This window comes from Thermomonas fusca (assembly GCF_005862345.1).
Taxonomy (GTDB): domain Bacteria; phylum Pseudomonadota; class Gammaproteobacteria; order Xanthomonadales; family Xanthomonadaceae; genus Thermomonas; species Thermomonas fusca.
In genome coordinates, this window is sequence record NZ_SROY01000001.1 from 452,858 (window position 1) to 509,141 (window position 56,284).

Consider the following 56,284-nt stretch of genomic DNA (forward strand, 5'->3'; position numbering starts at 1 on the left):
GCGGGCGCTGGCGGGTTCAGTTACGGCGGCGGCCCGCGATGGGAATCACGTTGTTGCCGGCGTGTTCGACGCGGGTCAGGAAGCCTGCGGGCGGGACGGTGCTCGCCGGATGGCGCCGGTCAAGGAGGTGACCGGCGCATTGGCGGAGCGGGGCTCAGATCGCCTTGTCGATCATCTGCGCCAGCTGGGCCTTGCCCACCGCGCCGATCTGGGTGGCCTGCACCTGGCCGCCCTTGAACAGCAGCAGCATCGGGATGCTGCGCACGTGGTACTTCAGCGCGGTCTGCTGGTTCTGGTCGACGTCGACCTTGACGATCTTCGCCTTGCCGGCGTAATCGGCGGCCAGCTGGTCCAGCGCCGGGGCGATCATCTTGCACGGGCCGCACCAGGGCGCCCAGAAGTCCACCAGCACCGGCTGGTCGGAGGCCAGGACGTGGCTGTCGAAATCGGCATCGGTGGCGTGCAGGACGGTATCGCTCATGTCGTCTCCAGAGGGTTGCGGGGCGCGGCAGGCCGCGCCGGTGTTAGACTTGGGAGGTTGCGCCGGTTTTTTCAAGGCGCCGTGCCGGGAACGACCAGCCCCGGAATTGTCCCGGCAGTCTGCGTGGCTGCCCTCCATTCATGCAAGTGGCGAAGTGCAACGCGGCGTTCTGGAACCGTGTGCCTGCCACCTTCCGAGGCAGACACCCGTGTCCGACAAGCCGCTTACCGACATCACCTTTTCCACCTTCGATCTCCACCCCGACCTGCTGGCCGGGCTGGAAGGCGCCGGCTTCACCCGCTGCACCCCCATCCAGGCGATGACCCTGCCGGTGGCGCTGCCCGGCGGCGACGTTGCCGGCCAGGCGCAGACCGGCACCGGCAAGACCCTGGCCTTCCTGGTCACCGTCATCAATCGCCTGCTGACCCGGCCGGCGCTGGCCGACCGCAAGCCGGAGGATCCGCGCGCGCTGATCCTGGCCCCCACCCGCGAGCTGGCGATCCAGATCCACAAGGACGCGGTGAAGTTCGCCTCCGACCTCGGACTGAAGTTCGCGCTGGTGTACGGCGGCGTGGACTACGACAAGCAGCGCGAGCTGCTGCAGGCCGGCGCCGACGTGATCATCGCCACCCCCGGCCGGCTGATCGACTACGTCAAGCAGCACAAGGTGGTCAGCCTGCATGCGTGCGAGATCTGCGTGCTGGACGAGGCCGACCGCATGTTCGACCTCGGCTTCATCAAGGACATCCGCTTCCTGCTGCGGCGCATGCCGGAGCGCGGCACCCGCCAGACCCTGCTGTTCTCCGCCACCTTGAGCCACCGCGTGCTGGAGCTGGCCTACGAGCACATGAACGAGCCGCAGAAGCTGGTGGTGGAAACCGAGCACATCACCGCGGCGAAGGTGCGGCAGCGGCTTTATTACCCTTCCGACGAAGAGAAGATCCCGCTGCTGATCGGCCTGCTGTCGCGCAGCGAAGGCGCGCGCACCATGGTGTTCGTCAACACCAAGGCGTTCGTGGAGCGCGTCGCGCGTGCGCTGGAGCGCGCCGGCTACCGCGTCGGCGTGCTGTCCGGCGACGTGCCGCAGAAGAAGCGCGAATCACTGCTGAAGAAATTCCAGGCCGGCCAGCTGGAACTGCTGGTGGCCACCGACGTGGCGGCGCGCGGCTTGCACATCGATGGCGTGTCGCACGTCTACAACTACGACCTGCCGTTCGATGCCGAGGACTACGTGCACCGCATCGGCCGCACCGCGCGCCTCGGCGCCGAGGGCGATGCGATCAGCTTCGCCTGCGAGCGCTACGGCATGTCGTTGCCCGATATCGAGGCCTACATCGACCAGAAGATCCCGGGCGAACACGTCACCCCGGAAATGCTGGTCGCGCTGCCGCGCAAGCCGCGCGAGGGCGTGGAGGCGAACGCCGAGGACGGCGAGAGCATCGGCGAGATCTTCAAGGAAGTGCGCGAGGCGCGCGCCGCCGAGGATGCCAAGCGTGGCGGTGGCCGCGGTGGTCGCAGCGCCGGTGGGCGTTCCGGCGAGCGCAGCGGAAGTGGCGAGCGTCGCAGCGGCGAGAGCCGTGGCCCGCGTCCGCCGCGCGACACGTCCGTCAGGAGCGGGCGCGCGGAAGGCGATGCCGTCGCCGCTCCGAAGCCCGCAGTTGCGCAAACACAGACGGCCGTGGCCGAAGGCGATGCGCCGGCACGCAAGCGCCGCCGGCGCCGCGGCGGGCGTCCGCTGGAGGGCGCCGAGGGCGCAGTGCCGGCACAGGCGGCCGCGCCGCAGCAGCCGGCCAAGCCGGCGGCGCCGAAGTACGTGCCGGCGAACAAGTCCGCCGCTGCCGCAGCGCCCGCCGCCGACAAGTCCTCGCTGTTCAGCCGCATCGGCCGCGGACTGAAGTCGCTGGTGACCCGCTCGCCCAGCAAGCAGCACTGAGCCGGCGCGCCCGTGCTGGCCGCTGGCGCCGGCTCGGGCGATACTGCCGGTCCGTTCGCATCGTCCATTCCACGCATGCCGGTTTTGCGGTTCGACAACGTCAGCAAGCTCTACCCCGGCGGCCAGCCCGCGCTGTCCGAGGTGAGCTTCGCCGTGGATGCGGGAGAAATGCTGTTCGTCACCGGCCATTCCGGTGCCGGCAAGAGCACGCTGCTGAAGCTGATCCAGCTGGCCGAGCGGCCCAGCCGCGGCGCGGTGCTGTTCGACGAACGCAACCTGGCCAAGGTCCGCGGCGGGCGCATCGCCGCGCATCGCCGCAACGTCGGCGTGGTCTACCAGAACCACCAGCTGCTGATGGACCGCAGCGTCGCCGACAATGTCGCGCTGCCGCTGGTGCTGCGCGGCATGAAGCGCGCCGAGATCGGCAAGCGGGTGCGTTCGATCCTCGGCCGGGTGGGGCTGGAGGCGCGCGCCAACGCGCTGCCGACGCAGCTGTCGGCCGGCGAGCAGCAGCGCGTCGGCATCGCCCGCGCGGTGGTGGCCGAACCGCCGCTGCTGGTTGCCGACGAGCCGACCGGCAACCTCGATCCCACCCTGTCGGCCGAGATCATGGCGCTGTTCGCCTCCCTGCCCGAACGCGGCACCAGCGTGCTGATCGCCAGCCACGACCTGGCGCTGGTCAAGCGCATGCGCAGGCGCGTGCTGGTGCTGGAGCACGGCCGGCTGACCGACGACATCGCCCCGGAGGACCTGGCCGATGGCTAAGCCGGGCAACCAGCGGGTCGAGCAGCTGCATTCCAGCCGCGCTGGCGCGTGGCTGGAACACCATGGCTACAGCGTGGTCGCCAGCCTGGGCCGGCTGCTGCGCAAGCCGTGGGCCAGCCTGCTCACGATCGGGGTGATGGCGCTGGCGCTGGCGCTGCCGCTGGGCCTGTGGGTGGTGCTGGACAACGTGCAGCGGCTGGGCGGGCAGGTGCAGGCCGCGCGCGAGGTGACGGTGTTCCTGCAGCCGGGCATCGACGCGGCGAAGGCGGAGGCGCTGGCCGCGGTGCTGCGCGCGCGCAGCGATGTCGCTTCGGTCGAGCGGGTGGCGCCGGAGCAAGCTTTGGCGCAGCTGCGCCAGCGCGACGACCTGGCCGCGGCCATCGATGCGCTGGGCGAAGACGCCGCGCGCGCGGCGCTGCCGCAGGCGCTGCGGGTGGTTCCGCGCGCAGACGAGCACGCGTTGGTGCAGGCGGCGCAGGCCCTGCCCGAAACCGACCGCGTGCAGCACGACGCGCGCTGGCGCGAGCGCCTGCAGGCGTGGCTGGGTTTCGGCGCGCGGGTGGTGCAGGTGCTGGCTGCGCTGCTGGGACTGGGTGCGCTGCTGGTGGTCGGCAACACCGTGCGCCTGGACATCCAGTCGCGACGCGAGGAAATCGGCGTGCTGCAACTGCTCGGCGCCAGCGACGGTTTCGTGCGTCGCCCGTTCCTCTACCTCGGCATCTGGTACGGGCTGTCCGCCGGCGCGCTGGCGCTGGGCATCCTGACCCTGGCATGGATGGCGCTGCAGGCGCCGCTGGCAGCGCTGGCCACCCGCTATGGCAGCAGCTTCGCGCTGCAGGGCCTGGATCCGCTGGCCGCCGCCTGCGTGCTGGCCGGCGCAGGCCTGCTGGGCTGGCTCGGGGCGGGTGTTGTCACCGGGCACTATCTGCGGCAGGCCCGCCCACGGGAGCATTGAGATGGCCGAGAAACAGGATCTGCGCCACGTGGTCAGCGACGCGCCGCGGGTGATGGTGGTCGATGGCAGCAAGCTGGTGCGCAAGCTGGTGGGCGACACCCTGGCGAAAGAGCTGCCGGGCGCGCAGGTGCTCGGCTGTTCCAGCATCGCCGAGGCGCGCAAGGCGCTGGCAGAGGGCGCGGTCGATCTGGTCACCACCGCGCTGGTGCTGCCCGACGGCGACGGTCTTGCGCTGGCGCGCAGCGTGCGCGAAGCGTCCGGACAGAGCTACGTCCCCGTGATCGTGATTTCCGGCAATGCCCAGGAAGCGCTGGAGACGCGCGCCTTCACCGAGGACATCACCGACTACTTCGACAAGTCGCTGGGGCAGACCGCGCTGGCCGCGTTCATCCGCGGCTACGTGCAGCCGGCGCCGATCGAGGGCGCGCGGGTGCTGTACGTGGAGGACAGCCGGGTGGTGGCGGTGGCGACCAAGCGCATGCTGGAGCGCCACGGCATGCAGGTGCTGCACGTGATCAGTGCCGAGGACGCGCTGGAGCACCTGCACAAGTTCTTCGGCCGCAAGGACGGCGACGTGGGCGCCGACGTGGTGCTCAGCGACGTGTACCTGAAAGGCGCGCTCAGCGGGCGCGAACTGCTCAACCAGATCCGCGACGTCTTCCACTACGGCAAGCGCCGCCTGCCGATGGTGATGATGACCGGCGACGACAACCGCGACAACCAGGCCGCGCTGCTGCGCGACGGCGCCAACGACCTGGTGCTGAAGCCGATCGAGGAGCGCCTGCTGGTGACCAAGGTGCTGTTCCAGCTGCGGCTGTCGAAGCTGGGTTGAAGACCGGAAAGAGGGCGTTGCCGCCCCTCTCCGTTGCCGTCCGCGCCGCGCCGCTTACGGCTGCCAGCCGTAGCTCAGCTTGACGAACACGCTGCGTGTGTTGCCGAACAGCTCGCGGTGGTCGTCGTCCATGAACGCGCCGTAGGACGCGCCGGCGTACAGCGCGGTGCGCGGGTTGACCTTGTAGGAATAGACCAGCTGCGCGGCCCAGTCGCGTGCGTTTTCGTTGACCGCATCGAGGTAGAGCGCCGGGTCGCGGTCCACCTTGCTGCCCTGCACGGTGATGCGCAGGCGCTGGCGCGGGTCGAACTGCCAGCTGCCGCCGGCGTTCAGCACGCTGGCGGTGAACGCGGTGCCGCCGTCGCGGCGCATGCGCTGGTGGAGCAGGTCCATGTCCAGCGCGATGCCGCGACCGACATTGAGATTGCCGGACAGTTCGAGCATCGTGCGCCGGCCGGTGCGGTCCGCGGCCAGGTCCAGCATCTGCCCGACCTGCACGTAGGCGCCCAGCTGCAGCTTGCCGTTGGGGCGGAAGCTGGCGTTGACGTCGGCGTAGTGCTCGTCGAACAGCCGGCCTTCCCAGTAGCGCGCGCGGGTCAGGCCGTGCAGGCGCAGGCTGCTCTGCATCGGTCCCTGCGCGTTGACCTGCGCTTCCAGCTCGCGCTCCAGCAGCTGGCCGTCGAAGCGGTGGGTGATGTCGAAATCCATGTAGGCATTGATGCGGTTGAACGCCTTGCCGTCGCGGAACCAGCTGTGGCCGCCGCCCAGCAGCGACTTGTCGTAGCCCACCTGGCCCATGAAGCCGAGGTCGGCGCGGAAGCCGGGATCGATGTCCATGTGCCAGGCGTCCAGGCTCCAGTTGCGGTTGCCGAACGAATACGCGGCGCGCCAGGCGTTGCCGGACGGGGTGGCGTCGTCACCCAGTTCGTCCCTGTAACCATCGACGATGGCGGCAGGGTATTCCGACCGGCTGTGCAGGAACTGCGCGGTGGCGGTATGGCTGCCCTGTTGCCAGCGCGCGTCGACGCCGGCCACGTTGTTGCTGTAGTCGTCGCCGCTGCGCAGGGTGCCGATCGCGCCGACGCTGAAGTGGGTGTTGAAGTCGTAGCGGTAGCGGCCCACCGCGACGTTGGCCTTCTGGTCCAGCTGTTCGAAGCCGGAGCCCAGCACGCCCGGCACCAGCAGCAGGGTGGTGGCATCGCGCGCCACGATCGCGCCGTAGGCGCCGCTGCCGGTGCGGCCGGTGGCGCGCAGGCCGAAGTCGGGGTCGGCGATCTGGCGGGTGTAGAGCACGTCGAACTGGCTGGTGAAGTAATCCGCGCCTTCCAGGAAGAACGGCCGCTTCTCCTGGTAGAACAGCGCGAAGCTGTCGTTGAAGGCGAGCTGCAGCTGGTCGGTCTCGACCTGCGAGAAGTCCGGGTTGAGGGTGGCGTTGAGGGTCATCGCCGGCGACGGCGCCCAGCTCACGTCGACGCCCGGCTCGATGCTGGTGTCGCCGCTGTGCCAGCGTTCCCCGGCGTTGTCGCGGCCCTGCGTGGCGCCCACGGTCAGGGTCGGCACGATCTCCAGGTTGCGGCCCTGCTGCGCGCCCGCCAGGCCGTCGTATTTGCCCCACTGGCACTGGAAGCAGTTGGATTCGCGCGGCACCCGGTGGCTGGTCAGCTGGTGGCGCTTGTCGCGCGGCCAGTTGCGGAACAGCGAAATGCCCCAGCGCTGGTCGCCGCCGGCGGCCGGGAAGCGCAGGGTGGAGAACGGGATGCGCACCTCCACTTCGTAGCCGTCGGCGGTCAGACGGCCGGCGCTGGCCCACAGCCCATCCCAGCTGGGGTCTTCCTGGTTCTCGCTGTTGGTCTCGTCGCGGATCAGGTCCGCCTGCACGCCCAGCGGATTGACGATCAGCTCGTAGCCGCGGCGGTGGTCGTTGAAGGTGTCGAGGAACACGCCCACCCAGTCGTCGTTGAACGCGGCGTCGCGGTCGCGCAGGTGGGCGCGGATGCGCTCGGGGTTCGGGTCCATTGCGCGGAACGCCAGGTACAGCGCATCGGCGGTATAGCCCATCCGCACCGTGGTCTTCACCGGCGCCGGCGTGTTGTCGCCGGGCTGGATGTCGAAGGCGATTTCCTGCACCAGCGCATCGCCCCACGCCGCCTCGTCGGGGTTGCCGTCGATGCTGATCTCGCCGCGCAGCAGCGGGATGCGGCCGCCGGGCACGAACGGCGAGCGCGACACCGAACCGGCATCGTCCGCGGCGGTCGGGGTGGCGGCGTTGGCGCCGGCGAACGGGGCGCACAGCAGCAGGGCTGCGATCAGGGCATGTGGCTTCAGGGTGAACGGCTTCAAGCGGGCTCTCCATCGCGAATCGTCGATGACACTGGGATGCCGAACCAAAGGCCACGGTTGCCATGACTGATGGCAGGGGATTGCGGGCGGCAGCGGGCGCGCAGTGTGGTGCACGCGCGCTGCGGCGCGGCCGGGCATGCGACGGATGCGCGCTGGCGGCGATAAACTCGGGTTTTTCCGCTACCGGGTCGTGACCATGCGTCAGCTGCTTCTTTCCGTTTCCATCGCCGCCGCGCTCGGCCTGGTCGCCACCGGCTGCCAGCGCAACCAGAACCCCGCGCCCGCCGCCGCCACGCCGGCCGCGCCGGCTGCCGCTGCGGAGAAGATCGTGGACGAGCATTCCTATGCGCAGCCGGACAAGGTCCGCACCACCGACCTGGCGCTGGACCTGGCCATCGACTTCGACAGGAAGACCATCGCCGGCACCGCCACCTACGCGCTGGACTGGGTGGACAAGTCCGCGACCCAGCTGGTGCTGGACAGCCGCGACCTCACCATCGAAAAAGCCGAGGGCCAGAGCGCCGACGGCAAGTGGGAGCCGCTGAAGTTCGCGCTGGCGGACAAGGACAAGGTGCTGGGCAGCGCGCTGACCATCGAAACCCCGAACCGCCCGGCCAAGGTGCGGGTCAGCTACGTCACCTCGCCGGAGGCCTCCGGCCTGCAGTGGCTGGCGCCGTCGATGACCGAGGGCAAGCAGACGCCGTTCATGTTCAGCCAGTCGCAGCAGATCCACGCGCGTTCGTGGGTGCCGCTGCAGGACACCCCGCAGATCCGCTTCACCTACAGCGCCAACGTGAAGTCGCCGGCCAACGTGATGGTGCTGATGAGCGCCGACAACGACCCGAAGGCCGCGCGCGACGGCGAGTACAGCTTCAAGATGCCGCAGAAGATCCCCTCCTACCTGCTCGCCATCGCCGCCGGCGATCTGGTGTTCAAGGAAATCGGCGCGCGCAGCGGCGTGTGGGCCGAGCCGGCGATGGTGGACAAGGCGGTGGCCGAGTTCGACGACACCGAGAAGATGATCGATGCCGCCGAAGGCCTGTACGGGCCGTACCGCTGGGGCCGCTACGACCTGCTGGTGCTGCCGCCCAGCTTCCCCTACGGCGGCATGGAGAACCCGCGCCTGACCTTCGCCACCCCCACCGTGATCGTCGGCGACAAGTCGCTGGTCTCGCTGATCGCGCACGAGCTGGCGCACAGCTGGTCGGGCAACCTGGTCACCTTCGCCACCGACAAGGACAGCTGGCTCAACGAAGGCACCACCACCTATGTGCAGAGCCGCATCACCGAGGCGCTGTACGGCAAGGACATGGCCGACATGGAGGAGGTGATCGATCGCGACGAGCTCAAGTCCGAGTTCGCCACGCTCGATCCCAAGCTGCAGCGGCTGTCGCTGAAGCCCGGCACGCTGGCCGACCCCGACGACCAGTCCAGCGCCACGGTCTACACCAAGGGCGCATGGTTCCTGCAGTTCCTGGAGAAGCGCTTCGGCCGCGAGGTGTTCGATCCGTGGCTGAAGGGTTACTTCGACCACTTCGCCTTCCAGAGCATCACCACCAGCCAGTTCCGTGACTACCTGAAGGCCAACCTGATCGACAAGCACCCTAACGTGGTGACGATGCAGGAAGTCGACCAGTGGCTGTATGAGCCGGGCATCCCCGCCACTGCGCCGAAGGTGGAGTCCGCCAAGTTCAGTACCGTCAATGCCGCGCGCATCGCCTGGCAGGGCAGCGCCACGCTGCCGGACAAGGTCATCACCGGTGCCTGGGGTACGCAGGAGTGGGTGCATTTCCTCGAAGGCATGCCGGAGACGCTGAAGCCGGAACAGCTGCAGCAGCTGGATACCGCCTATCACTTCACCGGCACGCCCAACGGCGAGATCGCGATGCGCTGGTACCCGCTGGCCGAACGCAGCGGCTACACCGCGGCGCGTGAGGAAATGGGCAAGTTCCTGGAGCGGGTCGGCCGCCGCAAGCTGATCCTGCCGGTCTACAAGGCGCTGGTGGCCACCCCGGATGGGCTGGCGTTCGCCGAACAGGCGTTCGCCAAGGCCAGGCCGGCCACCCATCCGATCACCGCCGGCTCGGTCGAGGCGATCATCGCCGAGGCCAAGGCCAAGGCGCCGGCCGCGCCCGTCGCGCCGGCGGCGCAGTAAGCGCGTCGCGCGCGCCGGCCGCCGCGGCCGGCGCGCGCCTGGCGTCGATGATGGCCAAACCCCTCGTCCTGTCGCTGTTGCTGCTCGCGGCGCTGGTCGCCGCGATCGCCCTGTGGCGCGATCCCTACCTGCTGGTGCGCGCCGAATTCGCGCGCCAACGCGTTGCCGCCGGGCTGTCCGCGGGCACGCTTGAAGCCGCCGGCCACCGCTGGGCGTATGCGTCCCGCGACGCCGACGATCCCGCCGCGCCCACCCTCGTCATGCTGCACGGCTACACCGGCAGCAAGGAGAACTGGTATCCGCTGGCGCGCCAACTGGGTGGCCGCTACCGGCTGCTGATTCCCGACCTGCCGGGCTGGGGTGCATCGCAGCGCAAGCCGGGCGTCGGCTACGGCTTCCCCGAGCAGGCGGAACACGTGGCGGCATTCATCCGCGCCGTCTCGCCGGATCGGCCGGTGGTGCTGCTGGGGCATTCGATGGGCGGCGGCATCGCCGCGCTGGTCGCCGCGCGGCATCCGCAGGCGGTGGCGAAAGTGGGCCTGCTCAACGCGGCCGGCGTGCGCTTCAAGGACAACCGCTTCGGCCTAGACGTATTGGCCGGCCGCAACCCGTTCGCGGTGGAGGACGCCGCCAGCCTGCAGCGCTACCTCGACACGGTGTTCTTCGACGCTGCCGCCAGGCCGTGGATCCCGTGGCCGGCCTCGACCGGGCTGATCGAAAAACGCCGCGCCGACGCCGCCTTCGAGCAGTCGGTGCTGGACCGCATCGGCCGCGGCGAAGACAGCCTGCTGCCGGGAGAAGAGGCCGCACGCATCCGCCAGCCGGCGCTGCTGCTGTGGTGCCGGCAGGACGCGGTGATCGACGCCAGCGCGCTGGACCTGTACGCGGCGCGCATCCCGCAGGCGCGCAAGGTGCTGCTGGACGGCTGCGGCCACATGTCGCTGATGGAGCGCCCGCGCGAAGTGGCGGATGCCGTGGTTGGGTGGATCGATGTCCACAATGGCGCTGCGGGCCATTAAGCTCGCGCAACCGTCGCCGTTCCCGCTCCGGATGCCCGCCGCCATGACCAAGATCGCCACGCTCGCCCTCGCCACCGCGCTGCTGCTTGTCGCCTGCAAGGGCGAGGACCCGGAGGCCGCCGCGCGCGCCGCCGCCGCGCAGGGGGAAGCGAAGGAGCAGGCCGCGGCGGCGATGGAGAAGCAGTTCGAGGACGCGGTGGCCGCGCACAACTGGCGGCTGGCCAAGGGCTACGGCGATGTCCTGCAGATCGATCATCCCACCAGCCAGGCGGCGGCGCGGGTCAAGCCGCAGCTCGACGACATCCGCGCCAAGGCCGAGGCCGAGGTGCTGCAGCAGCGGCTGGCGGCGATGTGGAGCTATGGCGATGAACCGGTCGGCAAGAACGGCCACCAGCTGTCGGCGTCGATCTATTCGCAGGAGCCGGTGGATACCGACGGCGGCGGCGCGCATCCGGTGCGGCTGATCTTCCGCGACCACCCGGAGTGGGGCCGCAGCGCCTACCTGGTGCTGGAGGCTGGCGACTTCGACTGCTACGCCGGCTGCAGGCTGAAGGTGGTGGCCGACGGCAAGACCCACACTCTGCCCGGCTCGCGGCCGAAGACCGACGAAGCCATCGCCATGTTCATCGAGGACCACAAGGCGCTGTGGAAGCTGGCGAAATCGGCCGGCCACCTGTCGATCGAATTCCCGACCAAGGCGGTGGGCAAGCGCACCGCCGAATTCGAGGTCGGCGGGCTGGAGCCTTCAATGCTGCCGAAGTGGCAGTAAAGAAAGTTGGTTTTCTTGGCACGTTTCACTGCATGGCAGGGCGCTATTTCCCATAGGCAACCCTGACGGAATCCTGATATGTCGGTAGCCGCATTGTTGATCGCACTCGGGCTGCTCGCTCCGTCCCAGAACGGCGACGCTGCCATGCGGGTGCAGCTGCGCGAAGCCTGCGCGGCTGAGGTCGGCACAAAGCCGAAAGTGGATGGCGTCGAAGTGCGTCTGCAGCCTCCTCCCCGGGACGGCGATCTATCTAGCCTCAGGGTGTCGCATCTGCGAACAGGGGCGTGGATGACGGTTTTTTACGACACTGTTTCGGCCGACGTCGCATGGGCACGCGCAGCCTGCTTGGGGGGACAGATTGGTTTGCTGGCGGAGGCGACGGCGGATAACCGCAGGGGCGCGCGCTGGTTTTCGGTGGCGTTCACCTCGGATGCCGGCTATCTGCCGCCGCGCGATGGCTCCGACACCCGCTGGGTGGTGGCAACGTCGCCCGATGGACGTTTACCGGAGGCCAGCCAGAGGAAGTTGCTGGTGGTCATTCCGCACGAACAAGTGCATGCCTATCAGAAGCGTGCTGGAGCACAGACCCCGCGCTGGTTCCATGAGGGGCATGCGGAATGGTTTGGCCGCAAGATTTCGCAGGAAGTTGCGCCGCAGGTTGCAAAAGAGGATGCAGACAGAAGTGAAGCAGCGCTGGGTGCGTCGGAAGTGCCGGTAGCCCTGAAGCGCTGGGGTGGCGTCAGGGTGAAGCGTGAAGCGATCCTGCGGCAGGTCAGCGAACAGGATCGCAAGCGCATGGAGACCGATCCGGGCTATTCGCCTGCGGGGCCGTTCAGCTTTGGCCCCGACGATATGGAGTCCGACGAATCCAATACCGCGGCCAGGTACCAGGCCGCCTGGGCACTTTTCCACGATCTGGAAAAAGCACATGGCACCGCGGCGGTTTTGGCATGGGTGGAGGCAGTAACCAGAGCTGGTGAAACCTTGACCAGTGACCAGATCGTGGCTTCGGCCAATGCGGCCCTCGGCGGCGACATGGCGCCGCGACTGCAGTAGCCCCCGATGCGTTCGATTGGGCCGGATCAACCCAGCGAGTAGCCGAACTGCTGGCGGAACTGCTCGGCGAATTCGTCGTAGTCGAAGCGTTGGTTCTGGGTGCCGGGGTGCTCCACCTTGAGCGCGCCCATCAGGTTGCCCATGCGGCCGATGGTCATCCAGTCGTAGCCCTTCTCGATGCCGAAGATCAGCCCGGCGCGGAAGGCATCGCCGCAGCCGGTGGGATCGGTGACGCGGCGTTCGTGCGCCGGCGGGATGCGGTGGGTGGTGCCGCCTTCGTGGATCTCGGCGCCCTGCGGCCCGCGGGTGGTGATGTAGGCCTTCACCTTGGCGGCGATGGTCTGCTCGTCCCAGCCGGTGCGTTCCTGCAGCAGGTTGGATTCGTAGTCGTTGACGGTGACGTAGTCGGCCAGCTCGATGAAGTGGCGCAGCTCGTCGCCGTTGAACAACGGCATCGCCTGGCCGGGGTCGAAGATGAAGCGGATCCCGGCCGCGTGGAATTCCTTCGCGTTCTGCAGCATGCCCTCGTAGCCGTCCGGGCTGACGATGCCGATGGTGACGCCCGGCACGTCCTTCACGTGGTTCTCGTAGCTGCGCATCATCGCACCCGGGTGGAAGGCGGTGATCTGGTTGTTGTCGTGGTCGGTGGTGATGAACGCCTGCGGAGTGAACAGCTCGTCGATCACCTTGACGTGGTCGAGGGTGATGCCCTGCTCGCCGAACCATTCCCGGTACGGGCCGAAGTCCGCGCCTACCGTGGCCATCGGGATCGGGTCGCCGCCCAGCAGCTTGAGGTTGTAGGCGATGTTGCCGGCGCAGCCGCCGAACTCGCGGCGCATCCGCGGGACCAGGAAGGACACGTTGAGGATGTGCACCTTGTCCGGCAGGATGTGGTTCTTGAACTGGTCGGGGAACACCATGATGGTGTCGTAGGCCAGGGAACCGCAGATCAGTGCAGCCATCGGAATCTCAAGGGAGCGGACGCAAGGCCGCCCATGATACCCGCGGTGCCCGGGCTTGGCAGCGCCGATGAATGGGTCTGGGACGTGGTTCCTTGCCGGCGACGGGGGGCGTTGCTAGGCTAACCGCCCCCGGCGGTGTGACCGACGCGGTCTTCTTCCTTCCGCGTTCCCCCGCGCGGCGATCCCCCTTTCCGGCAGCCCTCCGCATGTTCAAGTTCCTCGGCCGCTACTTCTCCAGCGACCTTTCCATCGACCTCGGCACCGCCAACACCCTGATCTACGTGCGCGGCCAGGGCATCGTCCTCAACGAACCTTCGGTGGTGGCGGTGCGCCAGGACCGCGGCGGCGGCGCCCGCGCGGTGGCGGCGGTCGGCAGCGAGGCCAAGCAGATGCTCGGCCGTACCCCCGGCCACATGACCACGGTGCGGCCGATGAAGGATGGCGTGATCGCCGACTTCACCTACACCGAGGAAATGCTCAAGCACTTCATCCGCAAGGTGCACAAGAGCCGCTTCCTGCGCCCCAGCCCGCGCGTGCTGGTGTGCGTGCCGGCCGGCAGCACACAGGTGGAGCGCCGCGCGATCAAGGAGTCGGCGGAAGAAGCCGGCGCGCGCGAGGTCTACCTGATCGAGGAGCCGATGGCGGCGGCGATCGGTGCCGGCATGCCGGTGACCGAGGCGCGCGGCTCGATGGTGGTCGACATCGGCGGCGGCACCACCGAGGTGGCGGTGATCGCGCTCAACGGCATCGTGTACTCGCAGTCGGTGCGGATCGGCGGCGACCGCTTCGACGAGTCGATCATCAACTACGTGCGCCGCCACCACGGCATGCTGATTGGCGATGCCACCGCCGAACGCATCAAGATCGAGATCGGCAGCGCCTACCCGAACGACGAGGTGCGCCAGACCGAGATTTCTGGCCGCCACCTTGCCGAGGGCGTGCCGAAGATGATCACCATCAGCTCCACCGAGGTGCAGGAAGCGCTGCGCGAGCCGCTGCAGGGCATCCTTGCCGGCATCCGCCAGGCGCTGGAGCAGACCCCGCCGGAGCTGTCGGCCGACGTCGCCGAGCGCGGCATCGTGCTGACCGGCGGCGGTTCGCTGCTGCGCGATCTGGATCGCCTGATCTCCGAGGAAACCGGCCTGCACGTGCAGGTGGCCGATGATCCGCTGACCTGCGTGGCCCGCGGTGGCGGTCGTGCGCTGGAGCTGGTTGACATGCACGGCAACGAGTTCTTCGCCCCCGAGTGAGGCGGGCATCGGCAGCGGGCGCAGGGCGGCGGGTGGGCATGCCAACGTCCGCGCCGCTTTCGGGCGCGCGCGGTTGTCCCTGAGCTTTTTCCGGCTTTCCACTTCCTTCCACTTGCCTTCCGCTCATGCCCCACGCCGGCCCCTCCGCTTCCCGCCCCGGTGAAATCGCCGGCGTGCTGCGGTTGCTGGTTTTCCTGGTGCTGGCCGTTGCGCTGATGGTGCTGGACTTCCGCGGTGGCTGGCTGCATGCGGTGCGGGTGCAGGCCGAGGCGGCGATGCAGCCGCTGTGGTGGCTGGCCGGGCTGCCGTCGCGGGCGGGCGCCAGCCTGCGCGAAAACGCGGTCACCCGCGCCCAGCTGGCCAGCGACAACACCCGCCTGCGCCAGGCGCTGCTGCTGTCGGCCGCGCGCAATGCGCGCCTGCGCACCGCCGCGGCCGAGAACGCACGCCTGCGCGGGCTGCTGGGCAGCGCCGAGCGTGGGCGCCTGGACGTGCAGCTGGCCAGCGTGCTCGACGTCGACCTGGACCCCAGTCGGCAGCGCCTGCTGCTGGGTGCCGGCAGCGGCAGCGGCGTGCGGGTCGGGCAACCGGTGATCGATGCCGGTGGGCTGATGGGACAGGTCATCGCCACCACCCCGACCACCGCCACCGTTCTGCTGCTGACCGACCCCGACCACGCGGTGCCGGTGATGGTCGCGCGCAGCGGGGTGCGGCTGATGGTCTATGGCACCGGCCGCAACGACGCCCTGCAGCTGGCCGACATCCCGCTGTCCGCCGACGTGCGCGAAGGCGACGCGTTGCTGACCTCCGGCCTGGGTGAACGTTTCCCGCCGGGCTTCGCGGTGGGCCGGGTGGGCGCGCTGCGCGCCGATGACAGCCGCGCCTTCCTGAAGGCGGAAGTGAAGCCGGCCGCGCAGCTCGACCGCGGCCGCGACGTGTTGCTGCTGCGCGGCTACCGGCCCGCAAACCAACCCCTCCCCGACCCTCCCCTGCCTGCGCAGGGGAGGCAGGCAAGCGCGGAACCGCGCCGATGAGCCGCGCGCGCAACGGCTGGGTGTTGCCGGTCAGCCTGCTGCTTGCCCTGCTGCTGGGACTGGTGCCGCTGCCCGGCGTGCTGCAGGCGCTGCGGCCGTACTGGCTGGCGCTGGTGCTGGCCTACTGGCTGCTGGAAACGCCGGACCGGCTGGGCCTCGGCACCGCGTTCGCGCTGGGGCTGCTGGCCGATATCGCCTTCGGCGGGCTGCTGGGCGAGCAGTCGCTGCGGCTGGTGGTGCTGGCCTTCATCCTCGAACGCTTCCGCGCGCGGCTGCGCTTCTTCCCGGTGTCGCAGCAGGCGCTGACCATCGGCGTGCTGCTGCTCAACGACCGCGTCATCAGCGCCGGCCTGCACGTGTTGACAGGCGTGCCGCAGCTGCCGTGGCTGTACTGGGCGGCGCCGCTGGTCGGCATGCTGCTGTGGCCGCCGCTGCACCTGCTGCTCGATTTCCTGCGCCTGCGCCGGCCGGGCTGAGCGATGATCCGCCGCGCCCGCCAGATCAAGGACCACGCGAGTGAGGCCGCGCTGTTCCGGCGCCGCGCGCTGGCCGGTTTCCTGCTCGCGCTGGCCGGGTTGGGCGCGCTGGCGGGCTGGTATTTCCGCCTGCAGGTGCTGCGCCACGACGAGTTCGCCACCCGTTCCGAGGCCAACCGCCTGCGGCTGGTGCCGGTGGCGCCGGCGCGCGGGCTGATCTACGACCGCAAGGGCCGCATCCTTGCCGACAACGTGGCGGCGTGGCGGCTGGAGGCGGTGCCGGAACGCGCTGGCGACGCTGCCAAGCTGCTGGCAAGCCTGCAGGGCGTGGTCGCCCTCGATGACGAGCAGAAGGCGCAGTTCCTGCGTGACTACAAGGCCGCGCGGCCGTTCAAGCCGGTGACCATCAAGCTGCGCGTGCCGGACGAGGAGGCGGCGCGGTTCGCGGTGGACCGCTGGCGCTTCCCCGGCGTGGAGCTGGTGCCCTACCTCGGCCGCGTCTATCCCTACGGCGACCTGTTCGCGCACGTGGTCGGCTACGTCAGTCGCATCGATGAAAAGGACCTGGCCGCGCTGGGCGATGCCGGCGGCGCCTATAGCCACACCGGCAAGACCGGGCTGGAGCGCTATTACGAAGCACGGCTGCGCGGTCGGCCCGGCTTCCGGCGGCTGGAAACCAACGTCGCCGGGCGCACCGTGCGCGCGCTGGACACGCTGCCGGCGGTGCCCGGCACCGACCTGCGGCTGTCGATCGACGCCGAGCTGCAGCAGGCGATGGTGGATGCGTTCGGCCAGCTGGAAGGCTCGGCGGTGGCGATGGACCCGCGCAGCGGCGAGGTCCTGGCGATGGTCAGCCTGCCCTCGTTCGATGCCAACCTGTTCGTCAACGGGATCAGCCACGCCGACTTCAAGGCGCTGAACGACAACCCGTCGCGCCCGCAGTTCAACCGGGTGGTGCTGGGCGGGGTGGCGCCCGGTTCCACGATCAAGCCGCTGACCGCGCTGGCCGGCCTCGACAGCGGCCTGCGCCAGCCCGGCGACAGGGTCCTGTCGACCGGCGTGTTCCGCCTGCCGGGCATGCGCGGCCGCGGCTGGCTGGATGGCGTGCACGGCTGGACCGACGCGCGCAAGTCGATCTACGAATCGGTCAACACCTACTACTACCAGCTGGCGCTGGACCTGGGCGTGCAGCGCTACGACGAGTACATGACGAAATACGGGTTCGGCCAGAAGACCGGCATCGACCTTGCCGGCGAGATCGAGGGCATCGTGCCGTCGCCGGCTTCGAAGATGAAATACGCCAAGCAGCGCTGGTATCCGGGCGACCTGGTCAACTCCTCCATCGGCCAGGGCCTGTGGAAGGTGTCGCCGCTGCAGCTGGTGCGCGGCGTTGCCGCGATCGCGGATGGCGGCAATCTGCGCCGCCCGCACCTGGCCGTGGCGCAGCGCGCCGGTTTCGATGCGCCGTGGGGGCCGCTGCCGCAGTCGCCGCCGGCGCGCATCAGCGACCATCCCGGCAACGTGAAGGTGATTCAGGAAGGCATGGAGATGACCACCGGCGGTTCCGGCACCGCCGCGCGCGTGTTCCGCGGCGCGCCTTACCGTTCCGCCGGCAAGACCGGCACGGCGCAGGTGGTCAACCGCGGCGCGACCGCGGTCGATCCGCGCTCGCTGCCGCTGTGGAAGCGCCACCGCGCGCTGTACATCGGCTATGCGCCGGCCGAGGCGCCGACCATCGCGGTGGCGGTGGCGGTGGAGGGCGGCGGGTTCGGCGCCGATACCGCGGCGCCGATCGTGCGCAAGGTCTTCGAGGCGTGGCTGCTCGGTAGGAAAGCAGCCCCGCCGGTATCGAAGGAAATGCCCGCCGCGAGCGCGAAGCCTGATTTTTCCGACGTGCGCGGCACCCCGGCCACCGCGGCCCCTGCGGCGCGCGCACCCGTGCAGGTGGGTCCATGAACATGCTGCTGCGGATGCTGCTGGAGCTGCTGCAGCGCTTCGTGCGCACGCTCGATCTGCCGCTGCTGACGGGGCTGCTGGCGCTGATGGGCATGGGTCTGGCCACCCAGTACAGCGCCGGCAACGAATCCCTGCGCGGGGTGGCGATGCAGGGCGCGTTCTACTGCGTCGGCCTGGGCGCGCTGTGGGTGGCCTCGCGGGTGCCGGCGCACCTGCTCAAGCAGGCCACCCCGGCGATCTTCGTGGCCTCGCTGGTGCCGCTGGTGCTGGTGCTGTTCATCGGCAGCGGCAAATACGGCAACCACTGGATCAACCTCGGTTTCTTCAACTTCCAGCCGTCGGAGCTGGCCAAGTTGACCTTGCCGATGATGCTGGCCTGGCATTTCGACCGCCAGCGGCTGCCGCCGCGCTTCGGCGTGCTGCTGGCCGGGGTGGCGATCATCGCCCTGCCGGTGGGCCTGACCCTGCTCCAGCACGACCTTGGCACCGCCGCGCTGGTGCTGGCCGCCGGCGTGTTCGTGCTGTTCCTGGCCGGCACCTCGTGGTGGTGGTGGGGCATTGCCGGCGCGCTGGGTGGCACCGGCTTCGCGCTGGCGATGTTCGCGCCGATCGAATGGATGAGTTTCCTGCGGCCCTACCAGCAGGACCGCATTCTCACTTTCCGCAATCCGGAAAACGACCCGATGGGCGCGGGCTGGAACATCCTGCAGTCGCAGATCGCCATTGGCGGCGGCGGCATCACCGGCAAGGGCTGGGGCCAGGGCACCCAGTCGCACCTGAACTACCTGCCCGAGCACACCACCGACTTCGCGTTCTCGGTGCTGGCCGAGGATTTCGGCTGGATCGGGGTGGCGCTGGCGCTGGCGCTGTACCTGTTCGTGGTGACGCGCTGCCTGTGGATCGCCGCGGATTCGCGCGATGGCTACGCGCGGCTGCTGGCCGGCGCCATCGGGCTGTCGCTGTTCGTGTACGTGCTGGTCAATGGCGCGATGATTTCCGGGCTGCTGCCGGTGGTCGGCGTGCCGATGCCGCTGCTGAGCTACGGCGGTACCTCGGCGGCCACCCTGCTGCTGGGTTTCGGGGTGGTGATGGCGCTGAAATCGCGGCGACAAGTCCACCGCTGAGGCGCGTTGCAGCTGCGTTTGCGGTGGCGGGAGCCACGCGGTTTTGCGCCGGCAAACCTGAATGCGATGTTCCGATTTCGCCGGGAGCGCGTGCTACCCTCCGCGCCGATGATCCGACGCATCCTGCCCAGCCTCGCCGTGCTCGCGCTTGCCGCCTGCGCGGGAACGCCACAGAAGCCGACGCCAGCACTGGTGCCGGAACCCCTGCCACCCCCCGCGGCACCGGCGCCGGCCGAAGCGCCGCGCGACATCAGTGCCGCCCGCGCCGAATTCGTGCGCAGCACCGCGCAGCGATTCGCCATCCCGGCTGCCGACATCGAAGCGGTGCTGGCGCGCGCGCAGATCCGCGACGCCATCGTCAAGGCGATGTCGCGTCCTGCCGAAGCCAAGCCGTGGCGCGACTACCGGCCGATCTTCATCCAGCCGGCACGGATCGACGGCGGCCGCGCCTTCCTCGAAGCCAACCGCGCTGCCCTGCAGCGCGCCGAGGACCGCTATGGCGTGCCGAAGGAAATCGTGACCGCGATCATCGGCGTGGAAACCAGCTACGGCGGCAACAAGGGCAGCTGGCCGGTGGTCGATGCGCTGTACACGCTGGCGTTCGCCTATCCGCGCAGCGGCGATCCGGCGCGGGTCGCCTACGAGGACAAGCGCGAGGCGTTCTTCCGCGACGAGCTGGCGCAGCTGTTCGCGCTGGGCAAGGAGGAAGCGCTGGACATCACCACCCTCAAGGGCAGCTATGCCGGGGCGATGGGCTGGGGGCAGTTCATGCCGTCCAGCTATCGCCAGTACGCGGTGGATGGCGATGGTGACGGCCGCCGCAACCTGTTCGACAACCTCGACGACGTGATCGCATCGGTGGCCAACTACTTCGCCCAGAAAGGCAAGTGGCAGCGCGGCGGCCCGGTGATGGAGCGGGCGGTGCGCGCCGCCGCCGCACAGGACTTCGCCAATCCCGGCAACGCGGTCACCCTGGACCAGCATGTGGGCGGTCTGGCGGCGCTGGGCTATCGCGCCGCCGATCCGGTCGCGGTGCTGCACATGGACGGCGGCCAGCCGGTCACCCTGATCACCCTCGAGGGTATGGCCGGTCCGGAGTACTGGATCGTCTACAACAACTTCAAGGCGATCACCACTTACAACATCTCGCGGCTGTACGCGACCGCGGTGTACCAGCTCGCCGAGGCCATCGCCGGGCGCGGGGCGGACGGGGCATGAGCACGCCGATGCGCCTGCTGGCCGCGATGCTGCCGCTGGCGCTGGCGGCCTGCGCGACCACCGGCGGCGCGCCGCGCGCTGCAGCGCCGGACGCCAGCACGCGCAAGCCGGTCGATGCCACTCCCGCGGAAGGCATCGCGCCTACCCCGCGTCGGGTGTCGCCGTATGCGCCGGCGCAGGAAGACCTGTCCAAGCGCGGCGACTACGTGGCCGGTGGGCTGTTCCGCCCCGGCGTGGCCGACACCGTGCCCGACGAGATTCCCGATGTCGACCTGATTCCGGAACCGGAAGTGCGCGACGAACCGCGCGCGCGCTCCGGCAACCGCGACTACGCGGTGCTCGGGCAGAAGTACCGGGTGCTGGACGACCACGAGGGCTACAACGAGGAAGGCGGCGCTTCCTACTACGGCAAGAAGTTCCACGGCCGCCGCACCTCCAGCGGCGAGGTGTACGACATGTACGCCTTCAGCGCCGCCCACAAGAGCCTGCCGCTGCCCAGCTTCGCCCGCGTCACCAACCTCGACAACGGCAAGTCGGTGGTGGTGCGGGTCAACGACCGCGGACCGTTCCACAAGGGCCGCATCATCGACCTCAGCTACGCCGCCGCGGTCAAGCTGGGCTACCGCGAGCGCGGCACCGCGCGGGTGCGGGTGGAGGCGCTGTCCGCGGATGGCGTCGCCGTCGCGTCCGCGGCGCCTGTCGCCGCGGCCACCGCGATGGACAAGCTGGTGCAGGCGCTGCCCGAGCAGAAGCCGGTTGCCGACACCGGCAACCGCTTCGACATGCACCAGGACGGCCGCACCATGGGCGCCGACGAATTCGATGCGTGGATGCGCGCCCGCCAGATCCGCGTGGCCACCGGCAAGCCGACGCCGGTCGCCGCGAATGCCGCGCCGGCGCCGGCCGTGGTCGCGCCGGTGGCGGTTGCCGCCGCGCCGGTCACCACGGCGGCGGCCAGCTCGCCGGCCGCCGCAGGCATCACCCTGCAGGTCGCCAGCTTCAGCAACCAGCGCAACGCCGAGCAGGCGCTGTCGCTGCTGCGCGGCGCGGCAATCGCGCAGGCCCAGCTGCAGGACGCCGACATCAACGGCAGGAAGGTCTGGCGGCTGCGGATCGGCCCGGTCAGCGAAGCGGCGACCCCGGAACTTGCGGCGCGCATCGTCGGTCTGGGTTTCGGACAGCCGCAGCGCATCCGCAACTGACGGCTGCCGCGCGCAGACGCGGCCTCCACCACGGGCGGGCATCCAGCCTGTTGTCGCTAGAATGACCGCCTGCATGTTTTTGCGTCGCGCCTGCGCGACCTCCAGGAGTATTGATCGATGCGTTCCATGTTTTCCGTCGTCCTCGTTTCCGCTGCACTGGCCGCCGGTTCCGGCCTCGCCATCGCCCAGACACCGGCGCCCGCCCGCCCGGCTGCGCTGAGCGACAACCTGCCGGTTCCGGACGCGCCCGCGCCCAAGGTCAGCAAGGCCTGGCTGGTGATGGACTTCGCCACCGGCCAGGTGCTGGCCGGCGAGAACGTGGATACGCCGGTCGAGCCGGCCAGCATCACCAAGGTGATGACCAGCTACGTGATCGCCGCGGAAATGGCCGCCGGCAAGGTCAAGGCCAGCGACCCGGTGATGATGAGCGAGAACGCCTGGCGCAGCGGCGGCGCAGGCACCGACGGCAGCTACAGCGGCTTCGAGGTCAACAAGACCGCGCCGCTGGAGCAGATGGAAAAGGGCATGGTGGTGCAGTCCGGCAACGACGCCGCGATCGCGCTGGCCGAACACGTCGCCGGCAGCGAACAGGCATTCGCCCAGCTGATGAACGCCTATGCGAAGAAGATCGGGATGAAGGCATCCCACTTCGTCAACCCGCACGGGCTGACCGCGGAGGGCCACATCACCACCGCGCACGACCTGGCCCTGCTCGGCCGCGCGCTGATCCGCGATTTCCCCGAGGCCTATTCGTACAACAAGATCAAGGAATTCACGGTCGGCCCGATCACCCAGCCCAACCGCAACCTGCTGCTGTGGCGCGATGCGTCGGTGGATGGCATCAAGACCGGCCATACCTCCAGCGCCGGCTATTGCCTGATGGCCTCGGCCAAGCGCGGCGACCAGCGCCTGATCACGGTGGTGATGGGCGATACCAGCGAGAACCAGCGCGCGGTGGATTCGCAGGCGCTGCTCAACTGGGGCTTCCGCTTCCACGAAACCCACCGCCTGTACGAGGCCGGCAAGGCGCTGGCCTCGCCGAAGGTGTGGAAGGGCGAGCAGAACGTGGTGCAGGTGGGCGTGGCGCAGCCGCTGCTGGTCACCACCGCGCGCGGCAAGTACGACCGCCTGAAGGCGACCATGGATCTGCCGAAGTCGCTGGTGGCGCCGATCGCCAAGGGCCAGAAGATCGGCACCGTGAAGGTGACCCTGGACGGCAAGCTGGTGGCGCAGGCGCCACTGGTGGCGGTGAGCGCGGTGGAAGAGGGCGGCTTCTTCAAACGCCTGTGGCATGAACTGCTGATGTGGTGGCAGAGCTGAGCCACCGCGCGGATACAGGGTTGGGGAAGCCGCGGCGCGTCCCCATAATGGGCCGATGAACACGATCCATTCCGACAATCCCGAGCACGGCTTCCAGTTTCCCGGCACCTTCGAGCTGTCGGCGATGGGCCCGGCCGACAAGCAGCTGGAATCCGAGCTGCCGCAGCACCTGCTGGCCGCCGGCATCGACGTGCTGCACGAAGACGTGACCTGGCGGCATTCGGCAAGCGGCAAGTACGTGTCGGTGCGGATCTCCTTCCGCGCCCGCTCGCGCGAGGAATACGACCGCGCCCACGCCGCCCTGCGCGACCATCCGGAAGTGAAGTGGACGCTGTGAGTCACGCCGCCCCGCTCCCCGCCTGCGCGGGGACTGGGCCGAAGCTGGAGCAGCGCCACGCCATCGTCCACGACCTCGGTCGCCAGCCTTACGAGCCGGTCTGGCGCGCCATGCAGGCGTTCACCGACGAGCGTACCGAGGACAGCGCCGACGAGCTGTGGCTGGTCGAGCACGACCCGGTGTTCACCCTCGGTCAGGCCGGCAAGCCGGAGCACGTGCTGATGCCGGGCGACATCCCGGTACTCCACGTCGATCGCGGCGGCCAGGTGACTTACCACGGTCCCGGCCAACTCGTCGCCTACCCACTGCTCGACCTGAAGCGGCTGAAGATCGGCGTGCGCGATTACGTCTGCCGGATCGAACAGGCGATCATCGACACCCTCGACGAATGGAACATCGGCGCCGCCCGCAAGGACGGTGCGCCCGGCGTGTACGTCAACGGCGCCAAGATCGCCTCGCTGGGCATCCGCGTGCGTCGCGGCTGCACCTTCCACGGGCTGGCTTTCAATGTCGCCGGTGAGAGCACCGCCGCGTTCGCGCGGATCAATCCCTGCGGCTATGCCGGCCTGCAGGTGGTGGCGCTGTCCGACCTGGGCGGGCCGTCGTCGCTGGGGGCGGTGAAACCGGTCCTGTTGGAACAGCTCGGCCGACAGTTCGGTCTGGCATGGCGGCACGAGGCTGCGCCGCCGGCCTGAACCTGACCGCCGGCGCGATGTGCGCGATAATTACGCCATGAGCACTCCCCCCCGCAGCATCCCGCTCGCCGTCGTCGATGGCGCGGCCTCCCTCGAGCCCGGCGTGCGCCAGGTCGCCGACCAGAAGATCGCCCGCTCGCCGGTGCAGTTCGCCGACGCGCCGGTCCTGCGCAAGCCCAGCTGGATCCGCGTGCGCATTCCCAGCGGCAACGCGGTGCAGGCGCTCAAGGCCAAGCTGCGCGAGAACCGGCTGGTGACGGTCTGCGAAGAAGCCAGCTGCCCGAACATCCACGAGTGCTTCAGCCACGGCACCGCCACCTTCATGATCCTCGGCGAGGTCTGCACCCGCCGCTGCAGCTTCTGCGACGTGGCCCACGGCCGGCCCAAGCCGCCGGACCCGGTGGAGCCGCTGCGGCTGGCGCAGACGGTCAAGGACATGGGGTTGCGCTACGTGGTGGTCACCAGCGTGGACCGCGACGACCTGCGCGACGGCGGCGCCGGGCACTTCGTGGACTGCATCGCGGCGATCCGCGAGATCGCACCGGGCACCAAGATCGAGATCCTGACCCCGGACTTCCGCGGCAAGGGCCGGATGGAGCGCGCGCTGGAAATCCTCGCCCTCAATCCGCCGGACGTGTTCAACCACAACGTCGAAACCGTGCCGGACCTGTACCGCAACGTGCGTCCTGGTGCCGACTACCAGTGGTCGCTGACCCTGCTGCAGAAATTCAAGCAGCAGCATCCGGCCATCCCGACCAAGTCCGGGATCATGCTGGGGCTGGGCGAGACCATGGAGCAGGTGCAGGCCACCCTGCGCGACCTGCGCGCGCACGATGTCGAAATGATCACCATCGGCCAGTACCTGCAGCCCAGCGCCCACCACCATCCGGTGCTGCGCTACTGGACGCCCGAGGAATACCAGCAGCTTGCCGATTACGGCAATGCGCTGGGCTTCGCCCACGTCGCCTCCGGGCCGATGGTGCGTTCCAGCTACCACGCGGATCGACAGGCCGCCGCCCGCCTGGGTGCCGGCGAGGGCCGCACGTCGGATTGACGCGCGGGCGTGGAGGTGGCGTTCACTCTGGACGCGGGCGGGCAGGTACAGTGGCGTGGAACGCAGTGGTGCAACTTCCAGCACTGTTGCGGGGTCGAAACCTTCGCCATCCTGCCCCTGACCTCCCACAGCGGCCCCCACGCCGCGGAATCCAGATGATCCGCAATCGCCCCCTGGTTGTTCTGTCCATTGCCCTGGTGCTGGCCGCGCCGCTGGCCCTGCTGGCCGGCAGCAGCGACATCGTGCCGTCCTCCGGCCCCACCCCGGACCAGTCCACAACCGCGCGCATGGTCCACGGGCTGCTGTCCGACAGCCGCTACGCCTACCGGCCGCGCGCGCTGGACGACGCGCTCTCGCGCGAGATCCTCACCGAATACCTGAAGACGCTGGACCCCGGCAAGGTGTTCATGACCGCGCAGGACGTGGCCGGCTTCCAGCGCTATGCCACCACCCTGGACGATGCGATCAAGAGCGGCCGGGTGGATCCGGCGTGGACGATCTTTTCGACCTACCGGCAGCGGGTGGAAGACCGCATCGGCTACGCGCGCGGGCTGCTGAAGGGCGAGTTCGACTTCACCCGGGATGATCGCTACCAGTACGACCGCGAGGACGCGCCGTGGGCCGAGCCGGCGGCGCTGGACACGCTGTGGCGGCAGTCGGTGAAGAACGACTGGCTGCGCCTGAAGCTGGCCGGAAAACCGGCTGACGAGATCCGCAAGACCCTGGACAAGCGCTACGCCAACCTGCTGACCAGCGTGCGCGAGCTGAAGGGCGAGGAAGTGTTCCAGAGCTTCCTCAATGCCTATGCCGGCAGCATCGATCCGCATACCGATTACATGACCCCGCGCAGCGCGGAGAACTTCAACCTGTCGATGTCCAATTCGCTGGAAGGCATCGGTGCGGTGCTGTTCCGCCAGGACGACGTGGTGGTGGTGCGCGAGGTGGTGCCGGGCGGGCCGGCGGCGCGCAGCGGCAGGCTCAAGCCGGGCGATCGCATCGTCGGCGTCGGCCAGGGCACGTCCGGCGAGATGAAGGACGTGATCGGCTGGCGCATCGACGATGTGGTGGCGCTGATCCGCGGCGCGGCCGACACCCAGGTGCGCCTGGACACGGTGCCGGCGGAGGCGCCGCTGGACAGCAAGCCGCTGACGCTGCAGCTGACCCGCGCCAAGGTGCGGCTGGAAGACGCGCGCGCCAAGGCCGAGACCATCATCGTGCCGGCAGGCCGCGACGCGCCGGCGCGCCGGATCGGCGTGATCAAGCTGCCGGGCTTCTACCAGGACTTCGAGGCGCGTCGCCGCAACGAGGCCAACTACGCCTCGGCCACCCGCGACGTGGCGAAAATGCTGGGCGACTTCCGTGCGCAGAAGGTCGATGGCGTGGTGCTGGACCTGCGCGGCAACGGCGGCGGTTCGCTGACCGAAGCGGTGGAGTTGACCGGGCTGTTCATCGACAAGGGCCCGGTGGTGCAGGTGCGCGAATCCGGCGGCCGGGTCAACGTGCAGTACGACCAGGACGCGGGCGTGGCCTGGGATGGCCCGCTGGCGGTGCTGATCAACCGAGGCTCGGCCTCGGCCTCGGAAATCGTGGCCGGTGCGATCAAGGACTACGGGCGTGGCCTGGTGATCGGCGAGACCACCTTCGGAAAGGGCACCGTGCAGACCATGGTCGACCTGGACCGCTGGCCGGCCAACGAGAAGCCGCGCTTCGGCGAGGTCAAGCTGACCGTGGCGCAATTCTTCCGTCCGGACGGCAGCAGTACCCAGAACCGGGGCGTGGCGCCGGACGTGGCGTTCCCGGCCAGCGTGGACGCCGCCGAGTTCGGCGAAAGCACCTATCCCAACGCGCTGCCGTGGACCCGGATCGCTGCCGCGCCGCACCCGCGCTACGGCAATTTCGCGCCGCTGCTGGTGCAGCTGCAGGCGCGCCACCAGGCGCGTTCGGCCAAGGACGTGGAGTTCCAGTGGTGGGCCGAGGACGTGAACCGGTTCCGCGAGGAGCAGGCCAAGAAGTCGATCTCGCTCAACGAGGCCGAGCGCCGCGCCGAGCGCGACAAGTTCGATGCGCAGCGCAAGCAGCGGGCCGAAATCCGCGCCAACCTCGGCATCGAGCGCGATCCGCTGCTGGAGTCGCGTGCCGACGACGGCCTGGCCGCCGACGAGCGCAACGTCGCCGAATCGGTGGCGCGCGAGGAGGCGGCGAAGAAGGCCACCGATCCGCTGCTGCGCGAGTCCGCGGCGATCCTGGCCGATGCGGTGGCGCTGCTCGGCAAGGACGCGGCGCTGGCGGCGCAGGTGCTGCCGGTCACCCGCAACGGTGCCGGGCACTGGGCCGACTGACCCGGCGCGCACGCGTCTCCCTCATGTGTTTCTGGCGGGCACCTTCGGGTGCCCGCCGCTTTCTGCAAGGTCTGCTCGATGCCTGCTTCCCATGTTTCCACGGCGCCCGCCGCCCGCGTCGCGCTGGCGCTGGCGGCGGTATATGTCATCTGGGGTTCCACCTATCTCGCCATCCGCTTCGCGCTGGAAGGTGGCTTCCCGCCGTTCCTGCTCGGCGGCATCCGCTTCCTGATTGCCGGCGGGCTGATGTTCGCCGTCCTGCGCTGGCGCGGCGTGCCAGCGCCCACCCGCGCACAGTGGCGCAACCTGGCGGTGATGGGCGTGCTGCTGCTGCTGATGGGCAACGGACTGGTGAACTTCGGTGAGCAGAGCGTCTCGTCGGGGATGACCGCGGTGATCGTGTCCTCGTCGGCGCTGTGGATGGGCGTGTTCTCGGCGCTGCGCGGGCACCGGCCCAACGCGATGGAATGGACGGGGCTGTGCATCGGCTTCCTCGGCGTGCTGTGGCTGAGCGCCGGCGGCAGCCTGGCCGCCACCCCGGCCGGACTGGTCGCGCTGCTGCTGGCCTCGGTGGCGTGGTCGTACGGTTCGATCTGGAGCAAGGGCCGCGACCTGCCGTCGCCGTTCATGACCTCGGCCGGGCAGATGCTCTGCGGCGGCGTGGCGATGTGCCTGCTGGGCGGTGCGCTGGGCGAACGCTTCCACGGCCTGCCCAGCGCGCACGCGATCGGCGCGTTCTGGTACCTGGTGGTGATGGGGTCGCTGATCGGCTTCTCGGCCTATATCTGGCTGCTGCACCACGTGCGGCCGGCGCTGGCCACCAGCTATGCCTACGTCAATCCGGCCATCGCGGTGGCGCTGGGCGCGCTGCTGGCGCACGAGCGCTTCGGCGTGCGCGAATCGGTGGCGATGGCGGTGATCCTGCTCGGCGTGGTGACCATCACCTTCGCCAGGACGCGCAAGCCGAAGGCCACATCGTGAGTGCTGGAGGGCTGGATCGGCGCGGCGTCTGGATCGCGGTTGCCGCGTATGTCGCTTGGGGCTTGATGCCGCTGTACTGGCACCTGCTGAAGGTGGTGCCGTCGATGCAGATCATGGCGCACCGGGTGGTCTGGAGCGCGCTGCTGGTGTGCGGCTGGCTGTTCTTCAAGTACGGCCGCGGCTGGCTGCGGGAAACCCTGTCGCGGCCGCGTGCCGCCGCGCTGCTGGCGCTGAGCGGCGTGCTGATCGCCTTCAACTGGGGCCTGTACATCTGGGCGGTCAATGCCGGCCACGTGGTGGAATCCGCGCTGGGCTATTTCATCAACCCGCTTTTCAGCGTGATGCTGGGCGTGCTGGTGCTGAAGGAACGTCTCAACCGCGTGCAGTGGCTGTCGGTCGCCATCGCCGCCGCCGGCGTGCTGTGGCTGACCCTCAGCTATGGCGGCTTGCCGTGGATCGCGCTGGCGCTGGCGGCCTCGTTCGGCATCTACGGCCTGGTGCGCAAACTGCTGGGCGCGCCGCCGGTGCGCGGGCTGGGGGTGGAAAACCTGTACCTGCTGCTGCCGGCGCTGGCGTTTCTGGCGTGGGTGGAAGGTGCGGGGCAGGGCCATCTGTTCGCCCACGGCGAGACCGCATCGTGGGGGCCGGGCGTGGCCGGGCTGCTGGTGTTCGGCGGCGTGCTCACCGCGCTGCCGTTGATCGGGTTTGCCGCCGCGGTGCAGCGCATTCCCTATTCGCTGGTGGGCCTGCTGCAGTACATCTCGCCGACCCTGCAGCTGCTGGTCGGCGTGCTGGTGCTCGGCGAGCCGTTCGGTCGCGATCGCGCCGTCGGCTTCGCCTTCATCTGGATCGCGCTGGCGCTGTATGCCGCCGACGGCCTGCTGCGCGCGCGGCGCAGCAGGCTGGTCACGGCCTGAGCGCCGCACTCAGGCCGAGCGCAATGCCTCGGTGACCGGCAGCCGCGCCGCGCGCAGCGCCGGGAACAGCCCGCCCACCAGGCCGATCCCCAGCGCCCACTTCAGCCCGGTCCACGCCAGCGTGGGGCTGACCTTGAACTGGAACACCACCTGGCTGAAGTTCTGCCCCAGCGTGCTGACCGTGTAGCCGTTGAACACCGCCCATGCGATGGCCGCGCCCAGCACCCCGCCCAGCAGCGCCAGCAGCATGGTTTCCAGCATCACCGCGGTGACCACCGGCACGCTGCGGAAGCCCAGCGCGCGCAGCGTGGCGATCTCGCGGGCGCGTCCGGCCACCGCCGCATACATGCTGTTGAGCGCGCCGAACACCGCGCCGATCGCCATGATCGCGCCGATCACCGAGCCGAGGATGCGGATCAGCTTGGTCAGCCCTTCCGACTGCTTGCCGTAGTAGTTGCGGGTGGTATCCACGTCCAGCTTCAGCCGCGGGTCGCCAGCCAGCGCGGCCTTGAGCTGCTTGAAGCCGGCCTTGCCGTCCAGCTTCACCGTCATCGACTGGAACGCGCTGCGCTGGTAGGCCGGGCCCAGCACGTCGGCGTCGGTCCACAGCTCGGATTCGTGCGAATCCTTCGACTCGAACACGCCCACCACCGTCCACATCTGGTTGGCCAGCTTCAGCTGCTTGCCGACCTCCAGCCCGCGGAACTGCCGCTGCGCGCCCTTGCCGATCACGATCTCGCGCAAGCCCGGGTTGAACCTGCGGCCTTCGACGATCTTCAGCTGCGGGCGGATCGCCCAGCCGGCCGGCCCGACGCCGCGGAACTGCACGTTGGCGTCGGTGCCGTCGGCCATGGTCGGCAGGTTGACCACCTGCGACAGCTCCGGCGAGGCCAGCGGCTTGCCATCCTTGCCGCGGGCGATGCCGGGCAGCGCCGACACCAGCGGCGCCTGGTCGCGGGTGATGACCGAGTTGGTCTCGGCCTGCGAGCCGGCGCGCAGCAGGATCGCGGTGTCGTCACCGCCGGTCTTGTCGAGCGTGGCCTTGAAGCCTTCGCCCATCGCCAGCATCGCCACCAGCACGCCGACCACGCCGGCAATGCCGATGACAATGACGCTGGAGGCGCCCCAGCGCTGCGGCAGCCCGGCCAGGCCGATCTTCGTGGCCTCGCGCGCCAGCCTGCCGCTGCGGGTGGTGTACAGCCACAGCGCGATGGCGGCGGCGATCGCCAGTACCGCGAACCAGGGCAGCGCGATCCACAGCGCCAGCCCGAGGGCCAGAAGCAGCACGGTGGCGAAGCTGGCGAGAAAACCCTTGAGTCGTTTCATGTCGTGATCCCGTTATCGACCGGCCAGCGCATCGACGATGTTCAACCGCATGCCGCGCAGCGCCGGCAGCAGCCCCACCAGCAGGCCGATGCCGAGCATCAGCGCCAGCCCCGTGCCCCAGGTCTGCGCCAGCAGGCCCGGCAGCTGCACCATCCCGCCGCTGGCGGCGCCCACCGCCGGCACGATGGCGGCGGCCAGGCCCATGCCCAGCAGCCCGCCCAGCACCACCAGCAGCACGGATTCGCCCAGCACCAGCCACAGCACGCTGCGGTTGGAGAAGCCGATGGTCTTCAGCACCGCCAGCTCCGGGATGCGCTCGCGCACCGCCTGCGCCATGGTGTTGCCGGTCAGCAGCAGCAGGGTGAAGAACACCGCGCCCATGATCGCGGTGACGATCAGGCCGATGTCGGCGAACTGCTTGGCGAAGCTCTGGTTGAACGCGGCCTCGCTCTGGGTCTTGGTCTCGTGGTCGGAGTTCTCGCTGAGCCGGTCGACGGCCTTGGCCACGCGGTCGGCGGCATCGGCGCCGGCCGGCTCCACGATCCACCAGCCCACCCGGCCTTTCACGTAGTCGTTGGCTTCGTCGAAGTACTTCCAGTGGAAGAACATCGCCTGTTCCTGGCCCTTCAGCTTGGGGTCGTCGATGCGGTAGATCCCGCGCAGGGTGAACGACCAATCGTTGCTGCCCTTGGTCGGGAAGATGGTCGCCTGCAGCGGAATGGTGTCGCCCACCTTCCAGCCGAAGCGGTCGGCCAGCGCCTTGCCCACCACCGCGCCGCGACGGTCGGCCAGCCACGCCCGCTTCTGTGCGGGCGAGAGCTTGAACTCCGGATACAGGTCCAGGTACTCCGGGCTGACGCTGAAGTTGGCGAAGAAGTTCTTCGGGTCGCGGTAGATGCCGCCGAACCAGGCGGCAAAGGCGGCACCCTTCACTCCCGGCACCGCGCGGATCTGTGCGTCCAGGCTGTACGGCAGCATCTGCGTGATCGACAGCCGCGACATCGTCACCATGCGATTGGCGCCGGCCACGCTGCCGCCGGAGTTGAAGGCGACGCGCACCGAATCCAGCATCCCGAACAGCAGGAACGCCGCCACCACCGACAGCAGGGTGAGCAGGGTGCGGGTCTTGCTGCGCGAGAGCGCGGCCCAGACGAGATGGAGGTATTTCATGGCGGGGCTCCGGCTCAGGCCTGCACGGTCTGCTCGACCAGGTTGCCCTTGTCGAGGTGCAGCGTATGCGTGGCGTACTCGGCGGCCTTGGGATCGTGGGTGACCATCACGATGGTCTTGCCGTGCTCGCGGTTGAGCGTCTGCAGCAGGCCCAGGATCTCCTCGGCCGAGGCGCGGTCCAGGTCGCCGGTGGGTTCGTCGCAGATCAGCAGGGTGGGATCGGAGACGATCGCGCGGGCGATCGCCACGCGCTGCTGCTGGCCGCCGGAGAGTTCGTTCGGGCGATGCTTGCCGCGATCCTTCAGGCCCACCAGTTCCAGCGCGATGGCGGCGTTCTGGCGCCGCTGCGCGGCCGACAGCCGGGTCAGCAGCAGCGGCAGCTCGACGTTCTTCTGCGCGGTCAACGTGGGCATCAGGTTGTAGAACTGGAACACGAAGCCGACGTTGTTGCTGCGCCACTGCGCCAGCTGGCCGGAACCCATCTTCTCGATGTGCTGGCCGGCAACTTCAATGCTGCCGGCGCTGGGCGAATCCAGCCCGCCGATCAGGTTGAGCAGCGTGGTCTTGCCGGAGCCGGACGGCCCCATCAGCGCCACGAAGTCGCCGCGGGCGATGTCGAGGTCGATGCCGCGCAGCACGTCCACGGTTTCCGGGCCGCGCTGGTAGGTCTTGTGCAGGTTGCGGGTGCTGACGAGGGTGGACATCGAGCGGTTCTCCGGTTGTCGGTTGCGCTGGTCCCGCGTCTGCGGGAGCGACAGCACTTGGCATTCGTTTATTCGTTGCTGGCTTCGGCAGGCGCCACCGTCACCCGCGCGCCGTCGGCCAGCGTTTCCGGCGGGTCCAGCACCACCTGCTCGCCGCCGGCCAGGCCGGCCAGCACCTCGCGGTCCTCGCCGAGGGTGCGGCCCAGGGTCAGCTTGCGCAGGGTGGCCATGCCGCCGTTGACCACGAAGGCCACGTCCTTGTCGCCGCGCTGGGCGATGGCGGCGGCGGGCACCAGCACCCCGGGCTTGGCATCGGCCTGCGCGGGCTTGGCGTCCTCCAGGAAACCGACCCGCGCGCCCATGTCCGGCACGATCCGCGGATCGCCCTTGGCGTCCAGTCCCACCCGCACCTTGACCGTCGCCTTGCCGCGGTCTGCGGCGGGAATGATGGCGATCACCCGGCCGGGAATCTTCCAGTCCTGGTAGGCGTTGAGGATGGTCTCGGTGGCCATGCCCGGCTTGACCCGCCCGATGAAGGCCTCGCCCACCTCGACTTCCACTTCCAGCGAATCCATGTCGACGATGGTGCCGATGCCGGTACGGGTGAAGCCGCCGCCGGCCGACAGCGGCGAGACGATCTCGCCCGGCTGCGCCGACTTGGCGATCACCACCCCGGCGAACGGCGCGCGCACGATGGTGTTGTCCACCCCGTTGTCGGCGATGCGCAGGCCGTCGCGCGCCACCTGCGCGTTGCGCCGGGTGGTGGCCAGCTGCGCGCGCAGGGCATCGCGCGTGGCCACCGCCTGTTCGAACTGCGCGCGCGACACCAGCTTCTGCGCCGCCAGCGCGGACAGCCGCGCGGCATTGGCTTCGGCTTCCTTCAGCTGCGCCTGCACGCTGCCGATCTGGCTTTGCGAGGCAGCCAGCTGCGATGCCGACAGCGCGCGCTGGGCATCGGCATCGACCGGGTCCAGCCGCGCCAGCACCTGGCCTTCCTCCACCTTCTGGCCTTCCTCGATCAGCACCTCGCGCACCCGGCCGGTGACCTTGGCCGAGACCGTGGCCATGCGCCGCGCCACCACGTAGCCGGTGGCATCTAGCACCGATGCGTTGCCGGCGCCAGCGCCACCGATCGCGGTGGCCTCGGCCACGCTGACTTCGACGCCCTTGCCGCCGCGCAGGGCGAACGCACCGACCACCGCCAGCACCACCACGCCGGCGGCGGCCAGCCCGATCCACAGTCCCTTGCGCGAGGACGGCGGGGGCGGCGCGCTGCGGTCGATCTTCAGGGAATTGAGCAGGTCGGCGGAAGTAGTCATGGGCACGGGAGGGGAAGGGAATGGGTGGCGGACGGACGCGGCACGGCCGCAGTCAAATCCAGGCCGCCACCTTCATGCATGCGATCTATGGTGTCAAGTTTCCTTTACAGCCGGTTTGTCCGCCGGTGCCGGGCCTGCCGCCAGGACTCTGACGCGTCGATCCAGCGAAGCGCAGGCTACCGGCAGCGGCGGCGACGGTCAGGTGATGGTTGTCATGTGATTCGGCTGACGGCTGCGGATGTCACGCGCCGCGGCGACGACGGAGCATGCCGCCATCGAACACGGAGGAATCCCGATGCCGGATGGACAAGCGGTGGTGGCGCGGTTGCGCGGCGCGAGCAAGCGCTACGGCGGCACGCAGGCGCTGGACGGACTGGACCTGTCGCTGCACGCGGGCCAGGTGACGTCGTTGCTGGGTGCCAACGGCGCCGGCAAGAGCACCGCGGTGAACCTGCTGCTGGGGCTGCTGGCGGCGGACGCGGGCGAGGTGTCGGTGTTCGGCCGCCCGCCGAGTTCGCGCGCGGCGCGGCTGGGCACCGGCGCGATGCTGCAGAGCGCCGGCATTCCCGACCGCCTGCGCGTGGGCGAAGTGCTGGCGCTGGTGCGCAGCTACTACCGCGACCCGCGCAGCGTGGCCGACTGCGTGGCGCTGGCGGGACTGGACGGGCTGCTGGAGCGCCCGTACCGGCACCTGTCCGGCGGCCAGCAGCGGCGCGTCCAGTTCGCCCTGGCGATCTGCGGACGCCCGCGCCTGCTGTGCCTGGACGAACCGACCACCGGCCTCGACATCGAGGCGCGGCAGGGCATCTGGCGCGCGGTCCGCGAACTGGTCGCCGGCGGCAGCGCGGTGCTGCTGACCACGCACTATCTGGAGGAGGCCGAAGCGCTGGCCGACCATGTCGCGGTGATCGACCGTGGCCGCATGCTGGCGCAGGGCAGCGTGGCGGCGATCCGCGCGCACGTGGCGCAGCGGCGCATCCGCTGCGTGTCGGTGCTGGATGCCGACGCGGTGGCGCGCTGGCCGGGCGTGCGCCAGGCCGAACGCGACGGCGAACTGCTGCGCATCGTCGCCGACGTCGCCGAACCGGTGGTGCGCCGCCTGCTGGCCGCCGACGACCGCCTGCACGACCTCGAGGTGCAGCGCGCCGGCCTGGCCGATGCCTTCCTCGAACTCACCCGCACCCCGCAACAGGAGGCCGCGTGATGGCTGCCGTGCTCCCCACCCTGCATCGCGCCGCGCTGCGCAGCTACCTGCTGGAAGCGCGCTGCGAATGCCTGCGCATGCTGCGCGACCCCGGCTTCTGCATCCCGGTCACCGGCTTCCCGCTGATGTTCTATGTGCTGTTCGCAGTGGTGTTGAACAGGCAGCACAGCGCGGCGACCGCGCAGTACCTGCTGGCCACCTACGGCGCCTTCGGCGTGGCCGGTGCCGGCCTGTTCGGCTTCGGCGTCACCATCGCGCTGGACCGCGAGCGCGGCTTCCTGCGGCTCAAGCGCGTGCTGCCCACCCCGCCCGGCGCGATGCTGCTGGCGCGGATGGCGATGGCGATGCTGTTTGCCGCACTGATCTCGCTGCTGATGGCGCTGCTGGCCGCGCTGGTGGCGGGAGTGTCGCTGGCGCCGTTGCAGTGGCTGGCGCTGCTGGCGGTGAACGTGACCGGGGTGCTGCCGTTTGCCGCCATCGGCCTGTACGTGGGCACGCGGATGAGCGGCAGCGCCGCACCGGCGCTGCTCAACGGGCTGTACCTGCCAATGTCGTTCCTGTCCGGGCTGTGGCTGCCGCTGTCGATGTTGCCGCCGTTGCTGGCCAAGCTGGCGGTGGTCTGGCCGGCCTACCACCTGGGGCAGCTGGCGCTGAAGGTGGTCGGCTTCGACGCCGGCCAGCCGCTCTGGCTGCATCTGCTGGCGCTGGCGGGCTTCACCACGGTGTTCTTCGCACTGGCCCAGCGCCGATTGTCGGCGCCGGAATGAAGCCGGCGCGACGTGCCATGATCCGCGCACCGCGTCCACGGAGCCGCCCATGAAGTTCGCCCTGCCCGTGCGCTGGCTGCGGCCGACGCCCGATTCGCTGGTCGCGCAGGACATGCGCCTGGGCCGCGCGGCGTGGACCCACCACATCCACCTGGTGTGGACGATCTGGGTGTTCATCACCCCGGCGTTCTCCGGCGGCGCCTACGGCTACACGTGGCGCTGGCTGCTGCTGACCCTGCTGTCGTTCCCGCTGTTCCTGCTGCTGTTCCACGTCAGCGTGACCGCGTCCGAACGCCGCGCCCAGCTGGCCGCGCTGGGCATGCTGGCGCTGTGCTTCGCGCTGCTGCCCTGGTATCCATCGGGGCTCAGCTACTTCGTGTTCGGCTGCGTGATGCTGCAGCCGCGGTGCAGGGGTTCGCTGCTGCGCTACATCGTCTGGCTCGCGGCCTGCAATGCCGCGCTGATCGTCTACGCGCGCTATATCGGTTATCCATGGGTGTCGCTGGTGTGGATGCCGGCGGTCACCGCGATCATCGGCGTCATCACCCTGGTGGAGCGGATCAACCGCCAGCGCGACGCCGCGCTCAAGCTCTCGCACGAGGAAGTGCGCCGTCTGGCGGCGCTGGCCGAACGCGAGCGCATCGGCCGCGACCTGCACGACCTGCTGGGCCACACCCTGTCGATGGTGGCGCTGAAGTCGGACCTCGCCGGCCGCCTGCTGGCGCGCGATCCGGCCGCGGCGCAGGCCGAGATCGCCGCGGTCAGCCGGGTCGCGCGCGAGGCGCTGACGCAGGTACGCGGCGCGGTCAGCGGCATCCGCGCGGCCGGCATCGCCGCCGAGCTGGCTTCGGCCAAACTGCTGCTGGAAACCGACGGCGTGACTTTCGAGTACCGCCTCGACGACGGCTTTTCCGGCGCCGGCCTGCCCGCCGCGGTGGAATCCGCGCTGGCGATGACGGTGCGCGAGGCCGCCACCAACATCCAGCGCCATGCGCGCGCGCGGCATGCGCAGGTGCACTTCGGCGTGGAGGCGGGCGAAGCGGTGCTGCGGGTCGAGGATGACGGCCGCGGCGGCGCACTGGTGCCGGGCAATGGCCTGGCCGGCATGCGCGAACGCATCGAGGCGCTGCGCGGGCGCCTGCGCGTCGACGCCGGCGCCGGGCAGGGCACCTGCATCGAAGCGCGGGTGCCGCTGGCCGCCAACGACGACCTGCCCGCAACGCCAGCGTCTGCCGGCGCGGCCCCCGCCTAGCCGCGCTTGCCGGACCAGTCGCGCGGCGCGATCTGTTAACGTCCCGCGCCATGATCCGAGTCCTGCTGGCTGAAGACCAAGCCCTGCTGCGCGGCGCGCTGGCCGCGCTGCTGGGCATGGAGTCCGATATCGAAGTGGTGGCCGCCGCCGCCGACGGCGAGTCGGCCTGGCGCGAACTGCAGCGGCTCAAGCCCGACGTGCTGCTGACCGACATCGAGATGCCCGGCCTGACCGGGCTGGAACTGGCGCAGCGGATCCAGCGCCACGCGCTGCCGGTGCAGGTGGTGGTCATCACCACCTTCGCCCGCGCCGGCTTCCTGCGTCGCGCGCTGGATGCCGGGGTGCGCGGCTACCTGCTCAAGGACGCGCCTGCCGAACAGCTGGCCGAGGCGCTGCGCCAGGTCCAACGCGGCGGCCGCGCCATCGACCCGCAGCTGGCGCTGGAAGCCTGGGGCGAAGCCGACCCGCTCAGCGACCGCGAACGCCAGGCGCTGCGGCTGGCCGGCGAAGGCCTGTCCGCCGGCGAGATCGCGCAGCGGCTGAACCTCTCGCACGGCACCGTGCGCAACTACCTGTCCGAGGCGATCGGCAAGCTCGGCGTCGGCAACCGCATCGAGGCCTACCGGCTCGCGCGCCAGAAAGGCTGGCTGTAGCCGCCACTCAGGCGCGGCGCGGTTGCCGCCGGTGCGCGGTGACCCACGCCACCAGCGCCTCCGGCGGCAGCGCGCGCGCGTAGTGGAAACCCTGCGCCAGGGTGCAGCCGCCATCCCGCAGGAACGCCGCCTCATGCGCCTGCTCCACGCCTTCCGCCAGTGTCTCCAGGCCCAGGTTGCGGCCCAGCGCGATCACCGTGCGGCAGATCTCCTCGTCACCGGGGTCATTGCCGATGCCGCTGACGAAGGCGCGGTCGATCTTCAGCCGGGTCAGCGGCAGCCGCCGCAGGTAAGCGAGGCTGGAATAGCCGGTGCCGAAATCGTCGATCGCCAGCCGCACGCCCTGCGCCTTCAGCGCCTGCAGCACCACGATGGCGTGCTCGGGATCGCGCATCAGTACCGATTCGGTGATCTCCAGCTCCAACCGGTCCGCGGCGATCCCGGTGGCGGCCAGGATCGCCGCCACCTGCGCCGGCAGGCGGTCTGCGTCAAGCTGCTGCACGGAACAGTTGACCGACATCCCGGCCACGCCCAGGCCCGCCTCGTCCCAGGCGCGCAGCTGTCGGCAGGCTTCCAGCAGCACCCATTGGCCGATCTCCTCGATCTGCCCGGTCTCCTCCGCCACCGGGATGAACTGCGCGGGCGGGATCATTCCCAGCTCCGGGTGTTCCCAGCGCAGCAGCGCTTCCACCCCGGCCAGCGCGCCGCTGCGCAGGTCCAGTTGCGGCTGGTAGTGCAGGCGGAACTGCTGCCGCGGCAGCGCCATGCGCAGGCCGGTTTCCAGCGCCAGCCGCTGCGCCGCGCCGGTGGACAGCGCCGGCTGGAACAACTGGCGGCGGCCGGTGCCCAGACGCTTGGCTTCGTAAAGCGCCAGCTCGGCGTGGCGCAGCAGGGTGTCGGCATCGTCGCCGTTGGCGGGGGCCAGCGCGATGCCGACGCTGATGGTCAGCACGGTGGGCGAGGCGCCGCCCAGCAGCGGCCGGGTGAACGCGTCCGTCACGTCGAGCGCGAACGCATCGGCCTCGGCCTCGGCAGCGCCGGGCAGCACCGCGGCGAATTCGTCGCCTCCCAGCCGGGCCAGGAAGCCCTCGGCCGGCAGCCGCGCCTGCAGTCGCTGGGAGGCGGCGCGCAGGACCTGGTCGCCCAGTTCGTGGCCGAGGGTGTCGTTGACGCCGCGCAGGCGGTCCAGGTCCAGCACCACTACCGCGAAGCCCCGGCCGCCGCGGGCCGCATCCTCCAGGAACAGCCGCAGCAGGCGCCGGTTGGGCAGCCCGGTCAGGCTGTCGTGGTGGGCCAGGTGGCTGAGTTCGGCGGCGTGGGCCTTGGCCTCGGAGACATCGGTCCAGGTGGAGAGCGCGCGCAGCGGCTGGCCGGCCTCTGCGGGCAGCGCGCGCAGCGCTTCGTGCACGTGGTGGACGGTGCCGGCTTCATCGACTACGCGGTACTCGCGGGTCAGCGACGGGTGGCGGCGCAGGTGGTCGAGGGCGGGCTCCAGCGTGGGCAGGTCGTCGGGGTGCACGTGCTGCTTCCACCGGCCCGGGGCCAGCACTTCATCGGCGGGCACGCCGTACAGCCGCGGCACGTTCGGGCTGGCCCATTCCACCGCCAGCTCGCCGTCCTCTTCGCGCAGCAGGAACAGCGCCACCGGGCTGACCTCCAGCACCAGTTCCAACCGGTTGCGTGCCGCGGTGGCATCCACGGTCGCCGCGCGCACCCGCCAGCGCAGGACCAGGCTGAACACCAGCAGTGCCAGCACCAGCGCAGCCGCGGCGGCCACCGCAGCCGGCAGCCAGGGCGGCGTCACCGTCAGTGGCGGCGGCATCATCGCGTGGCGCATCGCGCGGAAGTAGACCGAGTCCGGCGCCTGCTGCCAGGCGCGCAGCCAGTGGTCGATGCGTGCCAGTACCGCCGCGTGGCGGCCACGCGGCGCAGCGAAGTACAGCGTCGCCGGGTTGAACAGGATCGCGGTTTCTTCCAGCCCGAAGTCCCGGCCCGAGCGGGCGCCGAAGAAGTTGTTGGCGACGGCCACGTCGGCGCGGCCGTCGTGCACCGCGCGGAAAGCTTCCCGGTAGCTGTCGGCCCCGACTGCGGTCCAGCGCACGCCCAGTTCCTGCAGCAGGTGGCGCAGTTCGCCTTCCTGCACGCTGTCGCGCAGCAGTGCTACCCGCAGCTCGGCCAGGTCGGGGAAAGCCCGCACCACCAGCCCATGATGCTTGTAGACCTGCGACCACGAATGCGCCACCGGCACCGTGTGGAAGTCGAACAGGCGGCCGCGCTCCGGCGTGTAGGCGACGTCGGGCATCAGGTCCAGCTGGCCGGCCTCCAGCTGCGCCAGGCAGTCCGCCCAGGTGCAGGGCACGTACTGCACGCGCCAGCCTTCCCGGCGCGCGATCTCGTCCAGCAACTCCACGAACAGCCCGGCAGGATGGCCGTCGCGATCGCGGTAGATCTTCGGCGCGTTCTCGTACAGGCCGACCCGCAGCGTCGGCGCGGCGCTGCCATCGTTGCCGCGTAGGAGGTGGACGCCCCACACCGCGATGGCGGTCAGCAGCAGTGCGAACAGGGTGAACCAGGCGGTGCGTTGGCGCATCGTCGCGATCCCGGAGGGCATGGCCGCAGGATAGCGTGCCAATCCGCCAATGCAGCGCGAGTCAGTCGGCGCCGGGAGGCGGAAGCGGCCGCCCGCCCGCCATCGCCTCGAACACGCCGTCGCGGCGGACCCACGCGTGGTGCAGCGCCGCCGCCAGATGGCCCAGCACCGAGGCCAGCAGCACCCACGCCAGCAGGCCGTGGGCATCGCGCAGCCACGCGTACAGCAGCGGATCGCGCGGCGCGATTGCCGGCAGCTGTACCGCCCCCGGCAGCAGCACCACGTTGCCGGCGGCGGAAGTCAGCGCCCAGCCCAGCAGCGGCAGCGCCAGCATCAGCGCGTACAGCAGCAGGTGCGAGGCGCGTGCGGCTGCGGCCTGCCAGCGCGGCAGGTCGGCCGGCAGCGCCGGCGGCGGATGGCAGCGGCGCACCCACAGGCGGAGCAGCACCAGCACCAGCAGGGCCAGCCCCAGCGGGCGATGCAACGCGATCAGGGGCGGCCGCAGGGTCAGCGAGGCCATCATCGCCACGCCGACCAGCAGCTGGGCCAGCAGCAGCAATGCCATCAGCCAGTGCAGCAGGCGGGCGAGCGGGACGAAGCGCGCTGCCGGGCTCATCGCGGGCCTCCCTGGCCGGTCGCTTCCGGTGCCTGGCCACGGGCGATCTCGCGCTCGCGGCGGTTGAACGACTGCGCGTACACCGCCGACCGTGCCGCGAGGATCGGATCGCCGGAGCGCTCGATGCCGGGCGGCAGCACGGTGGGATCGAAGTTGACGTCGCGGCAGGCGCCTTGTGCCTGCGGCGCCATCGTGTCCAGCCACAGCGTGCCGAGCGTGCGGGTGGGCCGAGACGCCGGCCACGGCTGCGAAGGATCATCCAGCGCATCGCCGGGCGCGGGCAGCGTGGCCACCAGATCCCAGGCGATCGGGCCGGCTGCCAGCCGACGGGCGAAATCCGCGGCCAGATAGTCCGGGGTGGCCGCGGCGCGCGCGGCGGCATCCATCGCCACCAGCGGTGCGCGCGGCCGCAGTGACCAGCGCAGCGGCTGGCGGCGGCCGTCGGGCGCGACGAAGAAGAACGTGTGGATGCCGTTGTAGGTGGTGTTGGCCCAGCTGTCCGGCCACGGCGCGCTGGCCGCCCAGTCGCGGAAGGCGCGCGCGCTGGGGTATTTCGCCAGCACCGCGGCCATCCGCGTCGGGTCCGGCTTGCCGGTGGCGGGGGCCGGGATCTGCGCGCGGGTCTGTTCGAGGAAGGCCTCGGCGCTGGGCAGGGCGAAGAACGGGAAACTGTTCATCGCCAGCCGCCAGTCCGCGCCGTCGTCACTGCGCAGCTGCAGGGCGAGGCTGCGCACCCGTGCGCCGGCTTCGGCGCCGTGCGGATCGCCGCCGCCGATCGACAGCCGGCCCAGTACCGGCACGCGCCCCTGTGCGAACACCCGCGCCGACGACAGCGCGGTGCCCTCCGCCGTGCCTTCGAACCAGCCGCCGACGCAGACGCCGCGGCTGTGCGCGCGGCGGTAGCCGGGATGCGGGCCGCCGGCTGCCTCGATCGCGCCGATCAGGGTGCGCGCGGTCGGCGCTGCATCGCCCAGCCGTCCGGCGGCGTACAGGAAGCCGATGCCGGCCCCGGCGACCACCGCGGCGATGGCGGCCAGCGGCACGAGCGGCAGGCGTTTGCGGGGCGTGGCAGGGGGTGTGGACATCTGGGCTCCGGAACGTCGCACGTCCTACGCAGCGAACGCCGGAACGGATGCATGCCGCACGCCGACGGCACGGCAGCGGCGATCCGCCGACGCTTCGCGGCCGGCGATGCGATGGCGCCGAACGCTCAGCCCGCGGCGCGCGCCTTCAGCATCGCGTAGGCGGCGCGCAGGCCCTGCGCCTCGCCACCCGCCGGCTTGCCGGGGCGGTCGCCGTCATTCCATGCGTACACGTCCACGTGTCCCCAGCGCACGCCCTCGTCGACGAAGCGTTCCAGATACAGCGCCGCGGTGACGCTGCCGGCCATGGTGGTGTTGCTGCTGTTGGCGAGGTCGGCGATGCCGCTGGTGAGGTAGCGCAGGTAGGGGCGCCACAGCGGCATCCGCCACAGCGGGTCGCGTGCCTGCATGCCGGCGTTGAGCCAGTCGTTGGCCAGCGCCTCGTCGTTGCTGTACAGCGCCGGCAGGTCCGGGCCCAGCGCGATGCGCGCGGCGCCGGTCAGGGTGGCGAAGTCCAGCAGCAGGTCGGGTTGCAGTTCGCAGGCGTGGGTCAGCGCATCGCACAGCACCAGCCGGCCCTCGGCATCGGTGTTGTCGATTTCCACGCTCACGCCCTTGCGGGTGGCGATCACTTCGCCCGGGCGGAACGCATTCGGTCCCACCGCATTTTCCACCGCGGCCACCAGCAGGGTGATCCGCAGCGGCAGCTGGCGCGCCATCACCAGTTCGGCCAGCGCCAGCGCGTGCGCGGCGCCGCCCATGTCCTTCTTCATGTTGCGCATGCCGGCGGCGGCCTTGAGGTCCAGCCCGCCGGTGTCGAAGCACACGCCCTTGCCGCAGATCACGACGTGCGGATGCGACGCGTCGCCCCAGCGCAGTTCGATGATGCGCGGCGCGCGATGCGACGCGCGGCCCACCGCGTGGATGGCCGGGTAGTTCTGCACCAGCAGGTCATCGCCGGCAATGGTCGCGATGCTGGCGCCGTGTGCCTGCGCGATCGCGCGTGCTGTGGTTTCCAGTTCGTCCGGGCCCATGTGCTCGGTGGGCGTGTTGACCAGGTCGCGCACGCGCACGCAGGCGGCCAGCAGGTCGAAGGTTTCCGCATCGAACTCGCCGACCAGCCGGCTGCCGTTGACCGGCGCCTGCTTGTAGCGGCTGAAGCGGTACAGGCCCAGGCCCCAACCCAGCTGCAGGGCGCGGCGGGCATTGCCATCGGACTCGCCGTCCAGCTGCCAGTCGCCCGCCGGCAGCGCGCGCGGCGCGTGCGCCCACGCCAGCGGGTCGTGCGGGTCCTCGATGCCCAGCACCGCGCCGGCCACGCGGCCTTCACCATCCGCCCAGGCCTGCACGCTGCCGGCGCTGCCGTCGAAGCGTTGTGCCGCCAGCCAGGCCTGCACCGGCGCGGGCTGCGCCGCGCACCAGTCGGCGAACTCGGGCTTGCGCACGGCGTGCAGCGGCAGCGGGGCATCGGTGGTGGCGGTGAAGCCGGCGGGCAGGCTCATGCGGCGTTCTCGAACAGGGCGCCCGCGTCCAGCCAGTCGGCCAGCGCGGTCAGGGTGGGAATTTGCAGGTCGGCGCGCGCCAGCGGCTCCGGCCAGGCGTGGTCGCCGCGGTCGATCCAGCAGCTGCGCAGGCCGGCGTTGGCGGCGCCCGCCACGTCCATGTGCGGATGGTCGCCTACGTGCAGCACTTCGCCGGGGGCAACGCCCAGCCGGCGGCAGGCCTCATGGAACAGGCCGGCATCCGGCTTGGCCGCGCCGTATTCGCGCGCGCCCAGCTGGAAGCGGAAAAGGCTGCCAATGCCGATCGCCGCAAGGTCGGCGTTGCCGTTGGTCAGCGCGGCGATCGGCAGGTGCGCGGCAATGCGCTGCAGGCCGTCGTGCGCGTCGGGATAGAAGTCCACCCGGTTGCGCTCGTGGAAGAAGATCGCGTACGCCGCGCTGGCCAGCGCCGGGTCGTCGCCGCTCTCGTGCAGTGCACGTTCGATGGTCAGCCGGCGCAGCAGGCCGAGGTCGTGCGCATGCTCCGGGAACTCGCTGAAGACCCGCTCGCGCAGCGCGCGCATTTCGCCGATCGGGAAACGCTCGGCGGTGCGCGGGCTGTGCTCGGAGAACCAGGCGTGCAGGGCGGTTTCGATGCGGTCCCCGATCGGGGCGAACGGCCACAGGGTGTCGTCGAGATCGAGGGTGATGGCGCGGATGGGCAGGTTCACGCCGCCATTGTAGGCCGGCCAGTCAGGGCGCGCCCGGCGGCGCGTCCTGGCCTGTGGCCCGGCTATTCGAGCAGGCGCGCCCAGCCGTCCATGCCTTCCATCTTCGCCAGCATGATCTTCACGCAGACCAGCATCGGCACCGCCAGCAGCAGGCCGATGATTCCCCACAGCCAGCCGAACACCATCAGCGCCAGGATCAGCACCAGCGGCGACAGTGCCATCCGCCGACCCAGGATGATCGGGGTCACGATCTGTCCTTCCAGCGTGTGCAAGCCCAGGTAGATCGCTGCCGGCAGCAGCGCGCGCAGCGGCTCGTCGTAGCTGGAGAAGCCCATCAGCAGCATCACCACGATGCCGATCAGCGGGCCGACGTAGGGTGCGAAGTTGAGCAGCATCGCCATCGTGCCCCACAGCAGCGCCTCGTCCATTGGCATCTCGAGGAAGAACCACAGGCAGCCGGCGAAGGCCAGCCCCACCACCGCGTTGATCGCGCTGATGGTCAGCACGTAGCGGCTGATCTCGATCTCGATCGCGTGCAGGATCTCCACCGTCAGCTTCTTCTTCTGCCGGTCCGGCAGCAGCGCGATGGCGTGCCGCTGCAGGTCCTGGCCATAAACCATGAAGAAGAACGTCAGCAGCACCACTGCCAGCACCGAGGCCATCATCATCGGGGTGGCGGTGAGCGACTTGTACGGATCGTTGACCTCCGTGCGCACCACCTGCACCGGCTTGCTCGTGCTCTCGCCACCAGCCACGCGGGCGATGTTTTCGGCGGCGCGGTTGGCGTCCTGCACCGGCTTGGTCAGCTTCTGCAGCTTGGGCGTCAGGGTGCGCAGTTCGCGCGGCGCTTCGCGCACCCATTCGCTGGCCGGCTGCACCAGCTGCAGGCCCAGCAGCACGGTCAGCGCGATGCCGCTGCACAGCACCGCCAGCGCGGCCACGAAGCGCGGCACGTACAGGCGCTGCAAGAGCCGGATGATGGGGTTGCCGATCAACGCGAAGAACATCGCCAGCAGCACCGGCAGGATCAGGTCCTGGCTGGCCCACAGGGTGTAGGCGACCGCCAGCACCGCCAGTACCACCAGCGAAAGCGGCCCGCGCGGGCGCGGCGCAGGTGGCGCGGGTTCGCCTGCGGCGGGCGCCTCGGCGATCGTTGTCGCGGCATCGGCCGATGCGCTCACGGAATCGCCCCATAGCTGGGGGGGACAACGGGCGCGGGGGCAGGTGCCGGCGCGGGCGCAGGTGGGCCCTCTTGCACCTCCTCCTGCGCCGCTTGCGCGGTCTGCACGCCCGCCTGCAGTCCGGCCAGCAGCGGCGCCAGCGTGCGTAGCAGGGCCACCACGCCGTTGCCACTGCTCGCCAGCTGCGCAGGTTTGGCGCGGCCAGCCACGAAGCCGGCGGCAAGCCCCACGATGACAATCCGGCCGGGCGTCCACGCCGCGCGCCAGCTGGCGGCCAAGTGGCGCCAACGGCCCACGGCTTCGCGTTCGCGGGCTTCCAGCGTCTCTTCCGCCTGTTTGACCTTGGTGAGTAGCGCGTCGAATCCCATCGCGGTTCCCTTAGGGCGGTGTCACGTCGATGCCGAGGCCCTTTTTCGGCGGCGTGCCGGTCTGCGCTTCAACCTCCGCCACCTTTTTCGCGGCAGCCTCGCTGGACTGCGCGCCACCCGCATCGGGCATGAAGTCGGCCAGTTCGCCCACGCCCAGCCGGGCCAGCTGGCGACGCGTGGCTTTCAGGCGGGTGTGCTCGAAGTAGCGCATTGCCCCGAAACCCGCGGCGGCGGTGGCCACCACGCTCAGCGCAGCGGCAACCAGCAATCCCACCAGCCACGAAAGTCCGGCGGCCACCAACGCCGCCACCAGCGCGGCCATCAGAAGCAGCCAAGCGGAGGCGCCAAAGGCGATCGCGATGCCGGTGAAGGCCAACGTGCGGCCGAACGCGCTGCGCGCCAGCGAGACATCGGCGGCCACCAGGATGCGCAGCGCCTTGGCCGCGTCGGCAGCCGCCTTCAGTCCCTCCCGGCCTTCGTCACGCAGCCCGCGCAGGGTTTCTTCGATGCCGGGCGCGGCCTGCGCCGATGCATCGTCCGGTGCGCCCCGCGGCGTGTCCTGCGGGGCGTCCTCGTTGGCATGCATGGGTGCTTACTTGTCGCTGCGGCCAAGCCTGGAAATGATCCAGCCGGCGGCGAAGGCCGCGCCGAACGCCACCAGCGGGCGCTCGCGGATCAGCTCGGCGGCGCTGTCCAGCAGGTCGCGGCCCTTGTCCATCAGCGCGCCGGCCTGTTCGCCTGCGGCCGCGCCCAGATGCTCGGCGGCGCCAAGCCCGGACAGCGCGCCATCGGCGAGTTCCGCCTTGATCTGCGCCTTGCCCAGCCGCAGTTCGTCACCGGCCACGGCCGCCGCGTTGCGGACCGCACCGCCGCCAGCACTGGCCGCCTGCTTCAGGTGCGCGCCGGCCTCGCCCAGGCCGCTCTTGACCGCATCGGTGTGTTCGCTCATTGACGCATCCTCGAGTGGGAGTGGGAAAGGGCAGTGTCGCACCGATGCGTGACGGCCGCGTCAGCGCATCGGCACGTTGTAGGCGCGGCCGTTGCGGAGCACCTGCAGCACCAGCTGGTCGCTGCCGCGCGACAGGCTGGCGCGGAAACCGGTGAGGTCGCTGAAGTCGCCGCTGCTGGCGGTCAGGACCACGTCGCCGGGCTGCAGGTAGTTCTGCTGTGCGCGGCTGCCGCGTTCCACTTTCTCCACCAGCACCCCGGCCAGGCCCTGCCGGCGCAGCGACTCGGGCAGCTCGGCGAAGCTGGCGCCGGCCAGGCGCGCATCCAGCTGGCTGCCATCCAGCGCCTTCGGCGCTTCGCGCAGCCCGCTGGTGATCTTCAGCGGCTTGCCCTCGCGCAGCAGGTCCAGCGTGATCTTCGCATCCGGCGCCTGCAGGCCCTGGAAATTGCGCAGCGCCTCGGCGTTGTCCACCGGCTGGCCGTTGGCCGCCACCACCACGTCGCCGATCTTCAGGCCCGCCGCGCCGCCGGCCGAGCCGGGATAGACGCGGGTGACCACCGCGCCGCGCGCCTCGGCCAGGCCCAGGCCCTTGGCGATGCGTGCGTCCACGTCCTGGGTGTCGATGCCCAGAGTGCCGCGGCGGACCACGCCGCCGGCCAGCAGCTGGTCCTTGATCCGGCTGGCCAGGTTGGACGGAATGGCGAAGCCCAGGCCGATGTTCCCCGCCATCGAACCGCGCGGGTTGAAGCTGGCGGTGTTGATGCCGACCAGCTCGCCGTTGAGGTTGACCAGCGCGCCACCGGAATTGCCGGGATTGATGCTGGCGTCGGTCTGGATGAAGTTCTGGTAGCCCGCGCCGGGCAGGTTGTTGCGGCCCACCGCCGAGACAATCCCGCTGGTCACGGTCTGGCCGACGCCGAAGGGATTGCCGATGGCGACCACGAAGTCGCCGATCTGCAGCTGGTCGCTGTTCGCCACGGGAATGGCGGTCAGGTTCTGCGCCGGGATGCGCATCAGCGCGATGTCGGTGTCGGCGTCGTTGCCGACGAACTCGGCCTTCAGCGTGCGTCCGTCGGCCAGTGTCACCTGCACCTCGTCGGCGTCCTCGACCACGTGGTTGTTGGTCAGCACCAGCCCGCGCTGGGCATCGATGATCACGCCCGAACCCAGCGACTGCGCAATGCGCTCGGCCGGGATGCCGAAGATGCGGCGGAACACCGGGTCGTCGCCGAACGGCGTGTTCACCCGCACCCGCTGTTTGGTGTTCACGCTGACCACCGCCGGCAGCACCTTCTTCAGCATCGGCGCCAGCGACGGCAGCGGCGTGCCGTTGACGGCGGTCGGCAACGCGGCGGTCGCCGGCACCGCCGCGCTTGCGGTCGGGGCGGCGCTGGCCGGCTGCTCCAGCATCAGGTTGAGGCCGGTGGCGGCGAAACCGCCGAATGCGGCGGCGGCGGTCAGGGCAAACAGGGTCTTGGTGGCAGTCTTCATGCGGCGATACGTGGGGAGGGCATGGCAACGTTACAAGTATTGCCGACTCTCGCCCTGCATCGCGCAATCGCGGCTGAAGCAGGGGCGTGGATGCCGCGGTGATTCGTGAAAAGAATGTTCAAAACAAGGCTGGCGGCCGGGAACTGCGATGGCTGCACGCGGGCGGCGCATCGCAGCCCGATCCGCCTGGGGCATGGCTCACGGATTGACGGCCACCCGCTCGAGCGTGCTGCTGTTCGGCGCGCGGCCGGCCATGCGGTTGGCCTCCTCGATCACCGCGGGCGAGTACAGCTGGATCGAATGGCCCCTGGACCATGCGTTGTAACGATCCGATCCCAGCGCTTCGGCGAAGCGCTTGCCGGTTTTCTGCTGCCAACCGAACTGGTAGCGCGCATTGCGGGCGACGGTGGTTTCGATCATCCGCACATCCCGCGGCCTGACGCCGGTTTCCAGCGCCAGCAGCTGGTCGGCCTGGTGGCCGCGGAAGACCTTCTGCGGCGCCTGGGCAACGGCGCGAACCGCCTTCAGGGTGGTGCCGTCCTGCGGCTCGCCGCCGGCGGCGAAAGCGGAGCCCGACAGCAGGGTGGCAGCCAGCACGGCGGACGGGACGATGAAGTTGCGAACGTTCATTGCGGTTTCCTCGATGGGGTTGGATACCGGGCGGTGCCCGGCGCCGACAGCCTCCCGCGGCGTCGCGCCGGGGTCTTGAGGGAAACCGCAGGCTGCGCCGATGTTTTCGCGGGGTTTGTTGGGGAATGCTTGGGCCGGGCTTGGGGCGCGCTTGAGCGGGTTCCGACGGATTGCAGTCCGGCTTTCGGGTACCAGTCCGTTACAGATTGCGAGCGTCCCCCCGGGAGCGTCCTTGGACTTGCCCGCGCCCGACAACCTGGTGTTCGACGACGTCGTCATCGACTTCGCTGGCAGACGGCTGCTGCGCGCGGGGATGGCGCAGGCGCTGGAGCCCAAGGCGTTCGCGGTGCTGGCCCTGCTGGGCAGCGCGCCCGGCCATGTGTTCACCCGCGACGAGATCCTCGATGTGGTCTGGGGCCACCGCCACGTCACCCCGGGCGTGCTCAACCGGGTGATGACCATGCTGCGCAAAGCGCTGGGCGAAGACGCGCAGTCGCCGCGCTACCTGCATACCGTGCACGGCGTCGGCTATCGCTTCGACCTGCCGGCCGCGGCCGGCCCGCCGCTGGCTGCCGTGGTCGCGCCCGAGCCCGTGTCCGTGTCCGTGCCCGCATCCTTGCCCGCACCCGCGTCGCCGGCGCCGGTGCCGGCGGGGCAGCATCTGCGTCGGCGCGCTGGCGATGCGTTGCCGGCGGTGCGCCCCATTCCCACCCCGCTGCCGCGCCGTCGCGCCAGCGATTGGCGGCGCTCGCGGCGCCCCGGCTGGCTTGCGTGGATCGCGCTGTTGCTGGCCGCTGCAGGCGCTGCCGGCTGGGCGCTGTGGCCGCGCCTGCCGCCGCCGCCCGCGCCTGGCCCGGTCGCGCCGGCGATCGATGCGCGCAGCATCGCGGTGCTGCCGCTGGCCAATGCCAGCGACGACCAGGAGCCGCAGTTCCGCGCCGACGGCATCAGCGACAACCTGATCAATGCGTTGCCCGCCTCCTGCAGCGCAGCATCGCTTGCGCATTCAGTTCCACGCCGGGAAACCCGCCGCATCGCGTGGAACCCGCACCGCCGGAGGGTGTCAGCGAATGCAAGCGGTTGGCGGCAAATTTTGGCGTTGACTTGGGCCGGGGCCGTGGCTATGGTCTTGCCGGCTGGGCCACTAGATCTAGTGGTTCGTGATTGCAGGAAAACCCAAGGCTAGTGGCGCAGGGGGCGCCGCCGGATAGGGGAACGACGTCGGCAGGGGAGCGGCGCGTGACGAAGCAAGGACCGGCGGCAACGCCATCACATTGAAGAAACGGCAGGCTGCGCGCACCGCGCGGCCTGCATTGCCGCCCCCGACGGATGCCGGGCGCGGGCATGGGCAACGGATTCGCGGCAGCGGGTCCATCATGGACAGGAGAGTCGATCAGCATGAGCACGGCGAGGCTTGAGGCAGTGACCACGGACGCAAATCAGGACATCCCGATGCAGCCGGCGTCGGTGGACATCTGGGACAAGAAGTACCGCCTGAAGACCAAGCAGGGGGCGCCGCTGGATGCCGACATCGACGGCACCTACAGGCGCGTCGCCAAGGCGCTGGCCGAAGCCGAGCCCACCGCCGAGCTGCAGCAGTACTGGCAGGAGCGCTTCACCTGGGCGCTGCGTCGTGGCGCCATCCCGGCCGGCCGCATCACTTCCAACGCCGGCGCGCAGGAACACAAGCCCGCCACCTCGACGATCAACTGCACCGTCTCCGGCACCATTGAAGACTCGATGGACGGCATCCTGGACAAGGTCCACGAAGCCGGCCTGACCCTGAAGGCCGGCTGCGGCATCGGCTACGAGTTCAGCACGCTGCGCCCGCGCGGCGCGTTCGTGGCCGGCGCCGGCGCGTACACGTCGGGGCCGATGTCGTTCATGGATATCTACGACAAGATGTGCTTCACCGTGTCCAGCGCCGGCGGCCGCCGCGGCGCGCAGATGGGCACGTTCGACGTGTCGCACCCGGACGTGAAGGACTTCATCCGCGCCAAGCGCGAGGACGGCCGGCTGCGCCAGTTCAACCTGTCCCTGCTGATCACCGACGGCTTCATGCAGGCGGTGGAGAACGATGCCGACTGGCCGCTGGTGTTCCCGGTGAACATCAAGGAAAAGGGCGAGATCGACCTGGACAATCCGGAGCAGGTGGTCTGGCGCGAGTGGCCGACCCACCGCAACTACATCGCCCGCGAGGACGGGCTGGTGGCCTGCAAGATCTACGGCCACATCCGCGCCCGCCACCTGTGGGACATGATCATGGTCTCGACGTATGACTACGCCGAGCCGGGGTTCATCCTGATCGACAAGGTCAACGAGATGAACAACAACTGGTGGTGCGAGACCATCCGCGCCACCAATCCCTGCGGCGAGCAGCCGCTGCCGCCCTACGGCGCCTGCCTGCTGGGTTCGGTCAACCTGACCAAGTTCGTCAAGCATCCCTTCACCGACCAGGCCACGTTCGACTGGGAGGAATACAAGGAAGTGGTGCGCGTTTTCACCCGCATGCTGGACAACGTGGTGGAGGTCAACGGCCTGCCGTTGCAGCAGCAGCGCGACGAGATCATGCGCAAGCGCCGCCACGGCATGGGTTTCCTGGGCCTGGGCAGCACCATGACCATGCTGCAGATGAAGTACGGCAGCAAGGCCTCGTGCGAGTTCACCGAGCGCATCGCCCGCGACATGGCGGTGGCCGGCTGGGAAACCGGCCTGGCGCTGGCCCAGGAAAAGGGCCCGGCGCCGATCATGGACGAGACCTTCGACGTCACCGCCGAGATGCTGCGCAAGCGTCCGGAGATGAAGAAGGACGGCTGGAAGATCGGCCAGAAGATCGCCGGCAAGGCCCTGCACGCGCGCTATTCGCGCTACATGCAGAAGGTCGCCGAGGTGGCGCCGGAGCTGGTGGCGGCGCTGGCCGAAACCGGCGCCCGCTTCACCCACCACAGCTCCATCGCGCCCACCGGCACCATCTCGCTGTCGCTGGCCAACAACGCCTCCAACGGCATCGAGCCGTCGTTCGCCCACCACTACAGCCGCAACGTGATCCGCGAAGGCAAGAAGTCGAAGGAAAAGGTCGACGTGTTCTCGTTCGAGCTGCTGGCCTACCGCGAGCTGGTCAACCCGAAGGCGATGCCCTATGCCGAGGACGCAGCCGCCAAGCTGCCCGACTACTTCATCGCTGCCGATGACATCAGCCCGAAGGAGCACGTGGACGTGCAGGCCGCGGCGCAGAAGTGGGTGGACAGCTCCATCTCCAAGACCGCGAACGTCCCTACCGACTACCCGTACGAGGACTTCAAGGACATCTACCGCTACGCCTACCAGCAGGGCCTGAAGGGTTGCACCACCTTCCGCTTCAACCCCGCCGCCTTCCAGGGCGTGCTGGTGAAGGAAGCCGACCTGGAGAACACCACCTATCGCTTCGAGCTGGAAGACGGCAGCGTGGTGGAAGTGAAGGGCAACGAGCAGATCGAATACGACGGCGAGATGCACACCGCGGCCAACCTCTTCGATGCGCTCAAGGAAGGGTATTACGGCAAGTTCTGAGTCATCGGCCAACGACGCGCGCTGCATCCTCGCCACAATCACTGCACGCGCGCGCGGCCGGGTATAGGATCGCGCTGTTGTACCCACCAACCCACGCCCCGGAGGGCACATGAGCAATGGAGATGGAGTGACGGCGACGCTGTCGGATGCCGTTGAAACTGCGAAAGAGAAGGTTGTCGAAGTCGGCGGCGCGGTCGCCAGCACCGCCAGCGCCACCGTGGCCAAGGCGAAGAAAGCCGCCAAGTCCGCGGAGAAGAAAGTGAAGACCGAAGTGGCCAAGGTGAAGAAGGCGGTCAGCAAGACCGTCGCCGGGGCCAAGAAGAAGCTCGAGACCGCCAGCAAGGACGCCAAGAAGGAAGTGGCGAGCCTGAAGAAGAAGGTCGCCGGCAAGAAGGTCGCGGCGAAGAAGGCCGCGAAGAAAGCGGTAGCCAAGAAGCCGGCGGCGAAGAAAGCCGCGGCCAAGAAGGCGCCCGCCAAGAAAGCCGTCGCCAAGAAGGCGCCTGCCAAGAAGGCTGCAACCAAGAAGGCTGCAACCAAGAAGGCAGTCGCCAGGAAGCCGGCGGCGAAGAAGGCCGTAGCCAAGAAGGCGGTGGCCAAGAAGGCCGTGGCCAAGAAGGCACCCGCCAAGAAGGCACCCGCCAAGAAGGCGGCTGTCAAAAAGGCACCGGCGAAAAAAGCAGTGAAGAAAGCGGCCAAGAAGACCGCCCGGAAGTAAGCCTGTCCCTGCGCCCGCCCGGCACGCCGGGCGCGGCGCGCATCCCGCACGCAACGCACGCAGACAACCAGAGTCAGGACCATGACCGTCAGGATCGATAAGAAAATCAAGGGCTATGCCGTCGTCACCCCGGACGACAAGGCGAAGGAAAGCGCCAGGGCCGCGGAACCCGCGCCGGCTGCCGCGCCCGAAGACAACGTCATCCAGATGCACGAGCGCATCGAGCGCCCGGAAGTCCTGATCGGCAGCACCTACAAGATCAAGTCGCCGCTGGTGGAACACGCCATGTACGTGACCATCAACGACATCGTGCTCAACGCCGGCAACGAGCACGAACACCGCCGCCCGTTCGAGATCTTCATCAACTGCAAGTCGATGGAGCATTTCCAGTGGATCGTGGCGCTCACCCGCATCATGTCCGCGGTGTTCCGCAAGGGCGGCGACGTCACCTTCATCGTCGACGAGATGAAGGCCGTGTTCGACCCGCGCGGCGGTTATTTCAAGGCCGGCGGCGTGTACATGCCCTCGCTGGTCGCCGAACTCGGCCACATCGTCGAAGACCACCTGAAGTCCATCGGCATGCTGCACGACCCGGAGATGAGCGACCACCAGCGCGCGCTGATCGCCGAAAAGCGCAAGCAGTTCGAAGAGCGCTCAAAAAAAAACGCTGACGCCGGTTCGGCCAGCCTGACCGCCAGCGCCGCCGACCATCCCGAAGACATCGAAGTCACCGGCGAAGGCGCCACCTTCCCGCCCACCGCGACCATGTGCCACAAGTGCAGCACCAAGGCGCTGGTGCTGATGGACGGGTGTGCGACTTGTTTGAATTGTGGGTATAGCAAGTGCGGGTGATGGGGGCTGGCCTGAACGGTAGAGCCACCCCCAGTTGACGGCCTTGTAGCAGGGTGGTTCAATCTAGTGACCACTCCCCCCTCGTCGCCGTCATTCAGTTGACCAAGTGGCTTGGGGCGAAAAAACCGCCGCAAGGCGGTTTTTTCATTTGCGGAAAAGGAAATCCATGGTTGGGAAGCTGTCAACGGCGGTCTACATCGATGGGTACAACCTGTATTACGGCCGGATTCGCGGCACCGCCCACAAATGGTTGGATGTTGTGGCCTTGTTCCGTGCATTACTGAATCAGCAGAATCCGGAATCGGCTCTAGACCGAGTTCATTATTTCAGTGCACCTGCTCTCGGGCGGTTTGCCACACATGGGGAAATGTCGACGGCTGCGCAGAACAGCTATCACCGGGCACTTCAGGAGATTAATTCTGAGTCTCTAACCATCACTCTCGGGGCCCATTCGTTCGATAGGGATGGGACACTTCTACCTCGATTCGAGTCGGGGAAAGCTTTCGATCGACACGACCGGGTTCGGGTATGGAAGATCGAAGAGAAGCAGACTGATGTGAACATAGCCTTGGCCATGTATCGCGATGCATGTAGCGGCCGCTATCAACAACTGGTCGTTTGTAGCAACGATAGTGATATTGCGCCGGCGCTCAGTGCGATCAAAGCGGATTTCCCTACCATCCGTCTCGGTGTTGTTACGCCCCGCCATCCTCCTAGGCTGGGGGCGAAGTCTCATCGCGCCGTGAGTTCTTCGTTGGATCGCTTTTCGGATTGGACTCGTCAGTACCTGCTTGATGAAGAGCTAGAGGCAGCGCAGCTGCCGACGCGCATAGCTACTACTAAGAAGCCGATTCGAAAGCCAGAGTACTGGTGATAGATGCGGACAGAAATAGCAAAGGTGTCAGGAGCGAAAAGGTGTCGAAAAGGTGTCAGGGACAATTTCGAAAGGCGGGCTTGTCCCGCCTTTTCCATGCGCGCCCCGCGCGCTACCGCCACGACGTAACCTAGCGCCACGCCTCGCCCAATCGCCCCGCATGACTCTGCGCGCCCTCCTGCAAAACCCGGGTCAGAGTCGACCTTTCTGAGGCAGACTTTTTGCGCGATTGCGCCCTAAGCTAAGCCCCACGCCTCGCCCCATCCTTCCGCATGACCGTGCGCGCCATCCTCCACCTGCTGCTGCACGCCGCCGTCCCGGCGCTGGTGGCATGGCTGTTCTATCGGGACCGGCTGATGTCCTAAGAACGGGGTCAGGTTCACTTTCCGAAGGCGGGCATGTCCCGCCTTTTCCATGTGCGTCACGCGCACTGCCGTGGCGCCGTAACCTAGCCCGCCACGCCTCACTCCATTCCTCCGCATGACCACGCGCGCCCTCCTGCACCTGCTGCTGCACGCCGCCGTTCCGGCGCTGGTGGCATGGCTGTTCTATCGGGACCGGCTGAAGTCCATCGGCTTCTTACGCGCCTGGGGCTTGCTGCTGCTGGGCTGGCTGATCGACATCGACCACCTGCTGGCCGACCCCATCTACGCGCCGGGGCGCTGCAGCATCGGCTTCCACCCGCTGCACACCGCGCCGGCCATCGCCGTGTATGGCGCGCTGGTGGTGCCGCGCGCCACCCGGCTGGTGGGCGTCGGGCTGCTGATCCACATCGCGCTGGATGCGCTGGATTGCCTGCTGATGCGGTAAACGGAACAGGCAGCGCTTGCGTCGGTGACCGGGTGGAGAGTCATCTCTTCCTGGTTTTCACACGCCCGATTGCAAGCTCGCAGGCCGGGCTGCGCACGCATTTATCCTCCACGTGCCGCCCGCTAGACTGTCCCCTTCAACCTCAACCATTGAAAGGAATCATCATGGCCTTTACCACCACCGCCTCCGGCCTGCAGTTCGAAGACACCGTTGTTGGCAGCGGCCCCGAGGCCCGGCCCGGCCGCAACGTCGTGGTGCATTACACCGGTTGGCTGTACGAGAACGGCGAGCAGGGTGCCAAGTTCGATTCCAGCAAGGACCGCGGCGAGCCCTTCGTCTTCCCGCTCGGCGGCGGCATGGTCATCAGCGGCTGGGACGAAGGCGTGCAGGGCATGAAGGAAGGCGGCACGCGCACGCTGATCATCCCGGCCAGTCTGGGCTACGGCGCGCGCGGCGCCGGCGGCGTGATTCCCCCGAACGCCACGCTGAAGTTCGAGGTCGAGCTGCTGGGCGGCTGATCCAAGTGGATGGGCCGGGATCACTGATCCCGGCTCTGCTAAAGCGGCATTACGGATCGTTTGTCGCATCCGCCGGCAGCGCCGGAATCTGCCCGGTCATGCGTACGCCGGGGGCCATGCCCCAGCGGATGCCCATGCGGCGCAGCCGGGCTTCGACCACGCCCAGCGAGGCCGCGGGTGTGGCGGCCAGGATGGCGTCGTGGCGTTCGGTCCAGGCGGTGGCGAGGGCGAACACGCCGTTCGCGCGCGCCTGCAGGGCCGGCATGTCCAGCTCCAGCGCAT

Annotated in this window: 52 protein-coding genes (1 of these 52 only partly in view); 33 read left to right on the forward strand and 19 right to left on the reverse strand. The window is 69.5% G+C overall.

The genetic code is table 11. The features are described from left to right. Positions 1 to 154 precede the first annotated feature (154 nt). Positions 155 to 481 carry a thioredoxin gene (trxA, locus tag E5S66_RS02035; RefSeq protein WP_028839864.1) on the reverse strand — a complete coding sequence of 109 codons (327 nt, stop codon included), beginning with the start codon at positions 479 to 481 and terminating at the stop codon, positions 155 to 157. Positions 482 to 689: 208 nt separating this feature from the next. Between trxA and rhlB the strand changes: the two genes are divergently transcribed. From rhlB to E5S66_RS02055, 4 genes are all read left to right on the forward strand, one after another. After that, a complete protein-coding gene (gene rhlB / locus E5S66_RS02040; protein WP_138347074.1) occupies positions 690 to 2,414 on the forward strand; it encodes an ATP-dependent RNA helicase RhlB in 1,725 nt (574 codons plus the stop codon). A 75-nt stretch (positions 2,415 to 2,489) separates the two neighbouring features. Further along, a complete protein-coding gene (gene ftsE, locus E5S66_RS02045; RefSeq protein ID WP_138347076.1) occupies positions 2,490 to 3,179 on the forward strand; it encodes a cell division ATP-binding protein FtsE in 690 nt (229 codons plus the stop codon). Further along, on the forward strand, positions 3,172 to 4,134 hold the full coding sequence (gene ftsX, locus E5S66_RS02050; protein WP_138347078.1) for a permease-like cell division protein FtsX: 963 nt from the start codon (positions 3,172 to 3,174) through the stop codon (positions 4,132 to 4,134). The genes ftsE and ftsX overlap by 8 nt, the downstream gene beginning before the upstream one ends. A 1-nt stretch (position 4,135) precedes the next feature. Then, positions 4,136 to 4,966 (forward strand): response regulator, encoded by an 831-nt coding sequence (locus E5S66_RS02055; protein ID WP_038053843.1) that lies wholly within the window; start codon positions 4,136 to 4,138, stop codon positions 4,964 to 4,966. 54 nt (positions 4,967 to 5,020) lie between these two features. Here the strand turns inward: E5S66_RS02055 and E5S66_RS02060 are convergent, their stop codons facing one another. Further along, on the reverse strand, positions 5,021 to 7,306 hold the full coding sequence (locus tag E5S66_RS02060; RefSeq protein ID WP_171033440.1) for a DUF5916 domain-containing protein: 2,286 nt from the start codon (positions 7,304 to 7,306) through the stop codon (positions 5,021 to 5,023). Positions 7,307 to 7,502: 196 nt separating this feature from the next. Here E5S66_RS02060 and E5S66_RS02065 point away from each other — a divergent pair, with 196 nt between their 5' ends. The 4 genes from E5S66_RS02065 to E5S66_RS02080 all read left to right on the forward strand — a co-directional run bounded on the left by E5S66_RS02065 (position 7,503) and on the right by E5S66_RS02080 (position 12,305). After that, complete coding sequence (locus E5S66_RS02065; RefSeq protein ID WP_138347082.1) at positions 7,503 to 9,461, forward strand: M1 family metallopeptidase; 1,959 nt, start codon at positions 7,503 to 7,505, stop codon at positions 9,459 to 9,461. Between the two features lie 50 nt (positions 9,462 to 9,511). Further along, positions 9,512 to 10,480 carry an alpha/beta fold hydrolase gene (locus tag E5S66_RS02070; protein WP_246037104.1) on the forward strand — a complete coding sequence of 323 codons (969 nt, stop codon included), beginning with the start codon at positions 9,512 to 9,514 and terminating at the stop codon, positions 10,478 to 10,480. A gap of 43 nt (positions 10,481 to 10,523) precedes the next feature. Next, positions 10,524 to 11,249 (forward strand): hypothetical protein, encoded by a 726-nt coding sequence (locus E5S66_RS02075; RefSeq protein WP_138347085.1) that lies wholly within the window; start codon positions 10,524 to 10,526, stop codon positions 11,247 to 11,249. A 78-nt stretch (positions 11,250 to 11,327) separates the two neighbouring features. Beyond that, positions 11,328 to 12,305 (forward strand): hypothetical protein, encoded by a 978-nt coding sequence (locus tag E5S66_RS02080; protein WP_138347087.1) that lies wholly within the window; start codon positions 11,328 to 11,330, stop codon positions 12,303 to 12,305. Positions 12,306 to 12,331: 26 nt separating this feature from the next. On the opposite strand, the gene E5S66_RS02085 is transcribed toward E5S66_RS02080, so the two are convergent. After that, positions 12,332 to 13,267: a carbohydrate kinase family protein gene (locus tag E5S66_RS02085; protein WP_138347089.1), complete on the reverse strand. Its 936-nt coding sequence runs from the start codon at positions 13,265 to 13,267 to the stop codon at positions 12,332 to 12,334. Positions 13,268 to 13,473: 206 nt separating this feature from the next. Between E5S66_RS02085 and E5S66_RS02090 the strand changes: the two genes are divergently transcribed. The 14 genes from E5S66_RS02090 to rarD all read left to right on the forward strand — a co-directional run bounded on the left by E5S66_RS02090 (position 13,474) and on the right by rarD (position 29,170). Continuing rightward, positions 13,474 to 14,517 (forward strand): rod shape-determining protein, encoded by a 1,044-nt coding sequence (locus tag E5S66_RS02090; RefSeq protein WP_028839872.1) that lies wholly within the window; start codon positions 13,474 to 13,476, stop codon positions 14,515 to 14,517. Positions 14,518 to 14,642: 125 nt separating this feature from the next. Further along, entirely contained in the window at positions 14,643 to 15,551 is a 909-nt protein-coding gene (gene mreC / locus E5S66_RS02095; protein ID WP_138347090.1) for a rod shape-determining protein MreC, read from the forward strand. Further along, the gene (gene mreD / locus E5S66_RS02100) at positions 15,548 to 16,027 is read left to right on the forward strand and encodes a rod shape-determining protein MreD (protein WP_028839873.1); all 480 of its coding nucleotides are present in this window, start codon (positions 15,548 to 15,550) and stop codon (positions 16,025 to 16,027) included. The genes mreC and mreD overlap by 4 nt, the downstream gene beginning before the upstream one ends. Before the next feature lie 6 nt (positions 16,028 to 16,033). After that, positions 16,034 to 17,983: a penicillin-binding protein 2 gene (gene mrdA / locus E5S66_RS02105; RefSeq protein WP_425472158.1), complete on the forward strand. Its 1,950-nt coding sequence runs from the start codon at positions 16,034 to 16,036 to the stop codon at positions 17,981 to 17,983. Beyond that, positions 17,980 to 19,107, forward strand: a complete 1,128-nt coding sequence (gene rodA / locus E5S66_RS02110) for a rod shape-determining protein RodA (protein WP_138347094.1) — start codon at positions 17,980 to 17,982, stop codon at positions 19,105 to 19,107. The genes mrdA and rodA overlap by 4 nt, the downstream gene beginning before the upstream one ends. A 108-nt stretch (positions 19,108 to 19,215) precedes the next feature. After that, on the forward strand, positions 19,216 to 20,325 hold the full coding sequence (gene mltB, locus E5S66_RS02115) for a lytic murein transglycosylase B (RefSeq protein WP_028839875.1): 1,110 nt from the start codon (positions 19,216 to 19,218) through the stop codon (positions 20,323 to 20,325). Next, on the forward strand, positions 20,322 to 21,527 hold the full coding sequence (locus E5S66_RS02120; protein ID WP_138347096.1) for a septal ring lytic transglycosylase RlpA family protein: 1,206 nt from the start codon (positions 20,322 to 20,324) through the stop codon (positions 21,525 to 21,527). Before mltB ends, E5S66_RS02120 begins: the two co-directional genes overlap by 4 nt. 126 nt (positions 21,528 to 21,653) lie before the next feature. Beyond that, positions 21,654 to 22,847, forward strand: a complete 1,194-nt coding sequence (locus E5S66_RS02125; RefSeq protein ID WP_138347798.1) for a D-alanyl-D-alanine carboxypeptidase family protein — start codon at positions 21,654 to 21,656, stop codon at positions 22,845 to 22,847. 55 nt (positions 22,848 to 22,902) lie between these two features. After that, the gene (locus tag E5S66_RS02130) at positions 22,903 to 23,184 is read left to right on the forward strand and encodes a DUF493 family protein (protein ID WP_028839878.1); all 282 of its coding nucleotides are present in this window, start codon (positions 22,903 to 22,905) and stop codon (positions 23,182 to 23,184) included. A 44-nt stretch (positions 23,185 to 23,228) separates the two neighbouring features. Continuing rightward, positions 23,229 to 23,879 (forward strand): lipoyl(octanoyl) transferase LipB, encoded by a 651-nt coding sequence (lipB, locus tag E5S66_RS02135; protein WP_138347800.1) that lies wholly within the window; start codon positions 23,229 to 23,231, stop codon positions 23,877 to 23,879. A gap of 37 nt (positions 23,880 to 23,916) precedes the next feature. Continuing rightward, on the forward strand, positions 23,917 to 24,933 hold the full coding sequence (lipA, locus tag E5S66_RS02140) for a lipoyl synthase (protein WP_138347098.1): 1,017 nt from the start codon (positions 23,917 to 23,919) through the stop codon (positions 24,931 to 24,933). A 155-nt stretch (positions 24,934 to 25,088) separates the two neighbouring features. Beyond that, complete coding sequence (locus E5S66_RS02145) at positions 25,089 to 27,272, forward strand: carboxy terminal-processing peptidase (RefSeq protein ID WP_138347100.1); 2,184 nt, start codon at positions 25,089 to 25,091, stop codon at positions 27,270 to 27,272. Positions 27,273 to 27,350: 78 nt separating this feature from the next. Beyond that, a complete protein-coding gene (gene yedA, locus E5S66_RS02150; RefSeq protein WP_138347102.1) occupies positions 27,351 to 28,253 on the forward strand; it encodes a drug/metabolite exporter YedA in 903 nt (300 codons plus the stop codon). Beyond that, a complete protein-coding gene (rarD, locus tag E5S66_RS02155) occupies positions 28,250 to 29,170 on the forward strand; it encodes an EamA family transporter RarD (RefSeq protein WP_246037105.1) in 921 nt (306 codons plus the stop codon). Before yedA ends, rarD begins: the two co-directional genes overlap by 4 nt. A 9-nt stretch (positions 29,171 to 29,179) precedes the next feature. Here rarD and E5S66_RS02160 read toward each other — a convergent pair whose 3' ends face one another. The 4 genes from E5S66_RS02160 to E5S66_RS02175 form a co-directional block, all read right to left on the reverse strand. After that, the gene (locus E5S66_RS02160) at positions 29,180 to 30,496 is read right to left on the reverse strand and encodes an ABC transporter permease (RefSeq protein ID WP_138347104.1); all 1,317 of its coding nucleotides are present in this window, start codon (positions 30,494 to 30,496) and stop codon (positions 29,180 to 29,182) included. Positions 30,497 to 30,508: 12 nt separating this feature from the next. Continuing rightward, on the reverse strand, positions 30,509 to 31,666 hold the full coding sequence (locus E5S66_RS02165) for an ABC transporter permease (protein ID WP_138347106.1): 1,158 nt from the start codon (positions 31,664 to 31,666) through the stop codon (positions 30,509 to 30,511). 14 nt (positions 31,667 to 31,680) lie between these two features. Next, positions 31,681 to 32,370 (reverse strand): ABC transporter ATP-binding protein, encoded by a 690-nt coding sequence (locus E5S66_RS02170; RefSeq protein WP_028839885.1) that lies wholly within the window; start codon positions 32,368 to 32,370, stop codon positions 31,681 to 31,683. 68 nt (positions 32,371 to 32,438) lie between these two features. Continuing rightward, a complete protein-coding gene (locus E5S66_RS02175) occupies positions 32,439 to 33,689 on the reverse strand; it encodes an efflux RND transporter periplasmic adaptor subunit (protein WP_138347108.1) in 1,251 nt (416 codons plus the stop codon). Positions 33,690 to 33,984: 295 nt separating this feature from the next. On the opposite strand from E5S66_RS02175, the gene E5S66_RS02180 reads away from it, so the two are divergent. From E5S66_RS02180 to E5S66_RS02195, 4 genes are read left to right on the forward strand one after another with little or no spacing between them, the layout of a single operon-like run. Then, positions 33,985 to 34,893: an ABC transporter ATP-binding protein gene (locus E5S66_RS02180; protein WP_138347110.1), complete on the forward strand. Its 909-nt coding sequence runs from the start codon at positions 33,985 to 33,987 to the stop codon at positions 34,891 to 34,893. Then, positions 34,893 to 35,660 carry an ABC transporter permease gene (locus E5S66_RS02185; protein ID WP_138347111.1) on the forward strand — a complete coding sequence of 256 codons (768 nt, stop codon included), beginning with the start codon at positions 34,893 to 34,895 and terminating at the stop codon, positions 35,658 to 35,660. The genes E5S66_RS02180 and E5S66_RS02185 overlap by 1 nt, the downstream gene beginning before the upstream one ends. Positions 35,661 to 35,709: 49 nt before the next feature. Beyond that, the gene (locus E5S66_RS02190) at positions 35,710 to 36,912 is read left to right on the forward strand and encodes a sensor histidine kinase (protein ID WP_171033443.1); all 1,203 of its coding nucleotides are present in this window, start codon (positions 35,710 to 35,712) and stop codon (positions 36,910 to 36,912) included. A gap of 50 nt (positions 36,913 to 36,962) precedes the next feature. After that, the gene (locus E5S66_RS02195) at positions 36,963 to 37,565 is read left to right on the forward strand and encodes a response regulator transcription factor (RefSeq protein ID WP_138347113.1); all 603 of its coding nucleotides are present in this window, start codon (positions 36,963 to 36,965) and stop codon (positions 37,563 to 37,565) included. A gap of 7 nt (positions 37,566 to 37,572) precedes the next feature. Here the strand turns inward: E5S66_RS02195 and E5S66_RS02200 are convergent, their stop codons facing one another. From E5S66_RS02200 to E5S66_RS02250, 11 genes are all read right to left on the reverse strand, one after another. Then, positions 37,573 to 40,155 carry an EAL domain-containing protein gene (locus tag E5S66_RS02200; RefSeq protein WP_171033444.1) on the reverse strand — a complete coding sequence of 861 codons (2,583 nt, stop codon included), beginning with the start codon at positions 40,153 to 40,155 and terminating at the stop codon, positions 37,573 to 37,575. 61 nt (positions 40,156 to 40,216) lie between these two features. Further along, on the reverse strand, positions 40,217 to 40,771 hold the full coding sequence (locus tag E5S66_RS02205) for a cytochrome b (protein WP_138347116.1): 555 nt from the start codon (positions 40,769 to 40,771) through the stop codon (positions 40,217 to 40,219). Continuing rightward, positions 40,768 to 41,856 carry a catalase family peroxidase gene (locus tag E5S66_RS02210; protein ID WP_138347118.1) on the reverse strand — a complete coding sequence of 363 codons (1,089 nt, stop codon included), beginning with the start codon at positions 41,854 to 41,856 and terminating at the stop codon, positions 40,768 to 40,770. Before E5S66_RS02210 ends, E5S66_RS02205 begins: the two co-directional genes overlap by 4 nt. A gap of 125 nt (positions 41,857 to 41,981) precedes the next feature. Continuing rightward, positions 41,982 to 43,355, reverse strand: a complete 1,374-nt coding sequence (locus tag E5S66_RS02215; RefSeq protein WP_138347120.1) for a leucyl aminopeptidase family protein — start codon at positions 43,353 to 43,355, stop codon at positions 41,982 to 41,984. Continuing rightward, entirely contained in the window at positions 43,352 to 44,065 is a 714-nt protein-coding gene (locus E5S66_RS02220) for an HAD family hydrolase (RefSeq protein WP_138347122.1), read from the reverse strand. The genes E5S66_RS02215 and E5S66_RS02220 overlap by 4 nt, the downstream gene beginning before the upstream one ends. Positions 44,066 to 44,127: 62 nt before the next feature. Continuing rightward, complete coding sequence (locus E5S66_RS02225) at positions 44,128 to 45,246, reverse strand: AI-2E family transporter (protein WP_425472152.1); 1,119 nt, start codon at positions 45,244 to 45,246, stop codon at positions 44,128 to 44,130. Further along, complete coding sequence (locus E5S66_RS02230; protein ID WP_138347124.1) at positions 45,243 to 45,614, reverse strand: hypothetical protein; 372 nt, start codon at positions 45,612 to 45,614, stop codon at positions 45,243 to 45,245. The genes E5S66_RS02225 and E5S66_RS02230 overlap by 4 nt, the downstream gene beginning before the upstream one ends. A 10-nt stretch (positions 45,615 to 45,624) precedes the next feature. After that, entirely contained in the window at positions 45,625 to 46,200 is a 576-nt protein-coding gene (locus E5S66_RS02235) for a phage holin family protein (protein ID WP_212745307.1), read from the reverse strand. A 6-nt stretch (positions 46,201 to 46,206) separates the two neighbouring features. Continuing rightward, the gene (locus E5S66_RS02240; RefSeq protein ID WP_138347126.1) at positions 46,207 to 46,563 is read right to left on the reverse strand and encodes a hypothetical protein; all 357 of its coding nucleotides are present in this window, start codon (positions 46,561 to 46,563) and stop codon (positions 46,207 to 46,209) included. Between the two features lie 60 nt (positions 46,564 to 46,623). Beyond that, complete coding sequence (locus tag E5S66_RS02245) at positions 46,624 to 48,054, reverse strand: Do family serine endopeptidase (protein ID WP_138347127.1); 1,431 nt, start codon at positions 48,052 to 48,054, stop codon at positions 46,624 to 46,626. A 198-nt stretch (positions 48,055 to 48,252) separates the two neighbouring features. Beyond that, the gene (locus tag E5S66_RS02250; protein WP_138347129.1) at positions 48,253 to 48,684 is read right to left on the reverse strand and encodes a hypothetical protein; all 432 of its coding nucleotides are present in this window, start codon (positions 48,682 to 48,684) and stop codon (positions 48,253 to 48,255) included. 232 nt (positions 48,685 to 48,916) lie between these two features. On the opposite strand from E5S66_RS02250, the gene E5S66_RS02255 reads away from it, so the two are divergent. The 7 genes from E5S66_RS02255 (at position 48,917) to E5S66_RS02285 (ending at position 56,002) form a co-directional block, all read left to right on the forward strand. Continuing rightward, on the forward strand, positions 48,917 to 49,870 hold the full coding sequence (locus E5S66_RS02255) for a winged helix-turn-helix domain-containing protein (protein ID WP_171033445.1): 954 nt from the start codon (positions 48,917 to 48,919) through the stop codon (positions 49,868 to 49,870). A gap of 212 nt (positions 49,871 to 50,082) precedes the next feature. Further along, complete coding sequence (locus E5S66_RS02260) at positions 50,083 to 52,233, forward strand: adenosylcobalamin-dependent ribonucleoside-diphosphate reductase (RefSeq protein ID WP_138347132.1); 2,151 nt, start codon at positions 50,083 to 50,085, stop codon at positions 52,231 to 52,233. A 109-nt stretch (positions 52,234 to 52,342) separates the two neighbouring features. After that, positions 52,343 to 52,948, forward strand: coding sequence for a hypothetical protein (locus E5S66_RS02265; RefSeq protein ID WP_138347133.1), 606 nt, complete (start codon positions 52,343 to 52,345; stop codon positions 52,946 to 52,948). 81 nt (positions 52,949 to 53,029) lie between these two features. Continuing rightward, positions 53,030 to 53,800 (forward strand): TSCPD domain-containing protein, encoded by a 771-nt coding sequence (locus E5S66_RS02270; protein WP_138347135.1) that lies wholly within the window; start codon positions 53,030 to 53,032, stop codon positions 53,798 to 53,800. 166 nt (positions 53,801 to 53,966) lie between these two features. Further along, the gene (locus E5S66_RS02275) at positions 53,967 to 54,674 is read left to right on the forward strand and encodes an NYN domain-containing protein (RefSeq protein ID WP_138347137.1); all 708 of its coding nucleotides are present in this window, start codon (positions 53,967 to 53,969) and stop codon (positions 54,672 to 54,674) included. 480 nt (positions 54,675 to 55,154) lie between these two features. Beyond that, entirely contained in the window at positions 55,155 to 55,484 is a 330-nt protein-coding gene (locus tag E5S66_RS02280) for a DUF6122 family protein (protein ID WP_138347139.1), read from the forward strand. A 164-nt stretch (positions 55,485 to 55,648) separates the two neighbouring features. Continuing rightward, complete coding sequence (locus tag E5S66_RS02285; protein WP_138347141.1) at positions 55,649 to 56,002, forward strand: FKBP-type peptidyl-prolyl cis-trans isomerase; 354 nt, start codon at positions 55,649 to 55,651, stop codon at positions 56,000 to 56,002. 49 nt (positions 56,003 to 56,051) lie between these two features. Here E5S66_RS02285 and E5S66_RS02290 read toward each other — a convergent pair whose 3' ends face one another. Continuing rightward, positions 56,052 to 56,284 carry the 3' portion of a hypothetical protein gene (locus E5S66_RS02290; protein ID WP_138347143.1) on the reverse strand. 61 nt of this gene lie beyond the right edge of the window, so the window shows 233 of its 294 coding nt (coding positions 62-294); its start codon lies off the right edge, out of view; it ends in the stop codon at positions 56,052 to 56,054.

Bases quoted from the DNA above. Each gene is read 5' to 3' on its own strand.
- trxA (WP_028839864.1), bottom strand. From the start codon at position 481: ATGAGCGATACCGTCCTGCACGCCACCGATGCCGATTTCGACAGCCAC.
- ftsE (WP_138347076.1), top strand. From the start codon at position 2,490: ATGCCGGTTTTGCGGTTCGACAACGTCAGCAAGCTCTACCCCGGCGGC.
- ftsX (WP_138347078.1), top strand. From the start codon at position 3,172: ATGGCTAAGCCGGGCAACCAGCGGGTCGAGCAGCTGCATTCCAGCCGC.
- E5S66_RS02055 (WP_038053843.1), top strand. From the start codon at position 4,136: ATGGCCGAGAAACAGGATCTGCGCCACGTGGTCAGCGACGCGCCGCGG.
- E5S66_RS02065 (WP_138347082.1), top strand. From the start codon at position 7,503: ATGCGTCAGCTGCTTCTTTCCGTTTCCATCGCCGCCGCGCTCGGCCTG.
- E5S66_RS02070 (WP_246037104.1), top strand. From the start codon at position 9,512: ATGGCCAAACCCCTCGTCCTGTCGCTGTTGCTGCTCGCGGCGCTGGTC.
- E5S66_RS02075 (WP_138347085.1), top strand. From the start codon at position 10,524: ATGACCAAGATCGCCACGCTCGCCCTCGCCACCGCGCTGCTGCTTGTC.
- E5S66_RS02080 (WP_138347087.1), top strand. From the start codon at position 11,328: ATGTCGGTAGCCGCATTGTTGATCGCACTCGGGCTGCTCGCTCCGTCC.
- E5S66_RS02085 (WP_138347089.1), bottom strand. From the start codon at position 13,267: ATGGCTGCACTGATCTGCGGTTCCCTGGCCTACGACACCATCATGGTG.
- E5S66_RS02090 (WP_028839872.1), top strand. From the start codon at position 13,474: ATGTTCAAGTTCCTCGGCCGCTACTTCTCCAGCGACCTTTCCATCGAC.
- mreC (WP_138347090.1), top strand. From the start codon at position 14,643: ATGCCCCACGCCGGCCCCTCCGCTTCCCGCCCCGGTGAAATCGCCGGC.
- mreD (WP_028839873.1), top strand. From the start codon at position 15,548: ATGAGCCGCGCGCGCAACGGCTGGGTGTTGCCGGTCAGCCTGCTGCTT.
- rodA (WP_138347094.1), top strand. From the start codon at position 17,980: ATGAACATGCTGCTGCGGATGCTGCTGGAGCTGCTGCAGCGCTTCGTG.
- mltB (WP_028839875.1), top strand. From the start codon at position 19,216: ATGATCCGACGCATCCTGCCCAGCCTCGCCGTGCTCGCGCTTGCCGCC.
- E5S66_RS02120 (WP_138347096.1), top strand. From the start codon at position 20,322: ATGAGCACGCCGATGCGCCTGCTGGCCGCGATGCTGCCGCTGGCGCTG.
- E5S66_RS02125 (WP_138347798.1), top strand. From the start codon at position 21,654: ATGTTTTCCGTCGTCCTCGTTTCCGCTGCACTGGCCGCCGGTTCCGGC.
- E5S66_RS02130 (WP_028839878.1), top strand. From the start codon at position 22,903: ATGAACACGATCCATTCCGACAATCCCGAGCACGGCTTCCAGTTTCCC.
- lipA (WP_138347098.1), top strand. From the start codon at position 23,917: ATGAGCACTCCCCCCCGCAGCATCCCGCTCGCCGTCGTCGATGGCGCG.
- E5S66_RS02145 (WP_138347100.1), top strand. From the start codon at position 25,089: ATGATCCGCAATCGCCCCCTGGTTGTTCTGTCCATTGCCCTGGTGCTG.
- yedA (WP_138347102.1), top strand. From the start codon at position 27,351: ATGCCTGCTTCCCATGTTTCCACGGCGCCCGCCGCCCGCGTCGCGCTG.
- E5S66_RS02160 (WP_138347104.1), bottom strand. From the start codon at position 30,496: ATGAAACGACTCAAGGGTTTTCTCGCCAGCTTCGCCACCGTGCTGCTT.
- E5S66_RS02165 (WP_138347106.1), bottom strand. From the start codon at position 31,666: ATGAAATACCTCCATCTCGTCTGGGCCGCGCTCTCGCGCAGCAAGACC.
- E5S66_RS02170 (WP_028839885.1), bottom strand. From the start codon at position 32,370: ATGTCCACCCTCGTCAGCACCCGCAACCTGCACAAGACCTACCAGCGC.
- E5S66_RS02175 (WP_138347108.1), bottom strand. From the start codon at position 33,689: ATGACTACTTCCGCCGACCTGCTCAATTCCCTGAAGATCGACCGCAGC.
- E5S66_RS02180 (WP_138347110.1), top strand. From the start codon at position 33,985: ATGCCGGATGGACAAGCGGTGGTGGCGCGGTTGCGCGGCGCGAGCAAG.
- E5S66_RS02185 (WP_138347111.1), top strand. From the start codon at position 34,893: ATGGCTGCCGTGCTCCCCACCCTGCATCGCGCCGCGCTGCGCAGCTAC.
- E5S66_RS02190 (WP_171033443.1), top strand. From the start codon at position 35,710: ATGAAGTTCGCCCTGCCCGTGCGCTGGCTGCGGCCGACGCCCGATTCG.
- E5S66_RS02195 (WP_138347113.1), top strand. From the start codon at position 36,963: ATGATCCGAGTCCTGCTGGCTGAAGACCAAGCCCTGCTGCGCGGCGCG.
- E5S66_RS02200 (WP_171033444.1), bottom strand. From the start codon at position 40,155: ATGCGCCAACGCACCGCCTGGTTCACCCTGTTCGCACTGCTGCTGACC.
- E5S66_RS02205 (WP_138347116.1), bottom strand. From the start codon at position 40,771: ATGAGCCCGGCAGCGCGCTTCGTCCCGCTCGCCCGCCTGCTGCACTGG.
- E5S66_RS02210 (WP_138347118.1), bottom strand. From the start codon at position 41,856: ATGTCCACACCCCCTGCCACGCCCCGCAAACGCCTGCCGCTCGTGCCG.
- E5S66_RS02215 (WP_138347120.1), bottom strand. From the start codon at position 43,355: ATGAGCCTGCCCGCCGGCTTCACCGCCACCACCGATGCCCCGCTGCCG.
- E5S66_RS02230 (WP_138347124.1), bottom strand. From the start codon at position 45,614: ATGGGATTCGACGCGCTACTCACCAAGGTCAAACAGGCGGAAGAGACG.
- E5S66_RS02235 (WP_212745307.1), bottom strand. From the start codon at position 46,200: ATGCATGCCAACGAGGACGCCCCGCAGGACACGCCGCGGGGCGCACCG.
- E5S66_RS02240 (WP_138347126.1), bottom strand. From the start codon at position 46,563: ATGAGCGAACACACCGATGCGGTCAAGAGCGGCCTGGGCGAGGCCGGC.
- E5S66_RS02245 (WP_138347127.1), bottom strand. From the start codon at position 48,054: ATGAAGACTGCCACCAAGACCCTGTTTGCCCTGACCGCCGCCGCCGCA.
- E5S66_RS02250 (WP_138347129.1), bottom strand. From the start codon at position 48,684: ATGAACGTTCGCAACTTCATCGTCCCGTCCGCCGTGCTGGCTGCCACC.
- E5S66_RS02260 (WP_138347132.1), top strand. From the start codon at position 50,083: ATGAGCACGGCGAGGCTTGAGGCAGTGACCACGGACGCAAATCAGGAC.
- E5S66_RS02265 (WP_138347133.1), top strand. From the start codon at position 52,343: ATGAGCAATGGAGATGGAGTGACGGCGACGCTGTCGGATGCCGTTGAA.
- E5S66_RS02270 (WP_138347135.1), top strand. From the start codon at position 53,030: ATGACCGTCAGGATCGATAAGAAAATCAAGGGCTATGCCGTCGTCACC.
- E5S66_RS02275 (WP_138347137.1), top strand. From the start codon at position 53,967: ATGGTTGGGAAGCTGTCAACGGCGGTCTACATCGATGGGTACAACCTG.
- E5S66_RS02280 (WP_138347139.1), top strand. From the start codon at position 55,155: ATGACCACGCGCGCCCTCCTGCACCTGCTGCTGCACGCCGCCGTTCCG.
- E5S66_RS02285 (WP_138347141.1), top strand. From the start codon at position 55,649: ATGGCCTTTACCACCACCGCCTCCGGCCTGCAGTTCGAAGACACCGTT.